Origin of the sequence: Staphylococcus taiwanensis, assembly GCA_020544305.1 — a bacterium.
Classification (GTDB): Bacteria; Bacillota; Bacilli; order Staphylococcales; family Staphylococcaceae; genus Staphylococcus; species Staphylococcus taiwanensis.
This window is the reverse complement of sequence record CP058667.1, coordinates 1,557,126-1,614,796: the sequence shown is the minus strand read 5'-3', so window position 1 is coordinate 1,614,796 and position 57,671 is coordinate 1,557,126. Positions and strand designations below refer to the sequence as shown.

The 57,671-nt window shown below is 32.5% G+C and carries 50 protein-coding genes and 1 pseudogene (1 of these 51 only partly in view); 47 read left to right on the top strand and 4 right to left on the bottom strand.

Annotation, left to right across the window (positions count from 1 at the left end; translation table 11 throughout):
• The 23 genes from HYI43_07650 to rny form a co-directional block, all read left to right on the top strand.
• Positions 1-864, top strand: the final stretch of a protein-coding gene (locus tag HYI43_07650) for a PolC-type DNA polymerase III (protein UDI79289.1). The gene continues 3,447 nt to the left of window position 1, outside the view; the window shows 864 of its 4,311 coding nt (coding positions 3,448-4,311); the start codon falls outside the window, past its left edge; the stop codon is at positions 862-864.
• Between the two features lie 171 nt (positions 865-1,035).
• The gene (rimP, locus tag HYI43_07645) at positions 1,036-1,503 is read left to right on the top strand and encodes a ribosome maturation factor RimP (protein ID UDI78421.1); all 468 of its coding nucleotides are present in this window, start codon (positions 1,036-1,038) and stop codon (positions 1,501-1,503) included.
• Positions 1,504-1,524: 21 nt separating this feature from the next.
• Positions 1,525-2,766 carry a transcription termination/antitermination protein NusA gene (gene nusA, locus HYI43_07640; protein UDI78420.1) on the top strand — a complete coding sequence of 414 codons (1,242 nt, stop codon included), beginning with the start codon at positions 1,525-1,527 and terminating at the stop codon, positions 2,764-2,766.
• A 24-nt stretch (positions 2,767-2,790) separates the two neighbouring features.
• The gene (locus HYI43_07635; GenBank protein UDI78419.1) at positions 2,791-3,075 is read left to right on the top strand and encodes a YlxR family protein; all 285 of its coding nucleotides are present in this window, start codon (positions 2,791-2,793) and stop codon (positions 3,073-3,075) included.
• Positions 3,072-3,389, top strand: a complete 318-nt coding sequence (locus tag HYI43_07630; protein UDI78418.1) for a ribosomal L7Ae/L30e/S12e/Gadd45 family protein — start codon at positions 3,072-3,074, stop codon at positions 3,387-3,389. Before HYI43_07635 ends, HYI43_07630 begins: the two co-directional genes overlap by 4 nt.
• A gap of 4 nt (positions 3,390-3,393) precedes the next feature.
• Positions 3,394-5,556, top strand: a complete 2,163-nt coding sequence (gene infB, locus HYI43_07625; protein UDI78417.1) for a translation initiation factor IF-2 — start codon at positions 3,394-3,396, stop codon at positions 5,554-5,556.
• 168 nt (positions 5,557-5,724) lie between these two features.
• Positions 5,725-6,075: a 30S ribosome-binding factor RbfA gene (gene rbfA / locus HYI43_07620; protein UDI78416.1), complete on the top strand. Its 351-nt coding sequence runs from the start codon at positions 5,725-5,727 to the stop codon at positions 6,073-6,075.
• A 219-nt stretch (positions 6,076-6,294) separates the two neighbouring features.
• Positions 6,295-7,212 (top strand): tRNA pseudouridine(55) synthase TruB, encoded by a 918-nt coding sequence (truB, locus tag HYI43_07615; protein UDI78415.1) that lies wholly within the window; start codon positions 6,295-6,297, stop codon positions 7,210-7,212.
• Between the two features lie 14 nt (positions 7,213-7,226).
• Positions 7,227-8,198, top strand: a complete 972-nt coding sequence (gene ribF / locus HYI43_07610) for a riboflavin biosynthesis protein RibF (GenBank protein UDI78414.1) — start codon at positions 7,227-7,229, stop codon at positions 8,196-8,198.
• Between the two features lie 112 nt (positions 8,199-8,310).
• Complete coding sequence (rpsO, locus tag HYI43_07605) at positions 8,311-8,580, top strand: 30S ribosomal protein S15 (protein UDI78413.1); 270 nt, start codon at positions 8,311-8,313, stop codon at positions 8,578-8,580.
• A gap of 135 nt (positions 8,581-8,715) precedes the next feature.
• Positions 8,716-10,812, top strand: coding sequence for a polyribonucleotide nucleotidyltransferase (gene pnp, locus HYI43_07600; protein ID UDI78412.1), 2,097 nt, complete (start codon positions 8,716-8,718; stop codon positions 10,810-10,812).
• A gap of 313 nt (positions 10,813-11,125) precedes the next feature.
• A complete protein-coding gene (locus HYI43_07595) occupies positions 11,126-12,799 on the top strand; it encodes a ribonuclease J (GenBank protein UDI78411.1) in 1,674 nt (557 codons plus the stop codon).
• Between the two features lie 237 nt (positions 12,800-13,036).
• Positions 13,037-15,442 carry a DNA translocase FtsK gene (locus tag HYI43_07590; protein ID UDI78410.1) on the top strand — a complete coding sequence of 802 codons (2,406 nt, stop codon included), beginning with the start codon at positions 13,037-13,039 and terminating at the stop codon, positions 15,440-15,442.
• A 4-nt stretch (positions 15,443-15,446) separates the two neighbouring features.
• Entirely contained in the window at positions 15,447-16,163 is a 717-nt protein-coding gene (locus HYI43_07585) for a GntR family transcriptional regulator (GenBank protein UDI78409.1), read from the top strand.
• A gap of 100 nt (positions 16,164-16,263) precedes the next feature.
• Positions 16,264-17,466 carry an insulinase family protein gene (locus tag HYI43_07580; GenBank protein UDI79288.1) on the top strand — a complete coding sequence of 401 codons (1,203 nt, stop codon included), beginning with the start codon at positions 16,264-16,266 and terminating at the stop codon, positions 17,464-17,466.
• On the top strand, positions 17,463-18,752 hold the full coding sequence (locus tag HYI43_07575) for an insulinase family protein (protein UDI78408.1): 1,290 nt from the start codon (positions 17,463-17,465) through the stop codon (positions 18,750-18,752). The genes HYI43_07580 and HYI43_07575 overlap by 4 nt, the downstream gene beginning before the upstream one ends.
• Positions 18,752-19,456: an SDR family oxidoreductase gene (locus tag HYI43_07570; GenBank protein UDI78407.1), complete on the top strand. Its 705-nt coding sequence runs from the start codon at positions 18,752-18,754 to the stop codon at positions 19,454-19,456. Before HYI43_07575 ends, HYI43_07570 begins: the two co-directional genes overlap by 1 nt.
• A 133-nt stretch (positions 19,457-19,589) precedes the next feature.
• Positions 19,590-20,420 (top strand): YmfK family protein, encoded by an 831-nt coding sequence (locus tag HYI43_07565; protein UDI78406.1) that lies wholly within the window; start codon positions 19,590-19,592, stop codon positions 20,418-20,420.
• 21 nt (positions 20,421-20,441) lie between these two features.
• Positions 20,442-20,834 carry a helix-turn-helix domain-containing protein gene (locus HYI43_07560; protein UDI78405.1) on the top strand — a complete coding sequence of 131 codons (393 nt, stop codon included), beginning with the start codon at positions 20,442-20,444 and terminating at the stop codon, positions 20,832-20,834.
• Positions 20,835-20,866: 32 nt separating this feature from the next.
• Positions 20,867-21,442, top strand: a complete 576-nt coding sequence (gene pgsA, locus HYI43_07555; protein ID UDI78404.1) for a CDP-diacylglycerol--glycerol-3-phosphate 3-phosphatidyltransferase — start codon at positions 20,867-20,869, stop codon at positions 21,440-21,442.
• Positions 21,443-21,598: 156 nt separating this feature from the next.
• On the top strand, positions 21,599-22,738 hold the full coding sequence (locus HYI43_07550; protein ID UDI78403.1) for a CinA family nicotinamide mononucleotide deamidase-related protein: 1,140 nt from the start codon (positions 21,599-21,601) through the stop codon (positions 22,736-22,738).
• A gap of 176 nt (positions 22,739-22,914) precedes the next feature.
• Positions 22,915-23,961 (top strand): recombinase RecA, encoded by a 1,047-nt coding sequence (recA, locus tag HYI43_07545; GenBank protein UDI78402.1) that lies wholly within the window; start codon positions 22,915-22,917, stop codon positions 23,959-23,961.
• Between the two features lie 254 nt (positions 23,962-24,215).
• A complete protein-coding gene (gene rny / locus HYI43_07540; GenBank protein UDI78401.1) occupies positions 24,216-25,775 on the top strand; it encodes a ribonuclease Y in 1,560 nt (519 codons plus the stop codon).
• A gap of 226 nt (positions 25,776-26,001) precedes the next feature.
• Here the strand turns inward: rny and HYI43_07535 are convergent, their stop codons facing one another.
• The gene (locus tag HYI43_07535; GenBank protein ID UDI78400.1) at positions 26,002-26,217 is read right to left on the bottom strand and encodes a hypothetical protein; all 216 of its coding nucleotides are present in this window, start codon (positions 26,215-26,217) and stop codon (positions 26,002-26,004) included.
• 159 nt (positions 26,218-26,376) lie between these two features.
• On the opposite strand from HYI43_07535, the gene HYI43_07530 reads away from it, so the two are divergent.
• The 17 genes from HYI43_07530 (at position 26,377) to hfq (ending at position 46,285) form a co-directional block, all read left to right on the top strand.
• The gene (locus HYI43_07530) at positions 26,377-27,171 is read left to right on the top strand and encodes a TIGR00282 family metallophosphoesterase (GenBank protein UDI78399.1); all 795 of its coding nucleotides are present in this window, start codon (positions 26,377-26,379) and stop codon (positions 27,169-27,171) included.
• Between the two features lie 156 nt (positions 27,172-27,327).
• Positions 27,328-29,088, top strand: coding sequence for a 2-oxoacid:acceptor oxidoreductase subunit alpha (locus HYI43_07525; GenBank protein ID UDI78398.1), 1,761 nt, complete (start codon positions 27,328-27,330; stop codon positions 29,086-29,088).
• The gene (locus HYI43_07520; GenBank protein ID UDI78397.1) at positions 29,089-29,955 is read left to right on the top strand and encodes a 2-oxoacid:ferredoxin oxidoreductase subunit beta; all 867 of its coding nucleotides are present in this window, start codon (positions 29,089-29,091) and stop codon (positions 29,953-29,955) included.
• Positions 29,956-30,168: 213 nt separating this feature from the next.
• Positions 30,169-30,786 (top strand): poly-gamma-glutamate hydrolase family protein, encoded by a 618-nt coding sequence (locus HYI43_07515; protein ID UDI78396.1) that lies wholly within the window; start codon positions 30,169-30,171, stop codon positions 30,784-30,786.
• A gap of 68 nt (positions 30,787-30,854) precedes the next feature.
• The gene (locus tag HYI43_07510; GenBank protein UDI78395.1) at positions 30,855-31,151 is read left to right on the top strand and encodes a thiamine-binding protein; all 297 of its coding nucleotides are present in this window, start codon (positions 30,855-30,857) and stop codon (positions 31,149-31,151) included.
• 247 nt (positions 31,152-31,398) lie between these two features.
• On the top strand, positions 31,399-32,940 hold the full coding sequence (gene miaB, locus HYI43_07505; protein UDI78394.1) for a tRNA (N6-isopentenyl adenosine(37)-C2)-methylthiotransferase MiaB: 1,542 nt from the start codon (positions 31,399-31,401) through the stop codon (positions 32,938-32,940).
• A 1-nt stretch (position 32,941) separates the two neighbouring features.
• The gene (locus HYI43_07500; GenBank protein ID UDI78393.1) at positions 32,942-33,307 is read left to right on the top strand and encodes a YlbF family regulator; all 366 of its coding nucleotides are present in this window, start codon (positions 32,942-32,944) and stop codon (positions 33,305-33,307) included.
• Positions 33,308-33,324: 17 nt separating this feature from the next.
• Positions 33,325-33,816, top strand: a complete 492-nt coding sequence (gene thiW / locus HYI43_07495) for an energy coupling factor transporter S component ThiW (protein UDI78392.1) — start codon at positions 33,325-33,327, stop codon at positions 33,814-33,816.
• A 235-nt stretch (positions 33,817-34,051) separates the two neighbouring features.
• Complete coding sequence (gene mutS / locus HYI43_07490; protein UDI78391.1) at positions 34,052-36,706, top strand: DNA mismatch repair protein MutS; 2,655 nt, start codon at positions 34,052-34,054, stop codon at positions 36,704-36,706.
• A gap of 13 nt (positions 36,707-36,719) precedes the next feature.
• Positions 36,720-38,774: a DNA mismatch repair endonuclease MutL gene (gene mutL, locus HYI43_07485; protein ID UDI78390.1), complete on the top strand. Its 2,055-nt coding sequence runs from the start codon at positions 36,720-36,722 to the stop codon at positions 38,772-38,774.
• Between the two features lie 15 nt (positions 38,775-38,789).
• The gene (locus HYI43_07480) at positions 38,790-39,323 is read left to right on the top strand and encodes a glycerol-3-phosphate responsive antiterminator (protein UDI78389.1); all 534 of its coding nucleotides are present in this window, start codon (positions 38,790-38,792) and stop codon (positions 39,321-39,323) included.
• Between the two features lie 300 nt (positions 39,324-39,623).
• Entirely contained in the window at positions 39,624-40,442 is an 819-nt protein-coding gene (locus tag HYI43_07475) for an aquaporin family protein (GenBank protein ID UDI78388.1), read from the top strand.
• 124 nt (positions 40,443-40,566) lie between these two features.
• Complete coding sequence (gene glpK, locus HYI43_07470) at positions 40,567-42,066, top strand: glycerol kinase GlpK (GenBank protein ID UDI78387.1); 1,500 nt, start codon at positions 40,567-40,569, stop codon at positions 42,064-42,066.
• Between the two features lie 151 nt (positions 42,067-42,217).
• Positions 42,218-43,891 carry a glycerol-3-phosphate dehydrogenase/oxidase gene (locus tag HYI43_07465; protein ID UDI78386.1) on the top strand — a complete coding sequence of 558 codons (1,674 nt, stop codon included), beginning with the start codon at positions 42,218-42,220 and terminating at the stop codon, positions 43,889-43,891.
• A 260-nt stretch (positions 43,892-44,151) separates the two neighbouring features.
• Positions 44,152-45,087 (top strand): lysophospholipase, encoded by a 936-nt coding sequence (locus HYI43_07460; GenBank protein UDI78385.1) that lies wholly within the window; start codon positions 44,152-44,154, stop codon positions 45,085-45,087.
• Between the two features lie 3 nt (positions 45,088-45,090).
• A complete protein-coding gene (gene miaA / locus HYI43_07455) occupies positions 45,091-46,089 on the top strand; it encodes a tRNA (adenosine(37)-N6)-dimethylallyltransferase MiaA (GenBank protein ID UDI78384.1) in 999 nt (332 codons plus the stop codon).
• On the top strand, positions 46,043-46,285 hold the full coding sequence (gene hfq / locus HYI43_07450) for an RNA chaperone Hfq (GenBank protein UDI78383.1): 243 nt from the start codon (positions 46,043-46,045) through the stop codon (positions 46,283-46,285). Before miaA ends, hfq begins: the two co-directional genes overlap by 47 nt.
• Positions 46,286-46,485: 200 nt before the next feature.
• Here the strand turns inward: hfq and HYI43_07445 are convergent, their stop codons facing one another.
• The gene (locus tag HYI43_07445; protein ID UDI78382.1) at positions 46,486-46,962 is read right to left on the bottom strand and encodes a glutathione peroxidase; all 477 of its coding nucleotides are present in this window, start codon (positions 46,960-46,962) and stop codon (positions 46,486-46,488) included.
• A 109-nt stretch (positions 46,963-47,071) separates the two neighbouring features.
• Between HYI43_07445 and hflX the strand changes: the two genes are divergently transcribed.
• The 5 genes from hflX to HYI43_07420 all read left to right on the top strand — a co-directional run bounded on the left by hflX (position 47,072) and on the right by HYI43_07420 (position 52,337).
• Positions 47,072-48,313, top strand: a complete 1,242-nt coding sequence (hflX, locus tag HYI43_07440; protein ID UDI78381.1) for a GTPase HflX — start codon at positions 47,072-47,074, stop codon at positions 48,311-48,313.
• 16 nt (positions 48,314-48,329) lie between these two features.
• Positions 48,330-49,568, top strand: a complete 1,239-nt coding sequence (locus HYI43_07435) for a methionine gamma-lyase family protein (GenBank protein UDI78380.1) — start codon at positions 48,330-48,332, stop codon at positions 49,566-49,568.
• 168 nt (positions 49,569-49,736) lie between these two features.
• Entirely contained in the window at positions 49,737-50,102 is a 366-nt protein-coding gene (locus HYI43_07430; protein UDI78379.1) for a MerR family transcriptional regulator, read from the top strand.
• A gap of 20 nt (positions 50,103-50,122) precedes the next feature.
• Positions 50,123-51,463 carry a type I glutamate--ammonia ligase gene (gene glnA / locus HYI43_07425; protein UDI78378.1) on the top strand — a complete coding sequence of 447 codons (1,341 nt, stop codon included), beginning with the start codon at positions 50,123-50,125 and terminating at the stop codon, positions 51,461-51,463.
• A gap of 595 nt (positions 51,464-52,058) precedes the next feature.
• Entirely contained in the window at positions 52,059-52,337 is a 279-nt protein-coding gene (locus tag HYI43_07420) for a hypothetical protein (protein ID UDI78377.1), read from the top strand.
• 218 nt (positions 52,338-52,555) lie between these two features.
• Here HYI43_07420 and HYI43_07415 read toward each other — a convergent pair.
• Together HYI43_07415 and HYI43_07410 are read right to left on the bottom strand one after the other, a co-directional pair.
• Positions 52,556-54,265 (bottom strand): annotated as a pseudogene (locus tag HYI43_07415) (IS1182 family transposase).
• Between the two features lie 279 nt (positions 54,266-54,544).
• Positions 54,545-55,570 carry a low specificity L-threonine aldolase gene (locus HYI43_07410; protein UDI78376.1) on the bottom strand — a complete coding sequence of 342 codons (1,026 nt, stop codon included), beginning with the start codon at positions 55,568-55,570 and terminating at the stop codon, positions 54,545-54,547.
• Between the two features lie 215 nt (positions 55,571-55,785).
• Between HYI43_07410 and HYI43_07405 the strand changes: the two genes are divergently transcribed.
• Positions 55,786-55,980 carry a hypothetical protein gene (locus tag HYI43_07405; GenBank protein UDI78375.1) on the top strand — a complete coding sequence of 65 codons (195 nt, stop codon included), beginning with the start codon at positions 55,786-55,788 and terminating at the stop codon, positions 55,978-55,980.
• Between the two features lie 56 nt (positions 55,981-56,036).
• Entirely contained in the window at positions 56,037-57,518 is a 1,482-nt protein-coding gene (gene cls / locus HYI43_07400) for a cardiolipin synthase (GenBank protein UDI78374.1), read from the top strand.
• The last annotated feature ends 153 nt before the right edge of the window (positions 57,519-57,671 follow it).

Below are 57,671 nucleotides of genomic sequence, written 5' to 3'. Positions count from 1 at the left end.
ACTGGATTCGTACGTCAAATGCTAGAAGATACGAAACCAACCACATTCTCTGAACTTGTACAAATATCTGGACTCTCTCACGGTACAGATGTATGGTTGGGCAATGCTCAAGAATTAATTCGCACTGGTATTTGTGATTTATCAAGTGTAATTGGTTGTCGTGACGATATCATGGTGTACTTAATGTACGCTGGATTAGAACCTTCAATGGCCTTTAAAACAATGGAGTCTGTACGTAAAGGTAAAGGTCTAACAGAAGAAATGATAGATGCTATGAAAGAAAATAACGTACCAGATTGGTACTTAGATTCATGTTTGAAAATCAAATACATGTTCCCTAAAGCCCACGCAGCAGCATATGTATTAATGGCAGTGCGTATCGCTTATTTTAAAGTACATCATCCGTTATATTATTATGCGGCTTACTTTACAATACGTGCTTCAGACTTTGATTTGATCACGATGATCAAGGATAAAGAAAGCATTAAGAATACGGTTAAAGATATGTATTCAAGATACATGGACCTCGGTAAAAAAGAAAAAGATGTTCTTACTGTATTAGAAATTATGAATGAAATGGCACACAGAGGTTTTCGTATGCAACCGATAAGTTTAGAAAAGAGTCAGGCATTTGATTTCATAATAGAAGGAGATACGCTTATCCCTCCGTTTATATCTGTGCCTGGACTCGGAGAAAACGTTGCTAAACGTATTGTTGAAGCACGTGAAGATGGACCATTCTTATCTAAAGAAGATTTAAATAAAAAAGCAGGTTTATCACAAAAAATTATCGAATATCTTGACGATTTAGGATCGTTACCTAATTTACCTGATAAAGCACAGTTATCAATATTCGATATGTAATATTTTAAGCGTTTTAATTAATGTAAAAAGCACTCAAAACTATCCATACGAGGACTTAATTTGTTTAACAAAATGATATGTGATATAATCAAGGTGCGTAAAAAATTAGACTCAGGCAGAAAGAGTGGGCATATACCCGCTCTTTTCTATTTGCCAAAAAGGGAGGCCTGTATGAGTAAAATAACTGAAGAAGTAGAAACAATCATTACTCCTATTTTAAATGAATTAAATTTTGAATTAGTAGAAGTTGAATATACTAAAGAGGGGAAAGATCATTTTTTAAGAATCTCTATCGATATAGATGGCGGGGTTGATTTAAATGATTGTACACTCGCTTCTGAAAAGATTAGTGAGGCAATGGATGAAAATGATCCTATTCCAGAGATGTATTACTTAGACGTTGCATCTCCAGGTGCAGAACGTCCAATCAAAAAAGAAAAAGATTATCAAAATGCAGTCGAAAAACCTGTATTTGTCTCATTATATGCACCAATTGAAAATGAAAAAGAATGGCTAGGTATTTTGAAAGCCGTAAATGAAGAGACAATCACTATGGAAGTTAAAGAGAAAGCTAAAACGAAACAAATTGAAATACCAAGAAATAAAATTGCAAAAGCACGTCACGCAGTAATGATTTAACGTGATGAGGAGGAAATAATAGTGGCAAGTAATGAACTTTTATTAGCAACTGAATATTTAGAAAAAGAAAAGAAAATCCCAAGAGAAGTATTAATTGATGCAATTGAAGCGGCATTAATTACTGCATATAAAAAGAACTATGATAGCGCTAGAAACGTTCGCGTTGAATTAAACATGGATGAAGGTACTTTTAAAGTTATTGCACGAAAAGAAGTAGTTGAAGAAGTGTTTGATGATAGAGATGAAGTGGATTTAAGTACTGCACTTGTGAAAAATCCAGCTTATGAAATTGGTGATATTTACGAAGAGGACGTTACACCTAAAGATTTTGGACGCGTTGGTGCTCAAGCAGCAAAACAAGCTGTAATGCAACGTTTAAGAGATGCTGAAAGAGAAATTTTGTACACAGAATTTATCGATAAAGAAGACGATATCTTAACTGGTGTCATTGACCGAGTAGATCACCGTTACGTTTATGTAAATTTAGGTCGCATTGAAGCTGTATTATCAGAGGCTGAAAGAAGTCCAAATGAAAGTTATATTCCAAATGAACGTATTCAAGTATATGTAAATAAAGTAGAACAAACGACAAAAGGACCTCAAATTTATGTATCTAGAAGTCATCCAGGATTATTGAAACGTTTATTTGAACAAGAAGTACCAGAAATTTATGATGGTACAGTTATTGTTAAATCTGTAGCTCGTGAAGCTGGGGATCGTTCTAAAATCAGTGTTTACTCTGAAAACCCTGATATTGATGCAGTAGGTGCATGCGTAGGTGCTAAGGGTGCACGTGTAGAGGCAGTGGTTGAAGAACTTGGTGGAGAAAAAATTGACATCGTACAATGGAACGAAGATCCAAAAGTATTTGTGCGTAACGCTTTAAGCCCATCACAAGTTTTAGAAGTTATTGTTGATGAAGAAAATCAATCAACAGTAGTCGTTGTACCAGATTACCAATTATCACTTGCAATTGGTAAAAGAGGTCAAAACGCGCGTTTAGCGGCTAAATTAACTGGTTGGAAAATTGATATCAAGTCTGAAACTGATGCACGTGAAGCAGGGATTTATCCAGTAATTGAATCAGAAGAACAAGCTGATGAAATCGTGATGACTGGCGATGAAGATGTGGAGATTGAAGATGTTAATTTAGAAGAATCAAATTTAACAACTGCTGAACTTTCAGCTGAAATTGATGAGCCATCTGAAGAAAGTGAAGAAACTGATTCAGAAGATGTCGATAAAGAAGAAAAAGACATTTAAGCTGACAATTGGGGTGAGTAATTAATGAAGAAGAAAAAAATTCCAATGCGTAAATGTATCATTACAAATGAAATGCAGCCTAAAAAAGATATGATTCGTGTCGTTATCAATAAAGAAGGCGAAATTTTTGCTGATGGAACGGGTAAACAACAAGGTAGAGGCGCATATGTTTCGAAAGATGTTAAAAGCGTAGAAGAAGCTCAGAAAAAAGGCGTACTTGAGAGATATTTTAATGAAAATCCTGAAAAATTAGAGCCTGTTTATAAAGAAATCATTCGTTTGATTTATCGAGAAGAGATTCCTAAATGAGCAAATCTCAAATATTAAACTTTTTAGGTTTAGCAATGAGAGCTCGTAAAATAAAATCAGGTGAATCAGTATTATTAACTGAAATAAAGAAACAAAATATAAAATTAGTTATATTAGCGACAGATGCTTCAGATAATGCTTTAAAAAATATTAAAAATAAATGTGAAACATACCATGTTCCATTTAAAATTTTCGGTACGAGAGCAGAATTAGGACAATCATTAGGCAAGGCAGAACGTGTGAATGTAGGGGTTACTGACTCTGGTTTTGCGAAGAAGCTTATTGCCATGATTGATGAATATTGTAAGGAGTGATTATATGAGTAAAAAAAGAATTTACGAATATGCGAAAGAATTAAATGTTAAGAGTAAAGAGATTATCGACGAGTTAAAAAAAATGGATGTAGAAGTATCCAACCACATGCAAGCACTAGAAGACGATCAAATTAAAGTGCTTGATAAAAAGTTCAAGCCACAAGAAAGTGGTAATAAAACTAAACAAAATACTCAAAATAATCACCAAAAACCACAAAACAACAATAAAAACGGCAATAACAAAAACAACAATAATAAACAAAATAACAAACAAAATAACAAACCAAATACTAACTCAAATAAAAATAACGGTAACAAAAATAATAAAAACAACAAGAATAATAAGAACAACAAAAATAATAAAAATAGCAAAGGCAATAAAAACAATAAACTAGCACCAGAACCTAAAGAAATGCCATCAAAAATTACTTATGAAGAAGGTATTACGGTTGGTGAATTAGCTGACAAATTAAACATTGAATCATCAGGTATTATTAAAAAATTATTCCTTTTAGGTATTGTTGCTAATATTAACCAAGCATTAGATGAAGAAACTTTAGAGTTAATTGCAGATGATTATGGTGTTGAACTTGAAAAAGAAGTTGTTGTTAATGAAGAAGATTTATCAACATACTTTGATAATGAAGAAGAAGATCCAGATGCAATTGAAAGACCAGCTGTTGTTACAATAATGGGACACGTTGACCATGGTAAAACAACACTACTTGACTCAATTCGTCACACAAAAGTAACTGCTGGTGAAGCAGGTGGAATCACGCAACATATCGGTGCCTACCAAATTGAAAATGAAGGTAAAAAAATCACTTTCTTAGATACACCTGGACACGCAGCTTTCACAACAATGCGTGCGCGTGGTGCACAAGTAACAGATATTACTATCTTAGTAGTAGCTGCTGATGATGGTGTAATGCCTCAAACAATTGAAGCAATCAATCATGCCAAAGAAGCTAACGTACCTACAATTGTTGCAGTAAATAAAATTGATAAACCAACAGCTAATCCTGACCGTGTAATGCAAGAATTAACTGAGTATGGTTTAGTTCCAGAAGACTGGGGCGGCGAAACAATATTCGTACCACTTTCTGCATTAAGTGGAGACGGTATTGATAACTTACTAGAAATGATTGGCTTAGTAGCAGAAGTTCAAGAGTTAAAAGCTAACCCTGAAAAACAAGCAGTCGGTACAGTTATTGAAGCAGAATTAGATAAGTCACGTGGACCTGCTGCTTCATTATTAGTACAAAATGGTACATTACATGTTGGTGATTCAATTGTAGTGGGTAACACATATGGACGTGTCCGTGCGATGGTAAATGATTTAGGTCAAAGAATTAAATCTGCTGGACCATCAACTCCTGTTGAAATCACTGGTATTAATGATGTCCCATTAGCAGGCGACAGATTTGTAATATTTAAGGATGAGAAACAAGCACGTCGTATCGGTGAAGCGCGTCATGAAGCTAATGTGATTCAACAACGTCAAGAAAGTAAAAATGTAACGCTAGACAACTTATTTGAACAAATGAAACAAGGCGAAATGAAAGATCTAAACGTTATTATTAAAGGTGACGTTCAAGGTTCAGTTGAAGCCCTTGCAGCATCTCTAATGAAAATTGACGTTGAAGGTGTAAACGTTCGTATTATCCATACAGCAGTAGGTGCCATTAATGAATCCGACGTAACATTAGCAAATGCTTCAAATGGTATTATCATCGGTTTCAACGTACGTCCAGATGCAGGTGCTAAACGTGCCGCAGAAACTGAAAATGTAGATATGCATCTTCACCGAGTAATTTATAATGTGATTGAAGAAATTGAATCAGCGATGAAAGGTTTACTTGATCCTGAATTCGAAGAACGTGTGATTGGTCAAGCTGAAGTACGTCAAACTTTCAAAGTATCTAAAGTAGGTACTATTGCAGGTAGTTATGTTACAGAAGGTAAAATCACTCGTAACGCTGGCGTACGTATCATCAGAGACGGTATTGTTTTATTCGAAGGTGAATTAGACACATTAAAACGTTTTAAAGATGATGCTAAAGAAGTAGCACAAGGTTACGAATGTGGTATCACAATCGAAAAATTCAACGATATTAAAGAAGGCGACATTATCGAAGCCTTTGAAATGGTAGAAGTTGAACGATAAAATAGAGTGAAATTTATTTAGGAACGGGACAATGTTTCAGTAAACACCTGAAAATTGTCTCTTTTCTATATATAGTTAAGGTCGAGTCAATAAATAAAGATGAATATTTATTTATGATTTGATTAGGGTATAATAATAGAGCAAAATTCTTAAAGAGGTGAAATATCCATGAGTAACATGAGAGCAGAACGCGTTGGCGAACAAATGAAAAAAGAAATTATGGATATCGTTAATAATAAAGTAAAAGATCCTAGAGTTGGTTTTATTACTATTACGGATGTTGACTTAACAAATGATTTATCTCAAGCCAAAGTATTTTTAACAGTGCTTGGTAGTGAAAAAGAAGTGAAAGATACGTTCAAAGCTTTAGATAAAGCCAAAGGATTCATTAAATCTGAATTGGGTTCAAGAATGAGATTACGCATCGTTCCAGAATTATTCTTTGAGTATGATGAATCAATTGAATACGGTAATAAAATTGAAAAAATGATTCAAGATTTACACAAACAAGATAAATAATTAATTGATTTAGATGACTAGATAGTATCAGTAATTTTAATTTTCATGAAAATTAAAGGTAACTCTTTAATGTGTGAAAATGTGTTTATTTTTTATCAGTCATCTTTAGGGGTGGAATTATGAATTCTATATGAATTCTATCCACTCCTTTTTTAACATTAAATCAAAAATTTAAAATAAAAATATACATAAAATAGTTAGTTACGAGGAAGTGAAATAATGTATAACGGTATTTTACCTGTTTATAAAGAACGAGGTCTTACAAGTCATGATGTAGTATTCAAGTTAAGAAAAATTTTAAAGACTAAAAAGGTAGGGCACACAGGGACATTAGACCCGGAAGTGTCTGGGGTGCTGCCTATTTGTATTGGCTCAGCTACAAGAGTCAGCGATTATATTATGGACATGGGGAAATCCTATCAAGCCACTGTATCCATAGGTGAATCGACTAGCACCGAAGATCAAACCGGAGAGACGCTTGAGAAAGTTACGATACGACATGGCGATATGATAAGTAATGATGTCGATGAGGTATTAAAGCTATTTAAGGGACAAATTGAACAAATTCCCCCAATGTATTCTTCTGTTAAAGTAAATGGTAAGAAACTATACGAATATGCTCGAAATGGTGAAACTGTTGAAAGACCAGTAAGACAAGTACGTATTGACCATATTGAGCGCACATCTGAGTTGAAATTTGTTAACGATAATTGTTTATTTGATATTGAAGTTTCTTGTGGAAAAGGGACCTATATTAGAACTTTAGCTACTGATATTGGCGTGAAATTAGGCTACCCTGCACATATGTCACGACTTACTCGTATCAATTCAGGAGGGTTCAATATTGATGACAGTTTAACGTTAGAACAAATTTCTGAACTACATGAGCAAGACACATTACAATCACAATTGTTTCCGATAGAATATGGATTGAAAAGTTTGCCGAAAGTTTATATTACAGATGATAAAATGAAATCTAGAATATTAAATGGTCAAAAATTTAATAAAAACACATTTGAACAAACTATCGATGAACAATTAGTGTTTATAGATGCAGCAACGGAAAAAGCAATGGCAATTTACGTTCAACATCCTGATAAAAATGATGAAATCAAACCTAAAAAAGTATTTAATTAAAGGAGTTTAGAGTTATGAAAGTGATAGAAGTAACCCATCCGATTCAACCAAATCAACTTATAAAAGAAGATGTCGCAATGGCATTTGGATTTTTTGATGGAATGCATCGTGGTCATATTAAAGTGTTTGAGGCATTAAATGCGCGTGCAAAAGAGCATCATTTAAAAAAGGCAGTTACAACTTTTGACCCACATCCTTCTGTAGTGTTAAATCCGGAACGTAAACGTACGGATTATTTAACACCACTTTCTGATAAAATTGAAATGATTGAACAACAAGATGTTGATTATTGCATTGTAATTAATTTTTCATCTCGTTTTGCGAATGTAACAGCAGAAGAGTTTGTTGAAGACTATATTATCAATAATCATGTCAAAGAAGTAATCGCAGGTTTCGATTATACTTATGGTAAATTTGGAAAAGGCAATATGTCTGTTTTAAATGAAATGGATGATTTTAATACTACAATTGTAGGTAAACAAGAGATAGAAACTGAGAAGATTTCTACGACTTCAATAAGAGCTGCATTACAAGAAGGTAATTTGAAAAAAGCCAATGATCAATTAGGTTACTTATACAGAATTAAAGGTACTGTTGTACAAGGTGAAAAACGTGGTCGTACTATTGGTTTTCCAACAGCAAATGTGCAACCAAGTGATGATTACGTTTTACCTAAAAAAGGTGTTTATGCAGTGAGTATAGCCATTGGTGCTGAAAATAAAATTTATCGTGGTGTAGCAAATGTGGGCGTCAAGCCAACATTTCATGATCCATCGAAAGCAGAAGTCGTTATTGAAGTGAATATTTTTGATTTTGAAGATAATATTTATGGAGAACGCGTTATCGTATATTGGCATCATTACTTAAGACCTGAAGTTAAGTTTGATGGTATTGACCCATTAGTTGAACAAATGAACAATGATAAAGAAAAAGCGAAATATCTTCTTGCGGTTGATTTCGGAGATGATGTATCGTATAATATTTAAAGTTGAGTGCGAATATACGTACTAACATAAATTATTCCTTTATCTTGGCGGGTTGAGACTCCGACGCCTAGCTCAGATTAAGGTGTATACAAATTTTAGGAGGAATTTAATTATGGCAATTACTCAAGAACGTAAAAATGAAATTATCAAAGAATATCGTGTACACGAAACTGACACTGGTTCACCAGAAGTACAAATCGCTGTTTTAACTGCAGAAATCGCTGCATTAAACGAACACTTACGTGAACATAAAAAAGACCACCATTCACGTCGTGGATTATTAAAAATGGTAGGTCGTCGTCGTCACTTATTAAACTACTTACGTAGTAAAGATATTCAACGTTACCGTGAATTAATTAAATCATTAGGTATCCGTCGTTAATTTTAATATATCAAAAGGAAAGCACCACTTTGTTTGGTACTTTCCTTTTTTTATCGTTTTATTTAAATCATCAATATAAAATTATAAAAATAAATGATATGATGTAGTTATTAGATTTCAGAGAGGAGATTCATAATGTCTCAAGAAAAGAAAGTTTTTAAAACTGAGTGGGCTGGAAGATCATTAACGATTGAGACAGGTCAATTAGCAAAACAAGCTAATGGGGCAGTTTTGGTACGTTATGGAGATACTGTTGTATTATCAACTGCTGTAGCTTCAAAAGAACCGCGTGATGGTGACTTTTTCCCATTAACTGTAAATTATGAAGAAAAAATGTATGCTGCTGGTAAAATTCCTGGTGGCTTTAAAAAACGTGAAGGTCGTCCTGGAGACGATGCTACATTAACTGCACGTTTAATCGATAGACCGATTCGACCACTTTTCCCAAAAGGATATCGTCATGATGTACAAATAATGAATACAGTACTAAGTGCAGATCCAGATTGTTCGCCTGAAATGGCAGCGATGATTGGTTCATCTATGGCATTGAGCATATCAGATATTCCGTTCCAAGGGCCTATTGCTGGCGTTAACGTAGGTTATGTCGATGGAAAATATGTGATTAATCCAACGCTTGCAGAAAAAGAAGTATCACGCTTAGATTTAGAAGTAGCTGGACATAAAGACGCAGTTAACATGGTTGAAGCGGGTGCAAGTGAAATCACTGAAAAAGAAATGCTTGAAGCTATCTTCTTTGGTCATGAAGAAATTAAACGTTTAGTAGCATTCCAAGAAGAAGTAGTAGAACATGTTCAGCCAGTGAAAAAAGAATTTATTCCAGTTGAACGTGATGAAGCACTTGTTTCAAGAGTAAAAGCACTTACTGAAGAAAAAGGATTAAAAGAAACAGTGCTTACATTTGATAAACAACAACGTGATGAGAATTTAGATGCTTTAAAAGCTGATATTGCAACTGAATTTGTGGATGAAGCAGATCCTGAAAATGATTTACTAATTGATGAAGTATACGCAATACTAAATGATTTAGTAAAAGAAGAAGTGCGTCGCTTAATTGCAGATGAAAAAATCAGACCTGATGGCCGTAAACCAGACGAAATTAGACCACTTGAATCAGAAGTAGGATTATTGCCTCGTGCTCATGGTTCAGGATTATTTACTCGTGGTCAAACACAAGCGTTATCAGTGTTAACGTTAGGTGCATTAGGAGATTATCAACTTATTGATGGATTAGGTCCTGAACAAGAAAAACGTTTCATGCATCACTATAATTTCCCTAACTTCTCAGTTGGTGAAACTGGACCAGTTAGAGCGCCAGGACGTCGTGAAATCGGACATGGTGCATTAGGAGAAAGAGCACTAAAATATATTATTCCAGATACATCTGAGTTCCCTTACACAGTACGTATCGTCAGTGAAGTTCTAGAATCAAATGGTTCTTCATCACAAGCATCAATTTGTGGTTCTACATTAGCACTTATGGATGCTGGTGTACCAATTAAAGCGCCAGTAGCTGGTATTGCAATGGGCTTAGTTACACGTGAAGATAGCTATACAATCTTAACTGATATCCAAGGTATGGAAGATGCTTTAGGCGATATGGACTTTAAAGTTGCCGGTACAAAAGATGGTATCACAGCAATCCAAATGGATATCAAAATTGATGGTTTAACACGTGAAGTGATTGAAGAAGCACTTGAACAAGCACGTCAAGGTCGTTTAGCAATCATGGATCACATGTTACAAACAATTGATCAACCACGTAAAGAATTAAGTGCATACGCACCTAAAGTGGAAATTATGACGATTAAACCTGAAAAAATCAGAGACGTTATTGGACCAGGTGGTAAGAAAATTAATGAAATCATTGATGAAACAGGTGTCAAACTTGATATTGAACAAGATGGTACAATCTTTATCGGTGCAGTTGATCAAGCAATGATTAATCGTGCGCGTGAAATTATTGAAGAAATCACACGTGAAGCTGAAGTTGGACAAGTATATAACGCTAAAGTAAAACGTATTGAAAAATACGGTGCTTTCGTTGAATTGTTCCCAGGTAAGGATGCTTTATTACACATTTCTCAAATTTCTAAAGAACGCATAAATAAAGTTGAAGATGTATTAACCATTGGCGATACAATTGAAGTGAAAATTACTGAAATCGATAAACAAGGACGTGTCAATGCGTCTCATAAAGCTTTAGATGAATAGGTAATTAGTAGTGAGGTTGAAGGTAGTTTTAAATTATCACAACCTCATTTTTTAACGCGTTTATGAACTATAAAAATTTGTGATAAATTTTAAATATATATTTTTTAATGAAACAATGAGAACTTTTTGAAGTGTCATTGTTTCTTTTTTATTTTCAGAAAAAGTGAATTTAAATAAAAGGGTGTTAAACAATTGATACTAATATGATATAAGCACATCTTGAACTACTTTAATAGTGTACATCCAACATAAATTAAATTATAATAAAATATGAGTTTATATGGACGGGGATTTTTATATAGGAGGTAACATTTTGAGTTTAGTAAAGAAAAAAAATGACGATATTCGCATTATTCCACTTGGTGGTGTTGGCGAAATCGCTAAAAATATGTATATCGTTGAAGTAGACGATGAAATGTTTATGTTAGATGCAGGATTAATGTTTCCTGAAGATGAAATGTTAGGTGTAGATATTGTTATTCCTGACATTCAATATGTTATAGAGAATAAAGATAAATTAAAAGGTATCTTTTTAAGTCATGGCCATGAACATGCGATTGGAGCGGTAAGTTATATTTTAGAACAAATTGATGCGCCAGTTTATGGTTCTAAATTGACTTTAGCACTTGTAAAAGAAAATATGAAAGCACGAAACATTAAGAAAAAGGTTCGTTACTACACTGTAAATCATGATTCAGTAATGCGCTTTAAAAATGTTAATATAACATTCTTTAATACAACGCATAGTATTCCTGATAGTTTAGGTATTTGTATTCATACTTCATACGGTTCAATTGTTTATACTGGTGAATTTAAGTTTGATCAAAGTTTACAAGGACATTACGCACCTGATATTAAGAAAATGGCTGAAATTGGTGAAGAAGGTGTGTTTGCACTAATCAGTGATTCAACTGAAGCGGAAAAGCCGGGATATAATACGCCTGAAAATGTCATTGAATCTCATATTTATGACGCATTTGCGAAAGTAAAAGGACGTTTGATTGTTTCTTGTTACGCTTCAAATTTCATTAGAATTCAACAAGTATTGAATACTGCAAGTAAATTAAATCGTAAAGTTTCATTTTTAGGTCGTTCATTAGAAAGTTCATTTAATATTGCACGTAAAATGGGATACTTCGATATTCCAAAAGATTTATTAATCCCTATTAATGAAGTAAATAATTATCCTAAAAATGAAGTTGTGATTATTGCTACAGGTATGGAAGGCGAACCAATTGAAGCATTAAGTCAAATGGCTCAACATAAACACAAAATTATGAATATTGAAGAAGGCGATTCAGTTTATTTAGCAATTACTGCTTCAGCTAATATGGAAGTGATTATTGCAGATACTTTAAATGAATTAAGTCGAGCAGGCGCTAATATCATCCCTAATAATAAGAAAATTCATGCTTCTAGTCACGGTTGTATGGAAGAATTAAAAATGATGATTAATATGATGAAACCTGAATATTTCATTCCTGTTCAAGGTGAGTTTAAAATGCAAATCGCCCATGCTAAATTAGCTAATGAAGCTGGTGTTGCACCTGAGAAAATTTTCTTAGTTGAAAAAGGTGACGTTATTCATTATGATGGCAAAAATATGGTGTTGAATGAAAAAGTTACATCAGGCAATATTCTAATTGATGGTATTGGTGTAGGAGATGTAGGTAATATTGTATTAAGAGATCGTCATTTACTAGCGGAAGACGGTATCTTTATTGCAGTAGTGACTTTAGATCCTAAAAATAGACGAATCGCTGCTGGACCTGAAATTCAATCACGTGGTTTTGTTTATGTTCGTGAGAGTGAAGAACTTATGAAAGAAGCTGAAGAAAAGGTACGTGAAATTGTTGAAGCAGGTTTGCAAGAGAAACGTATTGAATGGTCAGACATCAAACAAAATATGCGTGATCAAATTAGTAAATTATTATTTGAAAGCACGAAACGTCGTCCAATGATTATACCAGTCATTTCTGAAATATAAGATATATACAATCAAAAAGAGGTCGGGACAACATTACAGTTGTGAAATAATGCATTATAGTAATGAATATTATAATTACGTTATTCACTTTAATAGGCTAATCTAGTCTGAATCTGTATGATATTGTCTCAACCTCTTTCATAATTTTAAAATTATTTAAAAATACATATGATTTAGCTTTAAATTTAAAAATAAATAGCCACATACAATGCGAGAAATAAAAGAAGGTGTACAATTTTGCCACAAACTAAGAAAAAACCGGCTACTAGAAAAAAGAGAACAACTACTCAAAAATCAAAAAAGAAAGCACAACAAAAAAAAGATAGTTCATTAAGATACCTCATTGCCATTGTAGTTGTCATAATATCTGTGTTAGGTATGTTTCAATTAGGTATTGTTGGACGAATGATAGATAGCTTTTTTAATTATTTATTTGGTACAAGTCGCTATCTTACTTATATTTTAATCAGTTTGATATCTATTTATATAGCAATGCAACGAAAGTTCCCTAAAACAAGACGAACTTTTGGATTGATATTACTACAAGTTGTATTATTAATTATCACACAAATTATTTATCATTTTAAAAAAGGAATTGTAGCAGAGAGAGAACCAGTTCTATCTTATGTGTATAAGGCATATGAACATACACATTTTCCAGATTTTGGAGGAGGGTTAATTGGTTTTTACTTATTGAAAATCTTTGTTCCGCTTATTTCTATTGCTGGCGTCATCATCATTACGTTACTCTTGTTAGCATCTAGTATTATCTTATTGATGAAATTACGTCATAGAGATGTTTTAAGAGCAACAATTGATAAAATGAAAAGTTCTAGTGAAAGTGCGTCATCTAATTTTAAAGAAAAAAGAGCACAAAACAAAGTTAAAAGAGAACAACGCCAGATTGAAAAAGAAGAACAAGCACGTGAACGAGAATTACAAAAGGAACGTGAACAAGAACGAAATAATGTTAAAGATGTTAGTGACTTCCCAGAAATTGAATCAAACCAAGAGGATATCCCAATATACGGACACAGCGAAAATACCGAAGAGCAACCATCATCAAATAAACGTAAAAAGAGAAAATTTGATTTCAATAACAATGCTGTAGAAGAAGATTCTAAACAAACAAATGCCTCTCAACACATGCAATCAGAGTCTGATAATGAAGCAAGTGGGGATAATCAAGCAAATAGTTCTATTTCTGATGCAGGAGAAGTGGCTAATGTAGCTTACCATATTCCACCGTTATCTTTATTAAAACAACCTGCTAAACAAAAAGCGACATCAAAAACTGAAGTGCAACGTAAAGGCCAAATCTTAGAATCAACAATGAAGAATTTTGGTGTTAATGCTAAAGTAACGCAAATTAAAATCGGGCCTGCAGTAACACAATATGAAATTCAACCAGCGCAAGGTGTCAAAGTAAGTAAAATCGTTAATTTGCATAATGATATTGCACTTGCTTTAGCTGCTAAAGATGTACGTATAGAAGCACCAATACCTGGACGTTCTGCAGTAGGTATAGAGGTTCCTAATGATAAAATTTCTTTAGTAACACTTAAAGAAGTCTTAGAATCAAAATTCCCAGCAAGTAACAAATTAGAAGTTGGTTTAGGTAGAGATATTTCTGGCGAACCTATGACGATACAGTTAAATGAAATGCCTCATTTGCTTGTAGCTGGTTCAACAGGAAGCGGTAAATCAGTATGTATAAATGGTATTATTACAAGCATTCTATTAAATGCTAAACCTCACGAAGTCAAACTTATGTTAATTGACCCTAAAATGGTGGAATTAAATGTATATAATGGTGTACCACATTTATTAATTCCTGTAGTAACAAATCCGCATAAAGCATCTCAAGCTTTAGAAAAGGTAGTTGCTGAAATGGAACGTCGCTATGATTTATTCCAACATTCTTCAACTAGAAATATCGAAGGGTACAATGAATTTTTAAGACGTCAAAATGAAGAACTTGATGAAAAGCAAGCAGAACTGCCTTATATTGTTGTAATTGTGGATGAATTGGCGGATTTAATGATGGTTGCGGGTAAAGAAGTGGAGAACGCTATTCAACGTATTACACAAATGGCTCGTGCAGCTGGTATACATTTAATTGTTGCTACACAAAGACCATCAGTAGATGTTATTACTGGTATTATCAAAAACAACATACCATCACGTATTGCCTTTGCAGTGAGTTCTCAAACCGATTCTAGAACGATTATAGGTTCTGGTGGGGCTGAAAAATTATTAGGTAAAGGTGACATGCTTTATGTTGGTAATGGCGAGTCATCTCAAACAAGGGTGCAAGGGGCATTTTTAAGTGATCAAGAAGTGCAAGATGTTGTCAATTATGTCGTTGAACAACAAAAAGCGAACTATGTAAAAGAAATGGAACCAGATGCACCAGTTGATAAATCAGAAATGAAAAGTGAAGATACTCTATACGATGAAGCTTATTTATTTGTGGTTGAACAACAAAAAGCGAGTACGTCATTATTACAAAGACAATTTAGAATTGGATATAATCGAGCATCAAGATTAATGGATGACTTAGAACGTAATCAAGTTATTGGACCACAAAAAGGTAGTAAGCCAAGACAAGTATTAATAGATTTAGATGAAGAAGAGGTGTAAAACGATGACAGAGTTAAACTCAGTTTTTAAAGTAAAGGAATATATCTTTAAACAAATAAAAAGCAATGCTTTAAAACCTGGTGATAAACTTCCTAGTAATTTATCCATTGCTAGGGAAGTTAAAGTAAAAACTGATGATGTCTATGAAGCGATTGGTGAATTAATTACTGAACAAGTGTTGACTGATAACTTTGAAGAAGGCGCCAGTGTGAAGATGCTACATCCCTTCTTTTATCCTTTAAACAAACTTTTTAGTATTAACGATATGATAGAAAAAGCAGGGTACCAGGCTGGTACTGAATATTTGAGTTTAGAACAACAACCAGCCTCCATTCTGGATGCGCAAATGTTAGATATAGAAGATAAACAACCAATTACAATAATTGAACGACTTCGTACTGCAAATCATCAACCGGTTATATATTGTTTGGATAAAATAGCTGAAAATTATTTAACCTGTACAGACTATCAAGTAAGTGATGGATCAATGCTCAATGCAATTGAGTTGAATACTGGTCATAAAGTAGCGTCTGCAGAAACAGAAGTTGAAGCTATTAGTTATGAGCCACACATTTCTGACATTTTAAATGCTTCTCCACATGAAGGTTTAATGTTATTAAAAGTTGTACATTATGATGAATTGGGTAAACCTATTCTATATTCTTTAAATTATGTAAAGAGTAGCTTAGTTAAATTTAAATTGACACGCACTAAAATTTAAAAAACTTAATAAGGAGTGACAAAGAAAGTTGACTCAACAAGTAAATCAAAACAATCACGTACATATTGATGTATTACCTACAGAGAAGTTTAAAACAACGATGATTACTTTTAAATTCATGGCTCCTTTAGACTATGACACAATTACATCACGATCATTACTAAGTAAATTATTATTACGTGCAACTAAAAAATGGCCAAGTGATAAAGCATTTAGCAAACAGTTATCAGAGTTATATGGAGCATATATTAATAGTTTTGTATCAAAATTCAAAGATAAACATGTTATTACTATTTCATTAGAAATTGTAAATGAAAGATATCTTAAAGATAGTACACCATTATTTGAGAAAGGCTTAAATTTACTTTATGAGGTGATTATGAATCCTCTTGTTGAAAATGGTAAATTTAACAGCAACTTTGTTAATCAAGAAAAATCTTTATTGGCTAAAAAAATAGAATCAATGATAGATAACAAAGCACAATATTCATTTTTAAACTTACTTAAATATATGTTTAAGGATGAACCATATCGTTACCTAGCAACAGGACAAATCGAAAACATACCACAAATTACATCCGAAAATCTATACAATACATATCAATCAATGGTGAACAATGATAATTGTTCAGTTTATGTTGTAGGTAATGTGAATAAAGATGAAGTACGACATATGATACAGTCTAAATTTAATATTAAGCCTTTTGAATTAGAACATAATGATACTTCTAAGATAGAGGACTATCATGTTGAGCCACAAGTAGTTATTGATGAGGATGAAGTCGATCAAGCAAAATTGAATATGGGCTATCGTTTTCCTACTCAGTTCGGTCAAAAAGAGTATTATGCCTTAGTCGTATTAAATACAATGTTTGGCGGAGACCCATCTTCGGTCTTATTTAATGAAGTACGTGAAAAACAAAGTTTAGCGTATTCAATTCACTCTCAGTTAGATGGTAAAAATGGTTACCTCTTCGTCTTAAGTGGCGTTTCTGCTGATAAATATGAAACTGCGAAAGAAACTATATTGCAGGAATTTAATAAATTTAAGCAGGGAGAATTTGCAGATAGTAAATTAGAATTGGCTAAGAAGATTATCATTTCTCAGCGAAAAGAAATTGCTGATCGTCCTAAAAGCATAATTGAAGTAATGCAAAATCAATTATTATTAGAAACATCGCAAACGGATACAGCGTATATTGAAGCTATACAGAATGTTTCTAGAGAAGATGTAATCAATATGGCCAATAAAGCATTGCTTGATACAATTTACGTATTAACGAAAGGAGACCAAGCTGAATGAAAGAGCAATATTATGAACTAATTGATGAGAGCGTTTTTGAGCATGAACTTTCAAATGGTTTACGCTTGTTCGTGATTCCTAAAAAAGGTTTTCAGAAAACATATGTTACATACACAACACAGTTTGGTTCACTTGATAGTACATTTAAACCACATAATGAAGAAGATTTTGTTTCTGTACCTGATGGGGTGGCTCACTTTCTTGAACATAAATTATTTGAAAAAGATGATGAAGATGATTTGTTCACAGCTTTTGCAAATGACAATGCTCAAGTGAATGCATTTACAAGTTTTGATCGTACAAGCTATTTGTTTAGTGCTACTGACAATGTTGAAAGTAATATCATTCGTTTATTAAATATGGTTGAGACGCCGTACTTTTCAAAGGAAACGGTTGATAAAGAAAAAGGTATTATTGCGGAAGAAATCAAAATGTACCAAGAACAACCTGGATATAAAATAATGTTTAATACGCTTCGAGCTATGTATCAAAATCATCCTATCAAAGTGGATATTGCTGGAAGTGTAGAAAGTATTTATGACATTACTAAAGACGATTTATATTTATGTTATGAAACATTTTACCATCCATCTAATATGGTGTTGTTTGTAGTAGGTGATGTAAATCCTGATCACATTCGGAATATTGTAGAAACGCATGAAGATAAACGTGATAAAGTAAATCAACCGAGCATCGAAAGAGCAACAGTTGAAGAGCCTGAAAATGTTATTACGCCTTTTGTAAAAGAAGAAATGAAATTACAATCACCAAGATTAATGTTAGGCTTTAAAAATCAACCACTTGATGAGACACCTCAACAGTATGTGCAACGTGATTTAGAAATGACGCTATTCTTTGAATTAGTATTTGGTGAAGAAACTGAATTTTATCAAACATTATTAAATGAGAATTTAATAGACGAAACATTTGGTTATCAATTCGTTTTAGAACCTACATATAGTTTTTCAATCATTACAAGTGCGACACGTCATCCTGATCAATTAAAGGATACGTTATTAAAAGAATTAAAAACATATCGTGGTAACTTGAAAGATCAAGAAGCTTTTGATTTATTAAAAAAGCAATTCATCGGTGAATTCATCTCAAGTTTAAACTCACCTGAATATATTGCAAATCAATATGCAAAATTATACTTTGAAGGCGTTAGTGTCTTCGATATGTTAGAAATTATAGATCATATTACTTTAGATAGTATTAACAAAACTGCTATACAATACTTAAACATAGATAACGTGGTAGATAGTCGATTGGAGATAAAAGAATAATGAATGCTTTGGTATTAGGTGGATCGGGAAGCATTGGCTCTGCAATAGTTGAACGCTTACTTCAAGATGGATATAAAGTTTTTGTTCAATATTACCAATCAAATATTGAAGAATTAAGAAATAAATATCACGAGCAAGATGTTGAATTTATTCAAGCTGATTTAACGCAAAATATTGATTTAAATGAAACGTTTGGCCAAATTCAACATTTAGATTGTTTGGTGTATAGCACAGGTACAGCATTATATGGCATGTTACAAGACATGACAGATGAAGATATTGATCACAGTTATAATATACATGTAAAACAATTTATTAGATGCAGTCGCTATTTTTTGGATATATTGCGTCAAAGTAAGCATGGACGAATTATTGTAATCTCATCTATTTGGGGTGAAACTGGAGCAAGTATGGAAACCATTTACTCAGCTATGAAAAGTGCACAAATTGGCTTTGTAAAGGCGCTTAGCCAAGAATTAGCTATGACAACTGTGACAGTAAATGCTGTTACACCTGGATTTGTATCTGGAAACATGTCTCAAGCTTTCAATGAAGAAGATAAGATGGCTATCGTGTCAGAACTCCCTCAACAGAGGATGATATCACCAGCAGAAGTAGCTCATACATGCGCTTATTTATGGCATCCAATGTCACAAAGCATCACTGGTACCGTTCAAAAAGTTAATGGTGCATGGTATTTATAACGCAAAATCAGTCAATGAATACATAGGGTATTTAAAATTTTTAATTAGTAGTTGAAAATAAATGATATAATATGATTATCATTTTTGAAATATGCCGATGCTAATTTGGCTTTTAAACAAGGGGCGGATAGAGATGACTGTTGCCGAAAAGAAAGAATGGTATCTTGAATATGAAATCACTATAAATCGTGCAGGTTTGTTAGGTGATATTTCAAGTTTGCTAGGCATGTTAGGTATAAGTATTGTCACGATTAATGGGGTTGATCAAGGTCGACGTGGTTTATTGATTAAAACGGATAGCCTTGAAAAAGTTAATCGTTTTGAAAACATTATTAAAGAGCTTAATGAAATAGAAATCACTAAACTTAGAGTACCTGAACTACGTGACCGGTTGGCTGTACGTCATGGTCGTTATATCGAACAAGATGCTGATGATAAAAAGACATTCCGTTTTGAACGTGAGGATCTTGGTTTATTAGTTGATTTTCTTGCTGAACTTTTCAAAGAAGAAGGTCATAAACTTATCGGTATTCGAGGTATGCCACGAGTTGGTAAAACAGAATCTATTGTAGCTGGTAGTGTGTGTGCACATAAACGTTGGTTGTTTATTAGCTCAACTTTAATTAAACAAACTGTACGAAGCTCACTGATTAAGGGTGAGTACGATTCAAACCATGTTTATATTATTGATGGTGCTGTAACTGCGAGAGAATCTAATCCCAAACATCAGGAGTTGGTTCGCGAAGTAATGACATTACCTTCAATCAAGGTAGTTGAACATCCTGATTTATTTGTAGCATCAGGGGACTATAGTATGAATGATTTTGATTATATTATTGAGCTACGAGAAAACGAAAACCAAGAAATAGAATATGAACAAATGAAACAACAAACAGTTAAAAGTAAAAATACATTAGACTTCGGTGAGGATACCTTCGGCGGAGGATTTGGATTTTTTGAATAGTAATTGTGGAGGCTTTTAAAAGTGAGAACAATTGGTGAGACTTTAAAAGGAAGACGAGAAAGATTAGGTATGACATTGGCTGAATTGGAAGACCGCACGCAAATTAAACGTAAAACACTTAAGTTAATAGAAGAGAATCGGTTTAATGAATTAGCTAAAGTAGACTATGCCGAAGGATTTATAAGACGTTACGCAAGCGTTATCAATATGGATGCAGATCAACTTATAAACGTTCACCGTGAAGAAATCCCCAATAGTCAAAATCAATTAAATGACCTTTTAAATAAATATCAAAAAGGAGAAGCTCCGACGCATCGCACTAAGAATAAAGAACCTTTACAATTATTAGTATTTATAGGTGGATTAGTTGTAATTACTTTTATACTATGGGTACTAGCTGTGTTAATATTATAAATTAATAGATAAATTAGAAATGAGGCTTTTACATGAATATACCAAATCAGATTACAGTTTTTAGAGTAATTCTTATCCCTATATTTATTCTATTTGCTCTAGTTAACTTTGGATTTGGCAATGTATCAATTTTAGGTGGATACGAAATCCGAATTGAACAATTGATTGCTGCAATCATATTTATTGTTGCATCTTTAAGTGACTTTTTAGATGGTTACTTAGCTAGAAAATGGCATCTTGTTACAAACATGGGTAAATTTCTTGATCCATTAGCAGACAAATTATTAGTTTCTAGTGCATTAATCGTCATGGTTCAGTTAGGTTTAACGAACTCAGTTGTCGCAATTATTATTATTGCAAGAGAATTTGCCGTAACAGGCTTACGTTTATTACAAATCGAACAAGGTTTTGTAAGTGCTGCTGGACAATTAGGCAAAATTAAAACAGCTGTTACTATGGTAGCGATTATTTGGATTTTATTAGGCGATTTATTTGCCACTTGGATTGGTTTCCAAATTGGACAAGTATTACTTTATATTGGTGTTTTATTCACTATTTTATCTGGAATTGAATATTTCTATAAAGGTAGAGATGTTTTTAAACACTAATTTAGTGAAAATATAACCAAGAATACGAGTTAGAAAGATTTATATCTTATAACTGTTATTCTTGGTTTTTTTAAGCCAATTTTTAGATTTAACAAATTAATAAGTTTATAATACTTATGTTATGAAAAACGAGTTATCACTAAGGGGAGAATGTGCATGAATATTTCAATTATTGCTGTAGGTTCAGAGTTATTATTAGGTCAGATTGCGAATACAAATGGCCAATACCTATCTAAATTATTTAATAGTGTTGGAAAAAGTGTTGTCGAACATACAGTGATAGGGGATAATCCTAAAAGATTAGAATATGTCATTAAAGAGGGCCTAAAAAGATTTGATACTCTAGTTTTGACTGGTGGACTAGGACCAACTAAAGATGATTTAACAAAGCATACTGTTGCTAAAGTTTTGGAACGTGAACTTGTAACTGATGATGATGCCTTAAGTTATATTGAAAATTATTTTAAAGAACAAGGTCAAGAAATGACGCCTAATAATAAACAACAAGCACTCGTGATTGAAGGTTCAAAAGTATTAAAAAATAACTATGGTATGGCCCCAGGCATGTTGGTTGAAATCAAGGACCAAAAAGTAATTTTATTACCTGGTCCTCCTCGTGAAATGCAACCAATGGCTAAAAATGAATTATTACCTTATTTAATGGATGATGATAAAGTAATATTTTCCGAGCAGTTAAGATTTGCAGGCATTGGGGAATCAAAAGTGGAAACTGAACTAATGGATTTAATAGACCATCAAGATAATCCAACTATAGCCCCGTTAGCTGGAACTCACGAAGTATATATTAGACTTACAGCCAATGCAGATACTGAGAAGGAATGTAAGCATTTAATAGCACCAATAAAGGAAGAAATACTAAATAGAATAGGTGAATTCTATTATGGCTCAGATGATATTGTCATTGAACAATCTGTAATGAATAGAATAAGCCAAAGTTTCAGTATTTATGATGGCGTTACAGATGGCGCGTTGTATACACGTTTGAAAGCATATGATGAAAAAGAAAACTTAAAAGGGCAATTACCTGATTCTGATATCTTCATATCAAACACAAACACTGATGATGATAAACTTAAACAAGCAGCTGAATATGTTCAAAGATTGTATAAAACAGATATTGGAATCGCATTGTTGCATGATAATGAGCAAGTTTATTTAGGCATGTTAAAGGACGATGAGTTTAAAGTAGATTCATTTAAAATGCCTTTAAAAAGAAATATGTTAAAAACCAGAAGTCAAAATTATGCAATGATAAGATTACTTAATTGGCTTTAATTAGCTTAAATTTAAAGATTTTGAAGATAATTTAAGTACGTTTGTTCGTTATTGTTCCGTTTAAATTCAAAATAAGCGAACAAATATTCGCAAAAAACTTGTAATTAGATATAATAGAATGTATAGTATTAGATAAGATATTAAAAAGATAACTATCTCATTTAGGAGGTTTCGCTTTGGATAATGATCGTCAAAAAGCTTTAGATACAGTTATAAAGAATATGGAAAAATCCTTTGGTAAAGGTGCCGTAATGAAATTAGGCGATAATAAAGGTCGTCGTGTATCAAGTGTATCAAGTGGTTCTGTGACACTTGATAATGCACTCGGTGTTGGTGGGTACCCTAAAGGTAGAATTATTGAAATTTATGGACCAGAAAGTTCTGGTAAAACAACAGTAGCTTTACATGCTATTGCAGAAGTACAAAAGAATGGTGGCGTCGCTGCCTTTATTGATGCTGAACACGCACTTGATCCGGTTTATGCAGAAGCATTAGGTGTAGATATTGATAATTTATATTTATCTCAACCAGACCATGGTGAACAAGGTTTAGAGATTGCAGAAGCCTTTGTAAGAAGTGGCGCAGTAGATATCGTTGTTATTGACTCAGTAGCTGCTTTAACGCCTAAAGCAGAAATTGAAGGTGAAATGGGCGATACACATGTTGGTTTACAAGCTCGTTTAATGTCACAAGCATTACGTAAATTATCAGGTGCCATTTCTAAATCAAATACCACTGCTATTTTCATTAACCAAATTCGTGAAAAAGTAGGTGTTATGTTCGGTAATCCTGAAACCACTCCTGGTGGACGTGCACTAAAATTCTATAGCTCTGTACGTTTAGAAGTACGTCGTGCTGAACAACTAAAACAAGGACAAGATATTGTTGGTAATAGAACTAAAATTAAAGTAGTTAAAAACAAAGTTGCTCCACCATTCAGAGTAGCTGAAGTAGATATCATGTATGGTCAAGGAATTTCTAAAGAAGGCGAATTAATTGACCTTGGTGTTGAAAATGACATCGTCGATAAATCTGGAGCTTGGTATTCTTATAATGGTGAAAGAATGGGCCAAGGTAAAGAAAATGTTAAAACATACCTCAAAGAAAATCCTCAAGTTAAAGAAGAAATTGATCGTAAATTACGCGAAAAACTAGGTATTTTTGATGGTGATGTTGAGGAAAGTGAAGAAGAGACACCTCAAACATTATTCGATGAAGAATAAAGAGAGTTTATAAGATTAAGTATAAGTAAATATAAATTATATTAGCGGATGAAATGATTTCTATTTCATCCGTTTTAATCTATGAGGCAAAATTTTAGTTTAAATATATGTAATATGTATTTGTAGTGCAATTTCATATCTTGACACTACCAACTTAATAAACGTACAATTAATATGTATAATTATTATACAATTTATAAAATCATGAAGATTTTGACATACAAAGCAAATACCTAGAAAAAGGAGGTGTTTATGTGAATTTATTAAACCTCCTACTCATTTTGCTGGGGATTATTCTAGGGGTTGTTGTGGGGTATATTGTAGCCCGAAATATTTTACATCAAAAGCAATTACAAGCTAGACAAACTGCTGATGATATTATTAAGCAAGGTCAAAAAGAAGCCGAAAATATCAAAAAAGAGAAATTATTAGAGGCAAAAGAAGAAAATCAAATCATTAAAGAGCAAGCTGAAGCAGAGCTTCGCGAAAGACGTGGTGAGCTTCAAAGACAAGAAGCCCGACTTCTTCAAAAAGAGGAAAATTTAGATCGAAAATCTGATCTATTAGATAAAAAAGATGAGATTTTAGAACAAAAAGAATCTAAACTTGAAGAAAGACAACAACAAGTGGATGCAAAAGAGAGTAGTGTTCAAACATTAATAATGAAACATGAACAAGAATTAGAACGCATCTCCGGTCTCACTCAAGAAGAAGCTGTAAATGAACAACTTCATAGAGTTGAAGAAGAACTGTCACAAGATATTGCAGTACTTGTTAAAGAAAAAGAAAAAGAAGCAAAAGAAAAAGTTGATAAAAAAGCTAAAGAGTTATTAGCTACTACCGTTCAAAGATTAGCAGCTGATCACACAACTGAATCAACTGTATCAGTTGTTAATTTACCAAATGACGAGATGAAAGGTCGAATTATAGGTAGAGAAGGTAGAAATATTCGTACTTTAGAAACATTAACAGGTATCGATTTAATCATAGATGATACACCGGAAGCGGTAATATTATCTGGATTTGATCCAATCAGACGTGAAATCGCACGTACTGCATTAGTTAATTTGGTTTCAGATGGTCGTATCCATCCAGGGCGAATAGAAGAAATGGTGGATAAAGCTAGAAAAGAAGTAGATGACATCATTAGAGATGCAGGTGAACAAGCTACATTTGAAATAAATGTTCACAATATGCATCCTGATTTAGTAAAAGTACTAGGTCGTCTCAACTTTAGAACTAGTTACGGTCAAAATGTCTTGAAACATTCTATTGAAGTTGCACATTTATCAGGAATGTTAGCAGCTGAATTAGGAGAAGATGTAGGCTTAGCTAAACGTGCAGGTTTGCTTCACGATGTTGGTAAAGCCATTGACCATGAAGTTGAAGGTAGTCATGTTGAAATAGGTGTCGAATTAGCGAAAAAATATGCTGAAAATGATACTGTTATCAATGCTATTCATTCTCATCATGGTGATGTTGAACCAACGTCAATTATATCTATATTAGTTGCTGCAGCAGATGCACTTTCTGCTGCTAGACCAGGTGCTCGTAAAGAAACACTTGAGAACTATATCCGTAGATTAGAACGTTTAGAAACACTTTCAGAGAGCTATGAAGGTGTTGAAAAAGCTTTTGCTATTCAAGCAGGTAGAGAAATAAGAGTAATCGTTTCTCCTGAAGAGATAGATGACTTGAAGTCATATCGATTAGCTAGAGACATTAAAAATCAAATTGAGGAAGAATTACAATATCCTGGTCACATTAAAGTGACAGTTGTTAGAGAGACAAGAGCAGTAGAGTATGCGAAATAATTTTAACAGACCCAAGTTTTGGGTCTGTTTTTGTTTAGGTTCTTTTTTTAAAATTAAAAAAATAGTAATTTTGATTAATGCGTGCAAGGTTCAATAGTCCTTAACTTAGAAAATATTTAAAGTATTGCAAAATAAAAAGAGCAAAACAGCTTTCGTTTAGAATACCTGTCTTACTCTCATACCAAATATTTATTAAATTATTTATTATGACTTTTAATTATGTTAATTATTTAAGTTGTAAATCAGTCTTTCTTAATTCAGAAATAATTTCTGCTGTATCATAACAATTCGTAGCTATGTTTGAATATCTTTCTGCCAAACGATAAGCGTTAATATATAATTCTAAGCTTTCTTTAGCAATATCTTCAGCATCTTCTGATTTAGATGGGTTAGACTTAACCACTAATTCTGCAAACTTTTCTGGATCAATATTAATTGACATGTATTTTTTACAACTCCTATATATTTTATAAATTTATCTTAACATATGTTGTATACATGCTAAAGTAAAGCGAAATAGAATTTTTAAAAGAGTTTAAATCGTCTCTTTTATTCTGAGCTTATATGAATTAAACTATTTCTATGAGAGGATGAACATTAAATGAGAATATTATTTATAGGGGATATTGTTGGAAAAGTAGGCAGAAATGCAATTGCTGAATATTTACCTAAAATAAAACAAACTTATAAGCCAACTGTAAGTATTGTAAATGCTGAGAATGCAGCACATGGCAAAGGTTTAACAGAAAAATTATATAAAGAATTATTAAGAGATGGCGTAGATTTTATGACTATGGGAAATCATACATACGGTCAACGAGAAATTTATGATTTTATAGATGATGCCAAAAGAATGGTACGACCAGCCAATTTCCCTAGTGAAGCACCTGGCGTAGGTATGCGCTTTATTCAAATTAATGAAATTAAACTTGCCATTATTAATTTACAAGGACGTTCTTTCATGCAAGATATTGATGATCCTTTTAAAAAAGCTGATAAGCTAATTGAAGAAGCTAAAAAAGAAACGGACTATATCTTTGTTGACTTTCACGCTGAAACAACATCTGAGAAAAATGCTATGGGTTGGTACTTAGATGGAAGAGCAAGTGTGATGGTAGGAACACATACACATATTCAAACTTCTGATGAACGTATTTTACCTAACGGTACGGGTTACATAACAGATGTAGGTATGACAGGATACTATGATGGTATATTAGGTATTAATCGTGACGAGGTCATTGAACGTTTTATTACTAGTCTACCACAACGTCATGTTGTGCCAAATGATGGCAGAAGTGTACTTTCTGGTGTTATCATTGACTTAGATAAAGAAGGAAAAACGAAACACATAGAAAGAATTTTAATTAATGACGATCATCCATTTAATAAATAGTATAAAAAACAATTATTGTTCTATAAATTAGCTTTTTTTAATGAACTTTTATAGTCCATTAGTATGAATTTAATTAAATGCCACTGTTGACATAGTAAGACGGTGGTTATTTTTGTTATCATTTAATATGAATTATTTCCACAGGAGGCTTATGATATGAAATCACAGATATCATGGAAAGTGGGCGGACAACAAGGTGAAGGTATTGAATCAACAGGAGAAATCTTCGCCACAGCAATGAATCGTAAAGGTTATTATCTATATGGCTATAGACATTTTTCAAGTCGTATTAAAGGTGGCCATACTAATAATAAAATCAGAGTATCTACATCACCGGTACACGCGATTAGTGATGATTTAGATATTTTAGTCGCATTTGATCAAGAAACGATTGAGTTAAACCATCATGAAATGAGAAAAGATAGTATTATTATTGCTGATGCTAAAGCAAAGCCTAACAAACCAGAAGATTATCGTGCACAACTAATAGAATTACCGTTTACTAGTACTGCAAAAGAATTAGGTACAGCATTAATGAAGAATATGGTTGCAGTCGGTGCAACATGTGCAATTATGGATTTAGATACAACTACATTTGAAGATTTAATCACTAATATGTTCATTAAAAAAGGCGATAAAGTTGTTGAAATGAATATTCAAGCATTAAATGAAGGATACAATTTAATGAAAGAACAATTATCAGATGTTGAAGGTGATTTTAAATTAGAAGCGAATAATGAATCGCCACATTTATATATGATTGGTAATGATGCAATTGGATTAGGTGCGATTTCTGCAGGGTCTAGATTTATGGCTGCTTATCCTATTACGCCTGCATCTGAAATTATGGAATACATGATTGCTAATGTGCCTAAAGTAGGTGGTACAGTTGTTCAGACTGAAGATGAAATAGCTGCTGCTAATATGACTATTGGAGCTAATTATGCTGGTGTTCGAGCATTTACAGCTAGTGCTGGCCCAGGTTTATCACTTATGATGGAAGCAATAGGACTTTCAGGAATGACTGAAACACCATTAGTAATTATTAATACGCAACGTGGGGGGCCATCTACAGGTTTACCTACTAAACAAGAGCAATCTGATTTAATGCAGATGATATATGGTACGCATGGTGATATTCCAAAAATTGTAGTTGCACCTACTGATGCTGAAGATGCGTTCTATTTAACTATGGAAGCATTTAATTTAGCAGAAGAATATCAATGTCCAGTGATAATATTAAGTGATTTACAATTATCATTAGGTAAACAAACTGTAAAAAATCTTGATTATAATAAAATTCAAATCAATCGTGGTAAGTTATTACAATCAGATATTGAACGCGAAGAAGACGATAAGCAATACTTTAGAAGATACGCTTTAACAGGTAATGGCGTTTCACCAAGACCTATTCCAGGTGTTAAAGGTGGCATTCACCACGTAACTGGTGTTGAACATAATGAAGAAGGTAAACCAAGTGAAGCTGCAGAAAATAGACGTCAACAAATGGAGAAACGTATGAGTAAAACTGCAAATTTACTTATTCAAAATCCAATTGAATTAAAAGAAAATCATGAAGAAGCAGATATCTTATTTATTGGCTTCATTTCAAGCAAAGGTGCAATTCAAGAAGGTGCAGATAGACTTAATAACCAAGGCATTAAAGTAAATACAATGCAAATTCGCCAATTGCACCCATTACCTAAAGATTTAATACAAGATGCTATTAATAAATCATCAAAAGTAGTTGTAGTAGAACATAACTATCAAGGTCAGTTATCAAATATTCTAAAAATGAATACTAACATACAAGAAAAGTTAGTTAATCAAACTAAATATGATGGTACGCCATTTTTACCATATGAAATAGAAGAAAAAGGCCAAGAAGTAGTAAAAGAAATTAAGGAGTTGGTATAATTGGCTACATTTAAAGACTTTCGTAATAATGTTAAGCCAAACTGGTGTCCAGGATGTGGAGATTTCTCTGTCCAAGCTGCAATTCAAAAAGCAGCAGCTAATGTAGGGCTTGAACCAGAAGAAGTTGCTATTATAACTGGTATTGGATGTTCAGGCAGATTATCAGGCTATATTAATTCTTATGGCGTACACGGCATTCATGGACGTGCCTTACCATTAGCTCAAGGTGTTAAAATGGCAAACAAAGATTTAACTGTCATTGCTTCAGGAGGAGATGGTGATGGTTACGCTATTGGAATGGGACATACCATTCATGCTTTACGTCGTAACATGAACATGACTTATATTGTTATGGATAACCAAATTTATGGTTTAACTAAAGGTCAAACATCACCGTCGTCAGCTGTTGGTTTTGTCACTAAGTCAACACCTAAAGGAAATATTGAGAAAAATGTAGCGCCATTAGAATTGGCATTATCATCAGGAGCTACTTTTGTAGCACAAGGATTTTCAAGTGATATTAAAGCTCTAACTAAATTAATTGAAGATGCAATAAATCATGATGGATTTTCATTTGTAAATGTGTTCTCACCATGTGTAACGTATAATAAAATTAATACTTATGATTGGTTTAAAGAACATCTCACTAGTATAGATGAAATTGAAGATTATGATCCTACTGATAAACAATTAGCTATGAGAACGGTATTAGATCATGAATCATTAGTTAAGGGAATCGTTTATCAAGATACTGAAACTCCATCATATGAATCACAAATTGATGAATTAAATGAAAGTGCGTTAGCTAAGCGTGATATTCATATTTCAGAAGAAGACTTTAATAATCTAACTGCACAATTTGTATAATATAAACATTAGTCACTCTCAAATATTTAATATTTGAGAGTGATTTTTTGATATTAAAGACTAATAAAGAGTGAGTATTACTGATTTGTTTATGTAACTAATATAAAAAATTAGAGTTTTAAAATTTAGTAATTTTTGTTAAAAGGTCGTTAATTACTTTTTAAATTAAACTATAAGGGAATAAAATTTAAAAATAAAAAAGTGAGGCATAAAATGGATAAATATAATTCAATGCAAAAATTAGAAACTGAAACTGCTGAAAATGAAGATTGGGAAATAGTTACTGAGAATAGAAATAGTGAAGTGACAGTATTAGCTATTCATGGGGGAGGCATTGAGCCAGGCACTACTGAACTTGCAAATGTAATTGCCAATGAGGGACATTTTAATTATTTTGCGTTTAATGGTATTCGAAAAAAAGGGAATAACGAATTACATGTGACATCTATAAAGTATGATAATGAAATAGCTATGAATTTAGTAAATGAGAGTTACAGAGCAATAACCGTGCATGGGTGTCAAGGCGATGAAGCAGTTGTATATGTAGGTGGTAAAGATAATGAATTAAAGAGTGAAATTTCTAAACAACTAAATAAAATTGAAATCAATGTTCAAGACGCTCCTAGCAATATGGCGGGGGCACAAGATAATAATATAGTAAATTGCACAATAAATGGTGCGGGCGTTCAATTAGAACTTACTTCTAAGTTAAGACAATCATTGTTTAAAAACGAAAGATATAATCGGAAAAGTAGATTAGATTCATCAAACTGGGATGAAACAATGTATGAATTTGGAAAAGCTATAAATAATGCAATAAATAATATTTAATTAACTCAGAATTTTTAAAATGATAATGTTAAAATAGTGTTAGTAAAAGATTATTGAGGTGGTTATTTATGCAAGATACGTTAATGAGTATTCAAATTGTTCCTAAAACACCAAATAATGAAGATGTTATTCCTTTTGTTGATGAGGCAATTAAAGTAATTGATGAATCGGGACTTCACTTTAGAGTAGGACCACTTGAAACAACAGTTCAAGGTGATATGAGTGAGTGTTTGATTTTAATTCAAAAATTAAATGAGAGAATGGTTGAATTAGAGTGTCCTAGCATTATTAGCCAAGTTAAGTTTTATCATGTACCCGAAGGCATTACGATTGAAACCTTAACTGGTAAATATGACGAGGCATAAATATTTAGAGGAGTGCAAATCAAATTGTGCTCCTTTTTTAATACCTAAAAATGTAATTCAATGTTGTCACTTTCTTACATGTAATCGTAATTAATTAAATAGAGTAGCCATTTATATTGTTATTATTAATAAATATAGTAATATGAATATAAATTTTGTTCGAAATTTCAACTCTTTTTGCACTTTATGGCTAACTTTAATATAATGTACTAATGATATAAGGGCATATAGAAAGGAATTTTTAAAAGTGAATGAAGAGCAAAGAAAAGCTGGTACGATAAATATTTTAGATGAACGTGATAAAAAAGTAGAAAAAGATTATAGTAAATATTTTGAAAAAGTTTACCAACCCCCAAGCTTAAAGGAAGCACGTAAACGTGGGAAACAAGATATTAATTATAAGCATGATTTTCATATCGAAGATAAATATCAAGGTATGGGAAAGGGTCGTACATTTTTAATCAAAACGTATGGTTGCCAAATGAATGCCCATGATACAGAAGTAATGGCTGGAATTTTACAAGCGTTAGATTATACTGCAACCGATGATATTAACGAAGCGGATGTAATTTTAATAAATACTTGCGCTATCCGAGAAAATGCTGAAAATAAAGTGTTCAGTGAAATAGGTAATTTAAAGCATCTTAAAAAGAATAGACCAGAAGCATTAATTGGTGTTTGTGGCTGTATGTCTCAAGAAGAATCAGTAGTAAATAAAATTTTAAAATCTTACCAAAATGTTGATATGATTTTTGGAACACATAATATTCACAAATTACCAGAAATTTTGGAAGAAGCTTACCTTTCTAAGGCAATGGTAGTTGAAGTGTGGTCTAAAGAAGGCGATGTGATTGAAAATTTACCAAAAGTTCGTGAAGGTAGCACTAAAGCATGGGTGAACATCATGTATGGTTGCGATAAATTCTGCACCTATTGTATTGTACCTTTTACTAGAGGTAAGGAACGTAGCCGTAGACCCGAAGATATTATTGAAGAGGTTAGAGGCCTAGCACGGGACGGTTATAAAGAAATTACTTTATTAGGCCAAAATGTTAACTCGTATGGTAAAGATATTAAAGGATTAGAATATGGACTTGGCGATTTATTAGAAGATATTTCTAAAATAGATATTCCACGTGTTCGTTTTACTACGAGTCATCCATGGGACTTTACTGATCGAATGATTGAAGTAATTGCTAAAGGTGGCAATATTGTTCCTCACATTCATCTGCCGGTGCAATCAGGAAATAATGCTGTATTAAAAATTATGGGACGTAAATATACGAGAGAGAGCTATTTAGATCTTGTAAGTAGAATTAAAAATGCAATACCTAATGTAGCATTAACAACGGATATTATTGTCGGATACCCAAATGAAACTGAAGAACAGTTTGAAGAAACACTATCTCTTTACGATGAAGTTCAATTTGAACATGCCTATACTTATTTATATTCACAAAGAGATGGTACACCAGCCGCTAAGATGAAAGACAATGTACCTGAAAATGTTAAAAAGGAACGTTTACAAAGATTAAATAAAAAAGTTGGACAATATTCTGAAGTCGCAATGAAACAGTATGCAGGGGAAACTGTTACTGTATTATGTGAAGGTGTAAGTAAAAAAGATGACACTGTACTTGCTGGATATACTGAAAAAAATAAATTAGTAAACTTTAAAGGACCAAAAGAAGCAATTGGTCAATTAGTTAATGTTAAAATTGATGAGGCAAAACAATATTCTCTTAATGGAACTTTTAAAGAATTCCATAACATAATGGTGACTAATTAAAATGTATAGTAAAGAGGAAATACTAAATCAAACTGAAAAACTTTCGCATAATATAAAAAATCTAGAAATTATTAAATCATATCAAAGTGTTGAGAAACAAATTCATGAAAATCAAACGATTGAAATGAAGATGAAAAAATTAAAAAAACAACAAAAGCAATCTGTGAATTTTCAAAACTACGGTAAACAACAAGCTTATCAACAATCAGAAAGCGAAATCCAATCATTAGAAAATGAAATTAACGAACTTCCTATAGTTGAAGAATTTCGATCAGCTCAATATGAGGCTAATGACTTCTTACAAATGATGGTAAGTACAATGGAAAACAGATTAAATGAACATAATGAAAATGAACACGAGGATTGATAGAAAGGATTAAGACCATGAATACTAAAAAACTTACCCTTACAGCTTTATTAATAGCTTTTAATGTTGTATTTAGTAGCTTAATCGTAATTCCTTTAGGACCCGTTAAAGCTGCACCAATTCAACATTTTGTTAATGTATTATGTGCAGTGTTTGTCGGTCCTTGGTATGGATTGGCTCAGGCATTCATATCTTCTATTATAAGAAATGCATTTGGAACTGGAAGCTTTTTTGCTTTCCCAGGAAGTATGATAGGTGTACTGTTAGCAAGTGCTTTTTACATTTATAGAAAACATATTTTTATGGCTGCTATTGGTGAGGTTATAGGTACTGGTATTATAGGTAGTTTATTATGTATTCCAGTAGCATGGATAATAGGAATGCAAAATTTCTTTGTAAAACCATTAATGCTTGCATTTATCGTTTCAAGTTTCATAGGTGCTGGCATTAGTTACTTTTTATTAATTATCTTAAAAAGACGAGGTTTACTAGATAAATTTAAAATATAGCATAAAGCGTTATTTAAAAATCATAAGGATTATTATTTCTCAGTATGTGTTTAAAACATTTCATGTTTTACATTATTGTTTGAAATAATAATCTTTTTGTTTTTATAGCAATCGTCAATTAATAGCAGAAGAATGATTACATGTTGAGTGACGAGCGTCGATGAACGAGTTATGTTAAAATGTATTAGTTAAAAAGTACGTAAAAATTGGAAAAATTTAGTAAGGTTGTGAAAATATGTCGAATACGACACCGATGATGCAACAATATTTAAAAATAAAATCGCAATATCAAGATTGTCTATTGTTTTTTAGATTGGGTGATTTCTATGAAATGTTCAATGAAGATGCAAAAGTAGCTTCAAGAATTTTAGAAATAACTTTAACTAAGAGAGATGCTAAAAAAGAAAATCCAATACCTATGTGCGGCGTGCCATATCATTCAGCAAATAGCTATATTGAAACTCTTATAAATAATGGTTATAAAGTAGCCATTTGTGAACAAATGGAAGATCCAAAACAAACAAAAGGCATGGTGAAAAGAGAAGTAGTGAGAGTTGTTACACCTGGAACAGTAATGGAACAGGGAGGCATGGATGAAAATCAGAATAACTATATTCTTAGTTTTATTCGTAATGATAAAACCTATGCGTTAAGTTATTGTGACATTTCAACTGGTGAGCTTAAAACAACTCATTTCGAAGAAGAAAGTACTTTAATCAACGAAATAATAACGATAAATCCTAATGAAATCGTAGTAAATCAAGAAATTGATGAAGATATAAAAAAACAAATCTCTCTAACAACTGAGACAATTACAGTTAGAGAAGAAATATCTGATGCAACATATGATGTAAATCATCTAAATAATAATGATACTTTTCAAGCTACTCAATTGTTATTAGATTACATTTATCACACTCAAAAGCGTGACTTATCTCATATTGAAGATGTAATTACTTATGCGGCAATAGATTTTATGAAAATGGATTACTACGCTAAAAGAAATCTAGAATTGACGGAAAGCATTAGGCTTAAATCGAAAAAAGGCACGCTATTATGGTTGATGGATGAGACTAAAACGCCAATGGGTGCACGTCGTTTAAAACAATGGATTGATAGACCATTGATTCATAAAGAAAAAATTGATGAAAGATTAGAAATTGTAGAGTTATTCATCAATAATTTCATAGAAAGAGATACATTAAGAGGTTATTTAAACCAAGTATATGATATTGAAAGATTAGTTGGACGAGTTAGTTATGGAAATGTAAATGCACGTGATTTGATACAACTTAAACATTCAATTTCAGAAATTCCTAATATTAAAGCTTTGCTTAATAATATGGATGATGTAGCAACGAATCAATTTAATGAATTAGAACCATTAGAAGATTTACTGAAAGTATTAGAGGATAGTTTAGTAGAAGAACCTCCTATATCTGTTAAAGATGGTGGGTTATTTAAATCGGGTTTTAGTAAGCAATTAGATGAATATACCGAAGCATCTAAAAATGGGAAAGACTGGTTAGCTCAATTACAGGCGAAAGAAAGAGAACGTACTGGTATTAAATCACTTAAGATAAGTTTTAATAAAGTATTTGGTTACTTTATCGAAATTACTCGAGCAAATCTTCAGGGCTTTGAACCTAATGAATTCGGTTATCACCGTAAACAAACATTATCTAATGCAGAACGTTTTATTACAGACGAACTTAAAGAAAAAGAAGATATTATTCTTGGTGCAGAAGATAAAGCAGTCGAATTAGAATATCAATTATTTGTGCGTCTTAGAGAACATATAAAATCTTATACTGAAAGATTACAGAAGCAGGCTAAGATTATTTCAGAATTAGATTGTTTGCAAAGTTTTGCAGAAATCGCTCAAAAATACAATTATGTTAGACCTGAATTTAGTGATGATAAAACATTAGAATTGAAAAATTCTCGTCATCCGGTTGTAGAGAGAGTAATGGATTATAATGATTATGTACCAAACGATTGTACACTTAATCAAAATAATTTTATTTACCTAATAACTGGACCAAACATGTCAGGTAAATCAACATATATGAGACAAGTTGCAATCATTAGTATTATGGCACAAATGGGTGCTTATGTTCCTTGTGATGCAGCAACATTACCAATATTTGATCAAATCTTTACAAGAATAGGTGCTGCTGATGACTTAGTATCAGGTAAAAGTACATTTATGGTAGAAATGTTAGAAGCTCAAAAAGCATTGACTTATGCAACTGAAGATAGCTTGATTATATTCGATGAAATTGGTAGAGGTACCTCTACGTATGATGGCTTGGCATTGGCTCAAGCAATGATTGAATATGTAGCGCAAACGTCTCATGCCAAGACGTTATTCTCCACACACTATCATGAACTAACATCTTTAGATCAAGAATTGGATTGCTTGAAGAATGTGCACGTAGCTGCAGATGAATTTAAAGGGGAATTAATCTTCTTACACAAGGTTAAGGATGGGGCAGTAGATGATAGCTATGGTATTCAAGTAGCTAAACTAGCTGATTTACCTGAAAAAGTTATTTCAAGAGCGCAAGTGATTCTAAATGCTTTTGAAGATACTAATAGTAATTCATTAAATATTAAAAAATCTACTGTTACTGAGTCTGTACCAACTCAAGAAATCAATAATGAAGCGGTTGCTAATGCCATTGATAATTCAAATGAATTAAGTAATATGCAAAACAATAAAGAAAAAACGAATTCTAATGAATTTGAACAGGCAAGTTTTAACTTATTTGAATCAGATTCAACAGTTAGTGAAATTGAAGAAATAATTAAAAATCTGAATATCTCTAATATGACTCCTATTGAAGCACTATTAAAATTAAGTGAATTACAAAATCAAATAAAATAGAGGTGGTCTAGAAGTGGGTAAAATAAAAGAGCTACAAACCTCACTTGCAAATAAGATAGCTGCTGGTGAAGTAGTTGAAAGACCAAGTTCAGTAGTTAAAGAATTACTTGAAAACGCTATAGATGCACAATCAACTGAAATCAATATTGAAGTCGAACAATCTGGAATATCTTCTATTCGAGTAGTAGATAATGGAACAGGTATAGAGCAAGATGATTTAAAACTTGTATTCCATAGACATGCTACAAGTAAATTAGATGCAGATGATGATTTATTTCACATAAGAACATTAGGCTTTCGTGGTGAAGCGTTAGCCAGCATTTCCTCTGTCGCTAAAGTTACACTTAAGACTTGTACTGACAGTGAAAACGGCCATGAAATTTATGCTGAAAATGGTGAAATATTATCCCAAAAGCCAGCTAAGGCTAAAAAAGGTACTGATATCAAGGTAGAATCACTATTTTATAACACACCAGCACGATTAAAGTATATTAAAAGCCTTTATACAGAATTAGGTAAGATTACTGATATTGTAAACCGAATGGCAATGAGTCACCCGGATATTCGAATATCTTTGATTTCAGATGGTAAAGTATTATTAAAAACAAATGGCTCTGGTAAAACAAATGAAGTGATGGCAGAGATTTATGGTATTAAAGTTGCAAAAGATTTAGTTCATATTGAAGGCGATACGAGTGATTACCATTTAGAGGGATATGTTGCCAAACCAGAACATTCTCGTAGCAATAAGCATTATATTTCAATTTTTATAAATGGTAGATATATCAAAAACTTTGTGTTAAATAAAGCGATTGTTGAAGGTTATCATACTTTACTTATGATCGGTCGTTATCCAATTTGCTATATCAATATTCAAATGGATCCAATATTAGTAGATGTTAATGTTCACCCAACAAAACTTGAAGTTAGATTGTCTAAAGAAGAACAATTATATAATCTAATCGTTGAAAAGATTCGTGACGTATTTAAAGATAGAATTTTAATTCCACAAAATGATTTAGATCATACACCGAAGAAAAATAAAGTATTACATACTTTTGAACAACAAAAATTAGACTTTGAAAAACGACAAAATTCTACTCAAACTGAACATAATAATTCAAATGAAGCAACTACTAGTCATCAAAATATAAACGGTAACTCAAACCAAAATACTAACAGTAACTTTGAATACAATAGTACATCACAAGAATCAATACCTAACGATGTTTCTGATTCATCATCCCTTCATAATAATAAACGTACGGAAGAAGAAGATTACTTTCAAATTCAGAAAGAAATTTTAAATAATTTGTATAGAGAAGCGTCGTCAACTCAAGATAATCAAGATAGAACTGTTTCATCAACATCTGATTCAGAATCAGACACGTTTATATCTGAAATATCAGAGTCGGATGCTCAAGCGACTTATTACGAACAAGAGAATAACGATATTAAAGGAAAAGTAAGTAAAACACCTTCTCGTCGTGTGCCTTATATGGAGGTTGTTGGTCAAGTACATGGCACTTATATTATTGCCCAAAACGAAAATGGCATGTTTATGATAGACCAACATGCGGCACAAGAACGTATTAAATATGAATACTTTAGAGAGAAGATTGGCGAAGTTACAAATGAAGTTCAAGACTTACTCATACCATTGACATTCCACTTTTCAAAAGACGAACAAATCATTATTGACCAATATCAAGAGGAATTAGATAAAGTAGGTGTACATTTAGAACATTTCGGTGGCCATGATTATATTGTGAATAGTTATCCAGTGTGGTTCCCAAAAGCCGAAGCAGAAGAAATTATTCAAGATATGGTTGAATTAGTATTAAATCATAAAAAAATTGATGTGAAAAAGATGCGTGAGGATGCAGCAATTATGATGAGCTGTAAAAAATCTATTAAAGCGAACCATTATTTAAAAATAAATGAGATGGCGGATTTAATAGATCAATTACGTGAAGCGGAAGACCCATTTACATGTCCTCACGGTAGACCGATAATTATCAATTTCTCAAATTATGAACTTGAAAAATTATTTAAACGAGTAATTTAGAGAGGAATGCGATTGATGAAAGAATACGTATTACCAGCTATCCGCAACATGAAAGATTTAGAAAAATTGACGCAAACGGATTATAAAATATGCGTGTTATTAGATATGCATATAGGACATTTAAAGAGTGTAATGGCGTTACTTCAAAAAAATGATATTGAGGCATATATTCATATTGATTTAATTAAGGGAATGTCACATGATGAATACGCATGTGAGTACATTATACAAACATACCAACCTAAGGGTATCGTTTCAACAAAGTCTAAAGTGATTCAAAGAGCCAAAGCACTAAATAAACTTACGATATTTAGAGTGTTTATCATCGATAGTCAAGCTTTAAAACGTAGTATTCATCTAATTAAAAAGGTAGAACCTGATTATGTTGAAGTTTTACCTGGAATTGCACATAAAATTGTGAAAATCGTTGATGAAGAAACACCTTCTAAAGTCATTGCAGGTGGATTAATCAATGAAGAAAGTGAGATTCAAGAAGCAATTACTAGTGGTGCAAGTTATGTAACCACTAGCAATCGATCTTTATGGTAAATTTAAAATAAAAAATTTTAATGTGCGTATTTTGCATAATAATAGTGCATGTAATTTTAAAGCTTAAAAATATGTAAAAAAATACAATATATACCGTTCCATTTATTAATAAAAAAATGAAAACATTTATACTTTTTTAAATTCAAACTGTGACAATATTTTAACAAAAGTATTGACAACGCTTACACCGTTTATGTATGATTTAAACAAGTTAATATTAGATGAAGAGACTAAGAGATTTCTGCAATGCCTTATCAGTGCTTTTGTAGGAATCTCTTTGTCTTAATAGGAGGTTTATTCATGAACGTATATTTAGCAGAATTTTTAGGTACTGCTATCTTAATATTATTCGGTGGTGGGGTCTGTGCTAACGTTAATTTAAAACGTAGTGCAGGTCAAGATTCAGATTGGATAGTAATTGCTGCAGGTTGGGGTTTAGCGGTATCGATGGGTGCATACGCTGTTGGTAAATTTTCAGGAGCACATTTAAATCCAGCAGTAACTATTGCTTTAGCAATGGATGGCGGTTTTAGTTGGGCACAAGTACCTGGATACATCATTTGTCAAATGCTTGGTGGTATTTTTGGCGGTGTACTCGTTTGGTTAATGTACTTACCACATTGGAAAGCAACTGAGGATCAAGGTGCAAAATTAGGTGTATTCTCTACAGCACCTGCTATTAAAAACTATTTTGCAAACTTTTTAAGTGAGATTATTGGTACAGCTATTTTATGTTTGGGTATTTTGTATATCGGCGTTAATAAAATTGCTGATGGAATGAATCCTTTAATCGTTGGTGCATTAATCGTTGCGATTGGTTTAAGTTTAGGTGGTCCAACAGGATATGCGATTAATCCAGCCCGTGACTTAGGACCTAGAATCGCTCATGCCATTTTACCAATTGCTGGCAAAGGTAGTTCAAACTGGGGTTATGCTATCGTACCGGTATTAGGACCTATCTCTGGCGGAATGCTTGGTGCAGTTATTTACAAAGTGTTTTATAAAGGACAATTTGATTTCGTTTGTGCAATAGGAATCATCTTAGTTATTGCTACGTTATTACTAGGTTTAGCTTTAAATAAAGCAAACAAATCAAAAGACATTGAGTCTATCTATTAATATTTTAAATAATTATCTAATTTTATGATTATTTTTTTGGAAAAGTGCTATTTATATAGTACACTTCCTAATCATTTTTTATATTGATATCGCATTTTATACACATTAGAGAGGGAGAACATTTATGGAAAAATACATCATGTCTATTGACCAAGGAACAACAAGTTCAAGAGCAATTTTATTCGATAAAGAAGGTAACATCAAAGGTGTTGCACAAAGAGAATTTAAGCAATATTTCCCAAAATCAGGCTGGGTTGAACACGATGCCAATGAAATTTGGACTTCAGTATTAGCCGTTATGGCAGAAGTACTTAATGAATATGAAATTAATGCGGATCAAATTGAAAGTATAGGTATTACGAACCAACGTGAAACAACAGTTATTTGGGACAAAAATACTGGACGACCTATTTATCACGCAATTGTTTGGCAATCACGTCAAACGCAATCAATCTGTCAAGAATTAAAAGATAAAGGTCATGAAGAAACATTCCGCAATAAAACGGGGTTATTATTAGACCCATACTTTGCAGGTACGAAAGTGAAATGGATTTTAGATAATGTAGATGGTGCTAGAGAAAAAGCTGAAAACGGCGACTTATTATTTGGAACTATCGACACATGGTTAGTTTGGAAATTATCTGGTGGTGAAGCTCATATCACTGATTATACAAATGCTAGCCGTACATTAATGTACAATATTTACGATTTAAAATGGGAAGAAGAGCTTTTAGAATTATTAGAAGTTCCAAAACAATTATTACCAGAAGTTAAAGAATCAAGTGAAGTATATGCACATACTAAAGATTATCATTTCTTCGGACAAGAAGTACCAATTGCTGGTATCGCTGGTGACCAACAAGCAGCATTATTTGGTCAAGCTTGTTTTGAAAGTGGAGATGTTAAAAATACGTATGGAACTGGTGGATTCATGTTAATGAATACTGGTGAGAAACCAGTTAAATCTGAAAGTGGTTTGTTAACAACAATTGCTTATGGATTAGACGGAAAAGTCAATTATGCACTTGAAGGTTCTATCTTTGTATCAGGATCCGCTATTCAATGGTTACGTGATGGTTTAAGAATCATCAATTCTGCACCACAAACTGAAAATTATGCAACACGTGTTGAATCAACTGAAAATGTGTATTTCGTTCCAGCATTCGTAGGTTTAGGTACACCATATTGGGATTCAGAAGCGAGAGGTGCAATTTTTGGTTTAACTCGTGGTACTGAAAAAGAACACTTCATTCGTGCAACACTAGAATCATTATGTTACCAAACGCGCGACGTAATGGAAGCAATGTCAAAAGACTCTGATATTGATGTTAAAACATTACGTGTAGATGGTGGCGCAGTAAAAAATAACTTTATCATGCAATTCCAAGCTGATATTGTTAATACACCTGTAGAACGACCAGAAATTCAAGAAACGACAGCTTTAGGTGCTGCATATTTAGCAGGACTAGCAGTTGGTTTCTGGGATAGTAAAGACGAAATCGCTAATAGATGGAAATTAGAAACAGAATTTAAACCACAAATGTCTGAAGAAGACAGAACTAAGTTATATAAAGGTTGGAAGAAAGCAGTAGAAGCAACTCAGGTCTTTAAATTAGAAGATTAATTACTATTAATGGCTTAGTTTATAGAAGTGTGTTACCATATAATTAAGTTAATAAATTAATCGAGATTTGAGAGACCTGTCTTCATACAGTAGCATTCTGTGTGGATAGGTCTCTTTATTTTTCAAAATAAAATGTTGGAGGGGTATATTTATGGCTTTATCTACTTTAAATAGAGAAGTAATTAAAAAAAACTTGCAAAATGATGAATACGACGTAGTTATTATTGGTGGCGGTATTACAGGTGCAGGTATTGCATTAGATGCGTCACAACGTGGTATGAAAGTAGCTTTAGTTGAAATGCAAGACTTCGCGCAAGGTACAAGTTCACGCTCAACAAAACTTGTACACGGTGGCTTACGTTACTTAAAACAAGCACAAATTAAAGTCGTCGCTGAAACTGGTAAAGAACGTGCAATAGTTTATGAAAATGGACCACATGTTACAACACCTGAATGGATGTTATTACCTATGCACAAAGGTGGTACATTTGGTAAATTCACAACTAATTTAGGTTTAACAGCATATGACCGCTTAGCTGGTGTTAAAAGATATGAACGTAAAAAAATGTTAACTAAAAAACAAACATTAGAAAAAGAACCTTTAGTTAAAAAAGCTGGTCTTAAAGGTGGCGGTTATTATGTTGAATACCGTACTGACGATGCACGTTTAACGATTGAGGTAATGAAACGTGCTGAAGAGAATGGTGCAGAAATTCTTAATCACACTAAATCAACTGATTTTATCTATGATTCTAAATCTAAAGTCAGAGGTATTGAAGTTCAAGATTTATTAACTGGCGAATTATACCAAATTAAAGCGAAAAAAGTAATTAATGCGGCAGGACCATGGGTTGATGAAGTACGTAAAAAAGATTATACACGTAACAATAAACAGTTACGTTTAACTAAAGGTGTACACGTTGTAATTGATCAATCTAAATTCCCTTTAGGCCAAGCAGTTTATTTCGATACTGAAAAAGATGGTCGTATGATTTTTGCTATTCCACGTGAAGGTAAAGCATATGTGGGTACAACAGATACATTCTATGATAACGACAAAGCGAAACCTTTAACAACTCAAGAAGATAGAGATTATTTAATTGACGCAATTAACTACATGTTCCCTGATGTAAATGTTAAAGACGAAGATATTGAATCTACATGGGCTGGCGTTAGACCATTAATTTTAGAAGATGGAAAAGACCCATCAGAAATTTCACGTAAAGACGAAATTTGGGAAGGTAAATCAGGTCTATTAACGATTGCTGGAGGTAAATTAACTGGTTACCGTCACATGGCTTTAGAAATCGTTGATTTATTAGCAAAACGTTTAAAACAAGAATATAAATTAACTTTTGCAGAATGTGCTACGAAAAACACACCTATCTCTGGTGGAGATGTAGGCGGTAGTAGTAATTTCGAAAACTTTGTAGAACGTAAAGTTGAAGAAGGCAAAGCAATTGGCCTTAAAGAAGGCGTTGCACGTCGTTTAGCCACTAAATATGGTTCTAACGTTGATAAATTATTTAATATTGCTCAAATTGCTCAAGATAAAGACTTAAACTTACCTTTAGAATTATATGTACAATTAGTATATAGCGTTCAAAATGAAATGGTATATAAACCTACTGATTTCTTAGTACGTCGAACAGGTAAACTTTATTTCAATATTAATGAAGTAAAACAATATAAAGATGCAGTCATTGAAGAATTATCAAAATTACTAAACTATACTCAAAGTCAAAAAAATGAATATACGAAAGAAGTTAATTTAGCAATTGAAGAAGCTACTAATGGTAATGAACAATTAGCAGTTTTAAAATAATAACTAATTAAACTTCTTATAAATTTGTAAACACTACTAGCTAGTTATATTTATATGTAAATACTATAAAAAGTTATTTTGGTAATCTTTTAAGGTATTATATATAAGTAACTGGCTAGTAGTTTTTCATATGAAAATGATTCAGCACTATTAAAAAGAGGCTTTCAATTTGATAACATAAGTAAGTACAGGTATATTAAAAAGAATAATACACTTTGAAAAATTGTTTGTGTAATAATTTTTCGTTGGGAGGCATATGCGTGGGTCAAAATTCTTATAAAATTACCGTTGAAGATGGCACGATGCTAGAAGTTAAAGTAGATAAAGCTAAAATCGCTACATTTGGTGTCATTCATATTTTTCACGGAATGGCTGAGCATATGGATCGATATGAAGCACTCGTACAATCTTTGACACAACAAGGATATGATGTAATTAGACATAATCATAGAGGCCATGGGAAAGATATCAATGAAGATGAACGTGGTCATTATGATGATATGAAGACGATTGCACAAGATGCATATGAAATAGCACAAACACTTTATGACAATGATAAAAACGTACCATATATTGTATTAGGACATTCTATGGGTTCAATTATTGCACGTCTTTTTGTTGAAAAGTATCCCGACATGGCACAAGGACTTATCTTAACTGGAACAGGACAATATCCAAAATGGAAAGGCATACCTGCAGTTTTAGGATTAAAACTTATTACGCTTTTTACAGGAAAGCAAAAAAGATTAAATTGGGTGAACAATTTAGTTTATAAATCATTTAACAAAAAAATAGATAAGCCAGAGACAAATAGCGATTGGTTGTCATCGAAGCGTGATGAAGTAGATAAATTCGTTAAAGATGAATATACTGGTTTTTTAGTTTCAAATCAACTTATCTATCAAACAGTGAAATATATGATTAAGACAGCTAATTATAACCAATTGAAAAAAATGAACCCATTATTACCAGTCTTATTCATCTCAGGTAAAGAAGATCCTTTCGGCGATTATGGAAGTGGAATTAGAAAATTAGGACGTAAATTAAAAGGTGCAGGTATAAAACATATAACAGTTCAATTATATGCTCATAGAAGACACGAAATATTATTTGAAGATGATCAACAGATGATTTGGAATCATATGTTTGATTGGATTCAAAAACAAGTTATAAAAAACAACCAAAGCGAGGTATAAATTTTGAAAGACAGTAATAAACCATTTCTAGTGGTTATAGTAGGACCAACTGCTTCAGGAAAAACAGAATTAAGTATTGAACTCGCTAAACGTATAAATGGTGAAATTATTAGTGGAGATTCTATGCAGGTATATAAACAAATGGACATAGGCACTGCTAAAGTAACAGACGATGAAATGGATGGCGTTCCGCATTATATGATAGATATATTAAACCCTGATGAAAGCTTTTCGGCTTATGATTTTAAAAAAAGAGCTGAAGTGTTAATTGAAGATATAACGTCTAGAGGAAAAGTTCCAATTATAGCTGGAGGAACAGGTCTCTATATCCAATCGCTTATATATGATTATCCTTTCGATGATGAAGCGGTGTCTAAAAAGACTGAAGAAGAAACGCGAATTAAATTAGCTGAGTTATCAAAGATGACGAATCAAGAATTGCATCAGTATTTAGCAAGTTTTGATAAACCGTCTGCTCATGATATTCATCCAAATAATCGAAAAAGAGTCCTTAGAGCGATTGAATATTACTTAAAAACAAAAAAACTTATAAGTTCTCGCAAGAAAGTGCAACAATTTACAGAAAATTATGATACATTATTAATAGGGATTGAAATGTCGCGCAAAACATTATATGCAAGAATAAATAAACGTGTGGATATTATGTTGAGCCACGGATTATTTAGTGAAGTGAAGATGCTTATTGAGCAAGGCTATGAATCATCTCAAAGTATGCAAGCTATCGGCTATAAGGAGCTTGTACCTGTTGTTAAAGGGAATTTAGCTTTAGATGACGCAGTTGAAACTTTAAAACAACATTCAAGACAATATGCTAAGCGACAATTGACATGGTTCAAGAACAAGTTAAATGTTCAATGGTTTGATAGAGAGAAAATGACACTTCAAATGATGTTAGATGAGATTACAACCCAAATAAATAAAAGGAGTTCTAAACATGATTGCAAACCACAACATCCAAGATCAAGCACTAGAGAACTTTAAAGCACAACAAACTGAAGTCACTGTGTTCTTTTTAAATGGCTTTCAAATGAAAGGTATTATTGAAGACTTTGACAAATACATGATTAGCTTAGTTTCTCAAGGTAAACAACATTTGATTTACAAACATGCGATCAGCACATTTACTGTTGAACCTGAAACAACAAACTCAGAAGAAACAGCAAGTAGTGAAGAATAAGTTGTAATTAAAGTGCAATGTTGTAAGTTCTTAAGAGCGTAGACAGCGGTCTTAAAGACGATGTAACTTGCAATAACTCATCAAATTCCAAGCACTTTTGAACAAATAGAGGAATGTTTGTAATAAAAAGCCTCATTATAGAGTTACAAGAATTAAAATGTACTCTGTAATGAGGTCTTTTTTTATGATATTAAAGATAATTATAGTAGTTTTTCGATGTCTTTTTCTAATTGCGCTGGTTTTTTCTGAGGTGAGAATCGTCCTACAACGTTTCCGTCACGATCAACTAAGAATTTAGTGAAATTCCATTTGATTTTTTCATTTAACATACCTTTAGCTGCGTCTGTTAAATAACGGAATAAAGGATGTTGATTTTCTCCTTTAACATCCACTTTTTCATGGATAGGGAATGTAACACCATAGTTAATTTTGCAATTTTGATTTGCTTCAGCACCTGAACCAGGTTCTTGACCTCCAAATTGGTTGCATGGAAATCCTAAAACAATAAATCCTTGCTCTTTATATTTATCGTATAATGCTTGTAAACCTTCAAATTGTGGCGTGAAGCCACATTCACTAGCAGTGTTAACAATTAGCATTACTTTGCCTTTGTAATCTTCTAATTTATAATCTTCACCATTAGATTTTTGAACTACAAAATCATAAATATTTTCCATAATATCACCCTTTCAAGTTATTTATAATTTAACATAATTTGCCTATATAGTCTTTGAATAAACACTGTGATAGAATATTTGAGAAACGTTTAAGAAGGAGATGTATAACATGACTCAGCAAATCACACACGATACAAAGAAAAGTTTAGAAACTGCTGTATTAGTCGGTGTACATGCTCAAAAAGATAATGAATTTAATTTTGATTCTACTATGGAAGAATTAAAAGCACTTTCTCTGACTTGTCAGCTTGAGGTCAAAGGTCAAGTTACGCAAAACAGAGAACAAGTTGATCATAAGTATTATGTAGGTAAAGGTAAAATTGATGAATTAAAAGCTTTTATAGAATTTCATGACATAGATGTTGTAGTTACCAATGATGAGTTAACTACCGCACAATCAAAAACATTAAATGATAATTTGGGCATAAAAATTATTGATAGAACCCAATTGATATTAGAAATTTTCGCGTTAAGAGCAAAAAGTAGAGAAGGTAAATTACAAGTCGAACTAGCACAACTAGATTATTTACTTCCTAGACTTCAAGGACACGGTAAAAGCTTATCTCGATTAGGTGGCGGTATAGGTACACGTGGTCCTGGTGAAACGAAATTAGAAATGGATCGCCGACACATTCGTACTCGAATGAACGAAATTAAACATCAATTACAAACAGTGGTTGAACATCGTGAACGTTATCGTAGCAAACGTGAACAAAATCAAGTATTCCAAATAGCATTAATAGGTTATACAAATGCTGGCAAATCTTCATGGTTCAATGTTTTGTCTGGAGATGAAACATTCGAGAAAGATTTACTCTTTGCTACCTTAGATCCTAAAACACGCCAAATTCAAATTAACAATGGTTTTAATCTAATTATTTCTGATACGGTTGGTTTTATACAAAAGTTACCTACGACTTTAATTGCAGCTTTTAAATCAACATTAGAAGAAGCAAAAGGCGCGGATTTATTATTACATGTGGTAGATGCGAGTCATCCAGAGTATCGTTCTCAATATGATACGGTAAATCGCATTGTTAAAGATTTAGATATGGATCAAATTCCGGAGGCAGTCATTTTCAATAAGAAAGATCAATGCGACGATACTGCAGATGAGCCTGTTTCACAGTCACCATCCGTATTTGTATCTAGTCGTGATAATGAAGATAAATCGAAAGTTAAAGATTTAATGATTAATCAAATTAAGTCTGCATTAACATATTACGAAGAGACAGTGCCAAGTACAGAAGCGGACAGATTATATTTCTTAAAGCAGCATACGTTAATTGAGACGATGGATTTTAATCCTGAAAATGAAGACTACATTATCAAAGGTTATAAAAAAGAGTAAAAGGAAGTCAGAAAGCATGTCAGATATTAATAAAATTATAGATGAGGTTGAAGCAACCTTAGTGCCATATTTTAAAGAAATTGAAAAAACTGCTTATATTAATCAAGAAAAAGTTCTGGATGCATTTCACCATGTGAAAGCAACAGAAAGCGATTTAACTGGAACAACAGGATATGGCTATGATGATTATGGACGAGATCATTTAGAGGAAATTTATGCTCATACATTTAAAGCTGAAGATGCGATTGTGCGTCCACAAATTATTTCAGGTACACATGCCATTACATTAGCGCTTCAAAGTACGCTCAAATACGGCGATGAGTTACTTTATATCACGGGAAGTCCTTATGATACTTTACTCGAAGTTATCGGGGTAAATGGTAACGGTATTGAAAGTTTAAAAGAACACGGCGTGACCTATAACGAAGTAGCGTTGAAAGAAGGACAAATTGATACGTCAGCAGTTTTAAATGCAATTAATGATAAAACTAAAGTGGTAGCAATTCAACGTTCCAAAGGATATGACCAACGTCCTTCGATTACTATTGACGAAATTGAGCAAGCGATTTCAGTAATTAAACAACAAAATCCACATGTGATTATCTTTGTCGATAATTGTTATGGAGAGTTTGTGGAACAACGTGAACCGATTGAAGTAGGTGCGGACTTAATCGCTGGCTCATTAATCAAAAATCCTGGTGGTGGATTAGCTAAAATTGGTGGATACATTGCTGGAAGACAAGATTTAATTGAACGATGTGGTTATCGTTTAACAGCACCCGGTATTGGGAAAGAAGCGGGTGCGTCACTGAATTCATTACAAGAGATGTATCAAGGTTTCTTCCTGGCACCACATGTGGTAAGTCAAAGTTTGAAAGGTGCTTTGTTTACAAGTTTACTACTTGAAAAGATGAACATGAGAACAGTGCCTAAATTCAATGCGAAACGAACGGATTTAATTCAAACTGTCCAATTTGATACAAAAGAACAAATGATTGCTTTTTGTCAAAGTATTCAACATGCGTCACCAATTAATGCACATTTCAGTCCGGAACCAAGCTATATGCCTGGATATGAAGATGACGTTATTATGGCAGCAGGTACTTTTGTGCAAGGTTCTTCAATCGAATTATCTGCAGACGGTCCGATTCGTCCACCGTATGAAGCATATGTTCAAGGTGGATTAACTTATGAACATGTCAAATTAGCAGTTACGCGTGCTGTACAATATTTAAATGAACAAGATTTGATTTAGATACTTTGAAAAAATGGCAGTGGAAGTTTTTTAATTTGAAAAGTAGCTTATAACCAATTGGTAATAGTGTGAAGTAAATTATATGTTAGAAAACCTAACATATTTTTGTAATAGTGCATAAACTATGCTAAATTATATACAAGTTCAAAAGTAGAGGTGAGGTTATAAATGTCTAACGATAAATTGAGACGTAATATGGCCGTGTTCTCTATGAGTGTTGTTTGTAAATTAACAGAACTCACTGCAAGACAAATCCGCTACTATGAAACACATGAACTTGTAATGCCTGAGCGTACTGAGGGAAACAAGAGATTGTTCTCGATGAATGATTTGGAGAGATTACTTGAAATTAAGTCTTTAATTGAAAAAGGATTTAATCTTAAAGGAATCAAACAAATTATTACAGACGACCAAGGACATTTAACTGAAGATGAACAACAAACTAGAAAAAGAATGATTGTAGACGCAACGCAGAAACCACACGGTGAAGCTTTGCCAATAAATCGTGGCGACTTATCACGGTTTATTAAATAAATATTTGGAGGATTTCTACCATGCCTAAACGTACATTTAGTAAAGATGACATTCGTAAGTTTGCAAAAGAAGAAAACGTTAGATATTTAAGATTACAATTTACAGATATCTTAGGTACAATCAAAAACGTTGAAGTACCAGTAAGCCAATTAGAAAAAGTATTAGATAATGAAATGATGTTTGATGGATCATCAATCGAAGGTTTCGTACGTATCGAAGAATCTGATATGTACTTATGCCCAGATTTAGACACATGGGTTATCTTCCCATGGACAGCTGGACAAGGTAAAGTGGCTCGTTTAATCTGTGATGTTTACACTACAGAAGGTGAACCATTTGCTGGTGACCCACGTAACAACTTAAAACGTGTCTTAAAAGAAATGGAAGATATGGGATACACAGACTTCAACCTAGGGCCTGAACCAGAATTCTTCTTATTCAAATTAGATGAAAAAGGCGAACCAACATTAGAATTAAATGATGATGGTGGATACTTCGACTTAGCACCAACTGACTTAGGTGAAAATTGCCGTCGTGATATCGTATTAGAACTTGAAGATATGGGATTCGATATCGAAGCAAGTCACCACGAAGTAGCGCCTGGTCAACACGAAATTGACTTTAAATATGCAGATGCTATTACAGCTTGTGACAACATCCAAACATTTAAATTAGTTGTAAAAACAATTGCACGTAAACATAACTTACACGCGACATTCATGCCTAAACCATTATTTGGTGTTAACGGAAGCGGTATGCACTTCAACGTATCATTATTCAAAGGTAAAGAAAATGCATTCTTCGATCCTAAAGGCGATATGCAATTAACTGAAGATGCTTATCACTTTACTGCAGGTATCTTAAATAATGCACGTGGATTCACAGCTGTGTGTAACCCATTAGTAAACTCTTATAAACGTTTAGTTCCTGGTTACGAAGCACCTTGTTATATCGCTTGGAGTGGTAAAAACCGTTCACCATTAGTACGTGTGCCATCTTCAAGAGGATTATCAACTCGTATCGAAGTACGTTCGGTTGACCCAGCTGCTAACCCTTACATGGCATTAGCAACAATCCTACAAGCTGGTTTAGATGGAATTAAGAACAAAACTAAAGTCCCAGAACCAGTCAACCAAAATATTTATGAAATGAACCGTGAAGAACGTGAAGCTGTAGGCATCCAAGACCTACCTTCAACACTTTACACTGCTTTAAAAGCTATGCGTGAAAACGAAACAGTTAAAAAAGCATTAGGTAATCACATTTACAATCAATTTATTAACTCTAAATCAATTGAATGGGATTATTATAGAACTCAAGTTTCTGAATGGGAACGCGATCAATACATGAAACAATATTAATTCGCTAAGCAAATCGGGGAAAGACTTAGTGGTATAAGGAGTTAAGGCATTGTGCCTTAGCTTCTTTTTTGTGTTTGAAAAGCTATTTTTGTCGACCACTTAATAATAAATAGGAGAGTTGGTCGACATTTGGTCGACAACAAAAAAATTTTATAATATATTATTCCAAAGCGAAAGAATTTTTGAGAATTAAATTTGAAGTCGCTTTGTACATTCTATAATAGACTTGATTAAAATGTGATAAAAATTATATAATATAACAAATTAAATGAATGCAAGCTGAACAACTATATAGTTTACCAATACAAGTAGATATCGTACTTAATTAAGTATTTAGTAAGGAGATGCACTATGAGTAGAGATTTGAGAAGAAAGTTAACTTTTTATATTAATGTAGTTACTTTATTGTTAGCTATGGTTAATTTTTTTAAGAAATAAAAGTAGTGTTTAAATTTATGAAAATCAACAGGGACCAAATATCTCTATATTTAACGATAGGGGATATTTATATTAGCGTTACTTGCTTTAATATCTAGCTTTATAAATTAAGTTTAGAACCATAAATATTAATTTAGAATAGATGGAGTGAGACAACATGGGTAACATAACAATCCATATTGATGAAAAGTTTATGAATAAATTGATTGAAGATAAACTAGAGAATCTATTGCAAAATTATAAGAGACAATATGCTTCAGTAGGTATTAAAGATTTAGTAACTTTAACAGGATTAAGTAAATCAACACTTCAAAATAAAATAGTTTGTGAACCTGAAATAGTCGAAGTAACTCGCCGGATTGGATCTAGAGTAATATATCTTTATCCACAAGTGCTTGAAGCTTATCAAAAAGTTATTAATAGAATAGGCGTATGATAAAGGGCAGTACTTTAAACTATAGGTGACTAAGTTAATAAAACAAAGTATAATATTGTATTATACTAGTTAAAATTCAATATTAACGTGGTAGTGAATGTGATTAACATGATTGCTTAAATTTTTATAAGGAGAATAAAAAAGTGGAATTTAATATTAAAGTCACTATAGAAAAACGAGAACCATCTAAAAAAGAAAAAATTATAGCACTCTTTGGATTAATTGTAATTATAGCCGGTATTTATTATAAATTTCATTAAAAGAGGCCGGGACATAAAGTTCCAGGATAAGTAAATAAAGACAATTTCTATTGAAATAAAATAGAAATTGCCTTTTTTATAAATTTTTTGATTATTTTCAGCTCGTTGAGCTGTTACTTTTCTTATATTAAGTGCCATTAGCACAAATCCTAGTTCTCTTTTGGCTTTGTTTATCCCTCGAACAGACATTCGAGTGAAACCCAAAATAGCCTTCATAAATCCAAAAACAGGTTCCACATCAATTTTTCTTTGACTGTAGATGGTTTTTGTTTTTGGTTCTGAAAGCTTTTTATTAATTTGGGCTTTAAAAAATTCCCAATTATAATTCTTCATTATTTTTTTATTTGTTTTTGAATTGAAGTTCATACATTGGTGTTTCAACGGACATTCTGAACAATCATCACATTCATATAATTTAAAGTCTCGTTTAAAACCATACTTATCATGGCGATAGGCATATCTTTTGAATCCTAGTCTTTTATTGTTCGGACAAATGAATTCATCGTTAATTTCGTCATAATCCCAATTTTGAGTATTAAAGATGTCACTTTTATATTTTTTAGTTTTATCTTTTATAAACATTCCATAAGTTATGAGTGGCGTTAGATTAAAATTATCTATAATTGTCATATAATTTGATTCGCTACCATAACCTGCGTCAGCTACAAAATATTCAGATAAATGACCGTAGGTCTCTAGAATTGAATTTAAAAATGGTATCATCGTTCTTGTATCAGTGGGATTTTGATACACGTTATAAGATAAAACAAATTGAGAATTTGTCGCTATTTGTAAATTATACCCTGGCTTGAGTTGTCCGTTTTTCATATGATCTTCTTTCATTTTCATAAATGTGGCATCATTGTCTGTTTTAGAATAACTATTTCTATTTTTTAAAATAGATTTTTGGACTTCATATCTATGCTTTCGCTCAGAGTAATCATTAATTTGTTTTTTTGTATTTTTTAATTTTAGTTCTTTTAAGCCGTATTTGTTTTCTTATTTTAGTACATTTTTCATTATCAATATGTTGGTTTAAATCTTCGATTTTTTATCTAAATGACTACCAATCAAATCTATTTCTTCTTTTGTTAAGTCATTATCGTGATCTGTTTTAATCTCAGGTATGATTTTATTTGTCACCAATTCATGATAGAGTGCTTTAGAATCTTCATTCATCCTTGACTCATGATTTTGAATACTCTTTTTCCATACAAATGTATATCGATTAGCATTCGCCTCAACTTTCGTGCCATCAATAAAAATGGCCTGATTATCTATAAGATTTTGTTTCAAACACTGACTATGAAATTGAATAAATAATGATTCTAATAAAGCATCTACTTTTGGATTTACTCTAAATCGATTAATCGTTTTATAAGAAGGCTTTTGATATTGTGATAGCCACATCATTCGGATGCTGTCATTAAGTAATTTTTCTATCTTGCGCCCTGAAAACACAGATTGTGTGTAGGCGTATAGAATTACTTTTAACATCATTTTTGAATGGTATGATGTTGCACCACGATGATGTCTGAATTCATCGAATTCAGTCTTAGGGATTGTTTCAACAATATCATTTACATGTCGTGAAATATCATTTGTGGGGAAAAGAACTGAAGTTTCCATTGGTAGAGTAAGTTGAGTCATGTTATAATCTTTATACAAAAGGCACCTCGTTAATTTAGTTTAGTGATGTTTATTAAATTATACGAAAGGGCCTTATTTTTTTAAAGTATTTCGATGTAAAATTACATATATATACAAAGTATTTTGGCGAGACTCTTGACGGAACAGGACAAGCTGAAGACTACAGGCTGAAGCTGTCCCCTAAGAAAGCGAGCCAACAATACGAAGTATTGTAAAAAAGAAGCCAGTAAATGAATTTATAAAAACTCATTTACTGGCTATTTTGCTAGGAATTATGTCCCAGGCTCTTTTCAGATGTTAAATTAACTCTAATAACTTATCTACATTTTCTTCGGTAGTAGCCCAACTTGTCGCAAATCGTACGACACGATGATTATCATCATATTTCTCCCAAATCGCGAACTTCACTTTTTGTTTCAATTCATTAATTTTTTCTTCACTAAGCACGAAGAATTGTTGATTGGTAGGTGAATCGAAGTAAAGTTGATAGCCTTTTTCTAGGAATCCTTTTTTCATTTTATTAGCCATATTGATGGCATGACGGCTAATATCTAAATATAAATTATTAGTGAATAATTCTAGAAATTGTACACCTACTAAGCGACCTTTAGCGAGTAATGCACCATGTTGTTTGATTCGAGTGGTAAAGTGTTTGGGTTCATTGTTTTTAGTGAATACGATGGCTTCGCCACAAAGTGCACCAATTTTTGTACCACCTATATAAAAGATATCGCAGTATTTAGCAATATCTTCAAAAGTCAAATCACTTTGATCACTCATTAAGCCATAACCTAAACGTGCACCGTCCATAAATAGTGGTACTTGATGTTCTTTGCACGCATCAGAAAGATTTTTCAATTCTTCTTTACTATATAAAGTACCGTATTCTGTTGGATTAGAAATATAGACCATTCCAGGAAAGACCATGTGTTCACGTTTGAAATCATTATAAAACGTATCTAGATATTCATTTACTTCTTTAGGTCTGATTTTACCTTCATGAGATGGTATCGCTAACACTTTATGACCGCTAAATTCAATTGCACCACCTTCGTGTACAGCGACATGACCTGTATCCGCTGAAATTACACCTTCATATGGTTCCAACACCGAATTAATCACAACTTGATTGGTTTGAGTACCGCCAACTAAGAATCGCACAGTTGCTTCTGGACAATTGATAGCAGTTTTTATTTGTTCAGCCGCTTGTTTTGAAAATTGGTCATCCCCGTAGCCAGAGGCCTGGATAAAATTGGTTTCGAGTAATCGTTGTAATACTTTTTCATGTGCACCTTCAAGGTAGTCATTTTCAAAAGAAATCATATTAAACCCTCCATGTTATAAATAGTTTAATTATTCTGAAAATTAAATAGAATGTCTTTAGTATACAATAGTTTAAGTACTATGTGAATTGAATATTTAATATATATAATTGTAAGCGTTTTATTAAAAGTATAGTACTTTGTGTAAATTTATTTGCGATTTAAATGTAAAAAGACTATGATTTAATCAAATAAGTAAAATAGGAGTGTTATATCATGAGTAAAGTTAAATTTAAAAAGATTCAAGAACAAACGCTTGAAGAGCTTGAAAATAAAATTAATACCTTTCTTGAAAGTGAAGAAGGAAGTCAATATGAATTATTAAACATTTCAGTTGATAAAATAGAAGAGCGTAGATTTCCAAACAATGAAGAAGTATTAAACGCAATTTTAATTTTGAAGGCGAATTAATTTAATAGCTTGATACAATTTATAAAAATTTAAGATTGAAACAGGAGTATTATATTATGAAATTTATGTTTGGCCCTGACTTAGGAACCATATTTACGATTTTATTAGCATTAGGTTTTATTGTTAACCTAGTATTAGCTTTTATCATCATCTTTTTAGAGAGAAATAGAAGAAGTGCCACGTCAACTTGGGCATGGCTATTCGTATTATTTGTCTTACCATTAATCGGGTTTATTCTATATTTATTCTTTGGAAGAACGGTTTCTAAACGTAAAATGGAGAGAAATAATGGTAAAGAGTTAGATACTTTTAAAGATGTTGTTGAAAAACAAGTTAAAGCGCTTGATGCACATAATTATCAAACAGATAATGAACAAGTTAAGAAGCATCGTGATCAAATTAGAATGTTATTAAACAAACAAGATGCGTTTTTAACTGAAGATAACAAAGTTGATTTATTCACGGATGGAAACAAATTGTATGACAAAGTCATTGAAGATATCTATAACGCAAAGGATTACATACATCTAGAGTATTATACTTTTGAACTTGACGGTTTAGGTAAACGTATTATCGATGCTCTAGAAACGAAGCTTAAAGAGGGCTTAGAAGTAAAGATATTATATGATGATGTCGGTTCAAAGAAAGTAAGAATGTCAAAATTTGAACATTTTAAATCTATAGGAGGAGAAGTTGAAGCCTTCTTTGCCTCTAAATTACCGTTAATTAATTTTAGAATGAACAACCGTAATCACAGAAAGATTATTGTGATAGATGGTCAAATAGGTTATATCGGTGGTTTCAATATTGGCGATGACTATTTAGGTTTGGGTAAACTCGGTTATTGGCGAGATACGCATCTTCGAGTAGAAGGCGATGTTATTGATGCATTACAAATCCGTTTTATTTTAGATTGGAATTCACAAGCACATCGTCCACAATTTGAATATGATGATAAGTATTTCCCTAAAAAGAAATCACATCCTGGAAAATCAGCTATTCAAATTGCTTCAAGTGGCCCAGCTGTTGAATTGCATCAAATTGAATATGGATATACTAAAATGATCATGAGTGCTAAGAAATCGATTTACATGCAAAGTCCATATTTTATTCCGGATCGTTCTTATATCAATGCATTGAAAATGGCAGCTAATGCGGGTGTTGATGTGCATTTAATGATTCCAAGTAAGCCTGACCATCCATTTGTATATTGGGCTACTTACTCTAATGCTGCAGAGTTACTAGAGAGTGATGTTAAAGTTTATACTTATGAAAATGGCTTTATCCATTCAAAAGTAATGATGATTGATGATGAAATTTGCAGTGTTGGTTCAGCAAACATGGATTACCGTAGTTTTGCACTTAACTTTGAAGTGAATGCTTTTGTTTATGATCAAGACATTGCAAAACAAATCAAAAAAGCATATGAAGAAGATATTGAAAAAGCGCATTTATTAACAAAAGAGGAATACGATAAACGACCAGTGTCTATAAAGATTAAAGAAGATATTGCTAAATTAGTATCACCAATTTTATAGATTAGTATGTAAGCAAATGTTGTAATCATAAAGAATTTAGTAAAATTGCTAACGTACGTATATCAAATTTAGATAAGCATTCACATCCATACAGGAATGGAACAATGAATTCAAAAATGAATTCTGTTCCATTCCTTTTTTATATGACAAATG

Excerpts from the sequence above, each read along its gene's own strand:
- HYI43_07445 (UDI78382.1), bottom strand. The coding sequence starts at position 46,962 with ATGGAAAATATTTATGATTTTGTAGTTCAAAAATCTAATGGTGAAGAT.
- pnp (UDI78412.1), top strand. The coding sequence starts at position 8,716 with ATGTCTCAAGAAAAGAAAGTTTTTAAAACTGAGTGGGCTGGAAGATCA.
- HYI43_07420 (UDI78377.1), top strand. The coding sequence starts at position 52,059 with ATGGGTAACATAACAATCCATATTGATGAAAAGTTTATGAATAAATTG.
- HYI43_07465 (UDI78386.1), top strand. The coding sequence starts at position 42,218 with ATGGCTTTATCTACTTTAAATAGAGAAGTAATTAAAAAAAACTTGCAA.
- infB (UDI78417.1), top strand. The coding sequence starts at position 3,394 with ATGAGTAAAAAAAGAATTTACGAATATGCGAAAGAATTAAATGTTAAG.
- HYI43_07510 (UDI78395.1), top strand. The coding sequence starts at position 30,855 with ATGCAAGATACGTTAATGAGTATTCAAATTGTTCCTAAAACACCAAAT.
- HYI43_07580 (UDI79288.1), top strand. The coding sequence starts at position 16,264 with ATGATTACTTTTAAATTCATGGCTCCTTTAGACTATGACACAATTACA.
- ribF (UDI78414.1), top strand. The coding sequence starts at position 7,227 with ATGAAAGTGATAGAAGTAACCCATCCGATTCAACCAAATCAACTTATA.
- rimP (UDI78421.1), top strand. The coding sequence starts at position 1,036 with ATGAGTAAAATAACTGAAGAAGTAGAAACAATCATTACTCCTATTTTA.
- mutS (UDI78391.1), top strand. The coding sequence starts at position 34,052 with ATGTCGAATACGACACCGATGATGCAACAATATTTAAAAATAAAATCG.
- HYI43_07475 (UDI78388.1), top strand. The coding sequence starts at position 39,624 with ATGAACGTATATTTAGCAGAATTTTTAGGTACTGCTATCTTAATATTA.
- hfq (UDI78383.1), top strand. The coding sequence starts at position 46,043 with ATGATTGCAAACCACAACATCCAAGATCAAGCACTAGAGAACTTTAAA.
- pgsA (UDI78404.1), top strand. The coding sequence starts at position 20,867 with ATGAATATACCAAATCAGATTACAGTTTTTAGAGTAATTCTTATCCCT.
- HYI43_07530 (UDI78399.1), top strand. The coding sequence starts at position 26,377 with ATGAGAATATTATTTATAGGGGATATTGTTGGAAAAGTAGGCAGAAAT.
- HYI43_07515 (UDI78396.1), top strand. The coding sequence starts at position 30,169 with ATGGATAAATATAATTCAATGCAAAAATTAGAAACTGAAACTGCTGAA.
- HYI43_07410 (UDI78376.1), bottom strand. The coding sequence starts at position 55,570 with ATGATTTCTTTTGAAAATGACTACCTTGAAGGTGCACATGAAAAAGTA.
- HYI43_07575 (UDI78408.1), top strand. The coding sequence starts at position 17,463 with ATGAAAGAGCAATATTATGAACTAATTGATGAGAGCGTTTTTGAGCAT.
- HYI43_07405 (UDI78375.1), top strand. The coding sequence starts at position 55,786 with ATGAGTAAAGTTAAATTTAAAAAGATTCAAGAACAAACGCTTGAAGAG.
- glnA (UDI78378.1), top strand. The coding sequence starts at position 50,123 with ATGCCTAAACGTACATTTAGTAAAGATGACATTCGTAAGTTTGCAAAA.
- HYI43_07565 (UDI78406.1), top strand. The coding sequence starts at position 19,590 with ATGACTGTTGCCGAAAAGAAAGAATGGTATCTTGAATATGAAATCACT.
- HYI43_07525 (UDI78398.1), top strand. The coding sequence starts at position 27,328 with ATGAAATCACAGATATCATGGAAAGTGGGCGGACAACAAGGTGAAGGT.
- glpK (UDI78387.1), top strand. The coding sequence starts at position 40,567 with ATGGAAAAATACATCATGTCTATTGACCAAGGAACAACAAGTTCAAGA.
- hflX (UDI78381.1), top strand. The coding sequence starts at position 47,072 with ATGACTCAGCAAATCACACACGATACAAAGAAAAGTTTAGAAACTGCT.
- HYI43_07480 (UDI78389.1), top strand. The coding sequence starts at position 38,790 with ATGAAAGAATACGTATTACCAGCTATCCGCAACATGAAAGATTTAGAA.
- HYI43_07435 (UDI78380.1), top strand. The coding sequence starts at position 48,330 with ATGTCAGATATTAATAAAATTATAGATGAGGTTGAAGCAACCTTAGTG.
- HYI43_07630 (UDI78418.1), top strand. The coding sequence starts at position 3,072 with ATGAGCAAATCTCAAATATTAAACTTTTTAGGTTTAGCAATGAGAGCT.
- HYI43_07550 (UDI78403.1), top strand. The coding sequence starts at position 21,599 with ATGAATATTTCAATTATTGCTGTAGGTTCAGAGTTATTATTAGGTCAG.
- HYI43_07635 (UDI78419.1), top strand. The coding sequence starts at position 2,791 with ATGAAGAAGAAAAAAATTCCAATGCGTAAATGTATCATTACAAATGAA.
- rbfA (UDI78416.1), top strand. The coding sequence starts at position 5,725 with ATGAGTAACATGAGAGCAGAACGCGTTGGCGAACAAATGAAAAAAGAA.
- truB (UDI78415.1), top strand. The coding sequence starts at position 6,295 with ATGTATAACGGTATTTTACCTGTTTATAAAGAACGAGGTCTTACAAGT.
- HYI43_07570 (UDI78407.1), top strand. The coding sequence starts at position 18,752 with ATGAATGCTTTGGTATTAGGTGGATCGGGAAGCATTGGCTCTGCAATA.
- thiW (UDI78392.1), top strand. The coding sequence starts at position 33,325 with ATGAATACTAAAAAACTTACCCTTACAGCTTTATTAATAGCTTTTAAT.
- cls (UDI78374.1), top strand. The coding sequence starts at position 56,037 with ATGAAATTTATGTTTGGCCCTGACTTAGGAACCATATTTACGATTTTA.
- rpsO (UDI78413.1), top strand. The coding sequence starts at position 8,311 with ATGGCAATTACTCAAGAACGTAAAAATGAAATTATCAAAGAATATCGT.
- HYI43_07535 (UDI78400.1), bottom strand. The coding sequence starts at position 26,217 with ATGTCAATTAATATTGATCCAGAAAAGTTTGCAGAATTAGTGGTTAAG.
- HYI43_07500 (UDI78393.1), top strand. The coding sequence starts at position 32,942 with ATGTATAGTAAAGAGGAAATACTAAATCAAACTGAAAAACTTTCGCAT.
- HYI43_07585 (UDI78409.1), top strand. The coding sequence starts at position 15,447 with ATGACAGAGTTAAACTCAGTTTTTAAAGTAAAGGAATATATCTTTAAA.
- HYI43_07430 (UDI78379.1), top strand. The coding sequence starts at position 49,737 with ATGTCTAACGATAAATTGAGACGTAATATGGCCGTGTTCTCTATGAGT.